The sequence below is a fragment of the Sinimarinibacterium thermocellulolyticum genome (assembly GCF_040327995.1).
In the GTDB taxonomy this organism is placed as follows: Bacteria; Pseudomonadota; Gammaproteobacteria; order Nevskiales; family Nevskiaceae; genus Solimonas; species Solimonas thermocellulolyticum.
The window spans coordinates 56,989-114,659 of record NZ_JBEPIJ010000009.1; the positions used below are offsets into that span (position 1 = coordinate 56,989).

At 67.2% G+C, this 57,671-nt stretch carries 53 protein-coding genes and 1 tRNA gene (2 of these 54 only partly in view); 14 read left to right on the forward strand and 40 right to left on the reverse strand.

Annotation, left to right across the window (positions count from 1 at the left end):
- Positions 1-395 carry the 3' portion of a DUF3293 domain-containing protein gene (locus ABSH63_RS09360; RefSeq protein WP_352889251.1) on the forward strand. Its footprint begins 37 nt before the window's first position, so the window shows 395 of its 432 coding nt (coding positions 38-432); its start codon lies beyond the left edge, outside the window; the stop codon is at positions 393-395.
- On the opposite strand, the gene ABSH63_RS09365 is transcribed toward ABSH63_RS09360, so the two are convergent.
- Positions 392-670, reverse strand: coding sequence for an Rdx family protein (locus tag ABSH63_RS09365; protein ID WP_352889253.1), 279 nt, complete (start codon positions 668-670; stop codon positions 392-394). The genes ABSH63_RS09360 and ABSH63_RS09365 overlap by 4 nt on opposite strands.
- The gene (locus ABSH63_RS09370) at positions 667-1,128 is read right to left on the reverse strand and encodes an acyl-CoA thioesterase (RefSeq protein ID WP_352889255.1); all 462 of its coding nucleotides are present in this window, start codon (positions 1,126-1,128) and stop codon (positions 667-669) included. Before ABSH63_RS09370 ends, ABSH63_RS09365 begins: the two co-directional genes overlap by 4 nt.
- A gap of 113 nt (positions 1,129-1,241) precedes the next feature.
- On the opposite strand from ABSH63_RS09370, the gene ABSH63_RS09375 reads away from it, so the two are divergent.
- The 5 genes from ABSH63_RS09375 to ABSH63_RS09395 all read left to right on the forward strand — a co-directional run bounded on the left by ABSH63_RS09375 (position 1,242) and on the right by ABSH63_RS09395 (position 6,405).
- Positions 1,242-1,733 (forward strand): SUF system Fe-S cluster assembly regulator, encoded by a 492-nt coding sequence (locus ABSH63_RS09375; protein WP_352889257.1) that lies wholly within the window; start codon positions 1,242-1,244, stop codon positions 1,731-1,733.
- Positions 1,734-1,737: 4 nt separating this feature from the next.
- Positions 1,738-3,189 carry a Fe-S cluster assembly protein SufB gene (gene sufB / locus ABSH63_RS09380; protein WP_352889259.1) on the forward strand — a complete coding sequence of 484 codons (1,452 nt, stop codon included), beginning with the start codon at positions 1,738-1,740 and terminating at the stop codon, positions 3,187-3,189.
- A 128-nt stretch (positions 3,190-3,317) separates the two neighbouring features.
- Positions 3,318-4,064 carry a Fe-S cluster assembly ATPase SufC gene (gene sufC, locus ABSH63_RS09385; protein WP_352889261.1) on the forward strand — a complete coding sequence of 249 codons (747 nt, stop codon included), beginning with the start codon at positions 3,318-3,320 and terminating at the stop codon, positions 4,062-4,064.
- A 2-nt stretch (positions 4,065-4,066) separates the two neighbouring features.
- Entirely contained in the window at positions 4,067-5,197 is a 1,131-nt protein-coding gene (gene sufD / locus ABSH63_RS09390) for a Fe-S cluster assembly protein SufD (RefSeq protein WP_352889263.1), read from the forward strand.
- Positions 5,194-6,405 carry an aminotransferase class V-fold PLP-dependent enzyme gene (locus tag ABSH63_RS09395; protein ID WP_352889265.1) on the forward strand — a complete coding sequence of 404 codons (1,212 nt, stop codon included), beginning with the start codon at positions 5,194-5,196 and terminating at the stop codon, positions 6,403-6,405. The genes sufD and ABSH63_RS09395 overlap by 4 nt, the downstream gene beginning before the upstream one ends.
- An 8-nt stretch (positions 6,406-6,413) precedes the next feature.
- Here ABSH63_RS09395 and ABSH63_RS09400 read toward each other — a convergent pair whose 3' ends face one another.
- The 11 genes from ABSH63_RS09400 to surE form a co-directional block, all read right to left on the reverse strand.
- Positions 6,414-7,931 (reverse strand): hypothetical protein, encoded by a 1,518-nt coding sequence (locus tag ABSH63_RS09400; protein WP_352889267.1) that lies wholly within the window; start codon positions 7,929-7,931, stop codon positions 6,414-6,416.
- A gap of 38 nt (positions 7,932-7,969) precedes the next feature.
- Positions 7,970-8,368 (reverse strand): cupredoxin domain-containing protein, encoded by a 399-nt coding sequence (locus ABSH63_RS09405; RefSeq protein ID WP_352889269.1) that lies wholly within the window; start codon positions 8,366-8,368, stop codon positions 7,970-7,972.
- Positions 8,369-8,379: 11 nt separating this feature from the next.
- The gene (locus ABSH63_RS09410) at positions 8,380-10,560 is read right to left on the reverse strand and encodes a peptidase M19 (RefSeq protein WP_352889271.1); all 2,181 of its coding nucleotides are present in this window, start codon (positions 10,558-10,560) and stop codon (positions 8,380-8,382) included.
- Positions 10,561-10,709: 149 nt separating this feature from the next.
- Entirely contained in the window at positions 10,710-12,395 is a 1,686-nt protein-coding gene (gene recJ / locus ABSH63_RS09415) for a single-stranded-DNA-specific exonuclease RecJ (RefSeq protein WP_434223265.1), read from the reverse strand.
- A gap of 8 nt (positions 12,396-12,403) precedes the next feature.
- On the reverse strand, positions 12,404-13,522 hold the full coding sequence (thrC, locus tag ABSH63_RS09420; protein ID WP_352889275.1) for a threonine synthase: 1,119 nt from the start codon (positions 13,520-13,522) through the stop codon (positions 12,404-12,406).
- Positions 13,523-13,533: 11 nt separating this feature from the next.
- Positions 13,534-14,847 (reverse strand): homoserine dehydrogenase, encoded by a 1,314-nt coding sequence (locus ABSH63_RS09425; RefSeq protein WP_352889277.1) that lies wholly within the window; start codon positions 14,845-14,847, stop codon positions 13,534-13,536.
- Complete coding sequence (alaC, locus tag ABSH63_RS09430) at positions 14,844-16,070, reverse strand: alanine transaminase (protein ID WP_352889278.1); 1,227 nt, start codon at positions 16,068-16,070, stop codon at positions 14,844-14,846. Before alaC ends, ABSH63_RS09425 begins: the two co-directional genes overlap by 4 nt.
- 89 nt (positions 16,071-16,159) lie before the next feature.
- Positions 16,160-16,972 carry a peptidoglycan DD-metalloendopeptidase family protein gene (locus tag ABSH63_RS09435; protein ID WP_352889279.1) on the reverse strand — a complete coding sequence of 271 codons (813 nt, stop codon included), beginning with the start codon at positions 16,970-16,972 and terminating at the stop codon, positions 16,160-16,162.
- Positions 16,954-17,538, reverse strand: a complete 585-nt coding sequence (locus ABSH63_RS09440; protein WP_352889281.1) for a YqaA family protein — start codon at positions 17,536-17,538, stop codon at positions 16,954-16,956. The genes ABSH63_RS09435 and ABSH63_RS09440 overlap by 19 nt, the downstream gene beginning before the upstream one ends.
- Entirely contained in the window at positions 17,538-18,191 is a 654-nt protein-coding gene (locus ABSH63_RS09445) for a protein-L-isoaspartate(D-aspartate) O-methyltransferase (RefSeq protein WP_352889282.1), read from the reverse strand. Before ABSH63_RS09445 ends, ABSH63_RS09440 begins: the two co-directional genes overlap by 1 nt.
- 14 nt (positions 18,192-18,205) lie before the next feature.
- The gene (gene surE, locus ABSH63_RS09450) at positions 18,206-18,952 is read right to left on the reverse strand and encodes a 5'/3'-nucleotidase SurE (RefSeq protein WP_352889284.1); all 747 of its coding nucleotides are present in this window, start codon (positions 18,950-18,952) and stop codon (positions 18,206-18,208) included.
- A gap of 151 nt (positions 18,953-19,103) precedes the next feature.
- Between surE and ABSH63_RS09455 the strand changes: the two genes are divergently transcribed.
- Positions 19,104-19,625 carry a Smr/MutS family protein gene (locus tag ABSH63_RS09455; RefSeq protein WP_352889285.1) on the forward strand — a complete coding sequence of 174 codons (522 nt, stop codon included), beginning with the start codon at positions 19,104-19,106 and terminating at the stop codon, positions 19,623-19,625.
- Positions 19,626-19,636: 11 nt separating this feature from the next.
- Here ABSH63_RS09455 and ABSH63_RS09460 read toward each other — a convergent pair whose 3' ends face one another.
- The 25 genes from ABSH63_RS09460 to rpsB all read right to left on the reverse strand — a co-directional run bounded on the left by ABSH63_RS09460 (position 19,637) and on the right by rpsB (position 45,986).
- Positions 19,637-20,296, reverse strand: coding sequence for a TetR/AcrR family transcriptional regulator (locus tag ABSH63_RS09460; protein ID WP_352889287.1), 660 nt, complete (start codon positions 20,294-20,296; stop codon positions 19,637-19,639).
- A 32-nt stretch (positions 20,297-20,328) separates the two neighbouring features.
- A complete protein-coding gene (gene ispF, locus ABSH63_RS09465; RefSeq protein ID WP_352889288.1) occupies positions 20,329-20,811 on the reverse strand; it encodes a 2-C-methyl-D-erythritol 2,4-cyclodiphosphate synthase in 483 nt (160 codons plus the stop codon).
- Positions 20,808-21,533 (reverse strand): 2-C-methyl-D-erythritol 4-phosphate cytidylyltransferase, encoded by a 726-nt coding sequence (gene ispD, locus ABSH63_RS09470; protein WP_352889290.1) that lies wholly within the window; start codon positions 21,531-21,533, stop codon positions 20,808-20,810. The genes ispF and ispD overlap by 4 nt, the downstream gene beginning before the upstream one ends.
- Positions 21,534-21,566: 33 nt before the next feature.
- Complete coding sequence (locus tag ABSH63_RS09475) at positions 21,567-21,845, reverse strand: septum formation initiator family protein (RefSeq protein ID WP_352889291.1); 279 nt, start codon at positions 21,843-21,845, stop codon at positions 21,567-21,569.
- Between the two features lie 5 nt (positions 21,846-21,850).
- Positions 21,851-23,146, reverse strand: coding sequence for a phosphopyruvate hydratase (gene eno / locus ABSH63_RS09480; RefSeq protein WP_352889293.1), 1,296 nt, complete (start codon positions 23,144-23,146; stop codon positions 21,851-21,853).
- Positions 23,147-23,230: 84 nt separating this feature from the next.
- Positions 23,231-24,079: a 3-deoxy-8-phosphooctulonate synthase gene (gene kdsA / locus ABSH63_RS09485; protein WP_352889295.1), complete on the reverse strand. Its 849-nt coding sequence runs from the start codon at positions 24,077-24,079 to the stop codon at positions 23,231-23,233.
- The gene (gene pyrG / locus ABSH63_RS09490) at positions 24,076-25,755 is read right to left on the reverse strand and encodes a CTP synthase (RefSeq protein ID WP_352889296.1); all 1,680 of its coding nucleotides are present in this window, start codon (positions 25,753-25,755) and stop codon (positions 24,076-24,078) included. The genes kdsA and pyrG overlap by 4 nt, the downstream gene beginning before the upstream one ends.
- Positions 25,756-25,808: 53 nt before the next feature.
- A complete protein-coding gene (gene tilS, locus ABSH63_RS09495; RefSeq protein ID WP_352889297.1) occupies positions 25,809-26,747 on the reverse strand; it encodes a tRNA lysidine(34) synthetase TilS in 939 nt (312 codons plus the stop codon).
- A 10-nt stretch (positions 26,748-26,757) separates the two neighbouring features.
- Entirely contained in the window at positions 26,758-27,720 is a 963-nt protein-coding gene (locus ABSH63_RS09500; RefSeq protein WP_352889298.1) for an acetyl-CoA carboxylase carboxyltransferase subunit alpha, read from the reverse strand.
- Between the two features lie 45 nt (positions 27,721-27,765).
- Entirely contained in the window at positions 27,766-31,371 is a 3,606-nt protein-coding gene (dnaE, locus tag ABSH63_RS09505; protein ID WP_352889300.1) for a DNA polymerase III subunit alpha, read from the reverse strand.
- Positions 31,368-32,003, reverse strand: coding sequence for a ribonuclease HII (gene rnhB, locus ABSH63_RS09510; RefSeq protein WP_352889301.1), 636 nt, complete (start codon positions 32,001-32,003; stop codon positions 31,368-31,370). The genes dnaE and rnhB overlap by 4 nt, the downstream gene beginning before the upstream one ends.
- Positions 32,000-33,157, reverse strand: coding sequence for a lipid-A-disaccharide synthase (lpxB, locus tag ABSH63_RS09515; protein WP_352889303.1), 1,158 nt, complete (start codon positions 33,155-33,157; stop codon positions 32,000-32,002). Before lpxB ends, rnhB begins: the two co-directional genes overlap by 4 nt.
- The gene (gene lpxA / locus ABSH63_RS09520; protein ID WP_352889304.1) at positions 33,154-33,933 is read right to left on the reverse strand and encodes an acyl-ACP--UDP-N-acetylglucosamine O-acyltransferase; all 780 of its coding nucleotides are present in this window, start codon (positions 33,931-33,933) and stop codon (positions 33,154-33,156) included. The genes lpxB and lpxA overlap by 4 nt, the downstream gene beginning before the upstream one ends.
- On the reverse strand, positions 33,930-34,394 hold the full coding sequence (gene fabZ / locus ABSH63_RS09525) for a 3-hydroxyacyl-ACP dehydratase FabZ (protein WP_352889385.1): 465 nt from the start codon (positions 34,392-34,394) through the stop codon (positions 33,930-33,932). Before fabZ ends, lpxA begins: the two co-directional genes overlap by 4 nt.
- Before the next feature lie 16 nt (positions 34,395-34,410).
- Entirely contained in the window at positions 34,411-35,469 is a 1,059-nt protein-coding gene (lpxD, locus tag ABSH63_RS09530) for a UDP-3-O-(3-hydroxymyristoyl)glucosamine N-acyltransferase (RefSeq protein WP_352889306.1), read from the reverse strand.
- Positions 35,470-35,553: 84 nt separating this feature from the next.
- Positions 35,554-36,078 carry an OmpH/Skp family outer membrane protein gene (locus tag ABSH63_RS09535; RefSeq protein WP_352889308.1) on the reverse strand — a complete coding sequence of 175 codons (525 nt, stop codon included), beginning with the start codon at positions 36,076-36,078 and terminating at the stop codon, positions 35,554-35,556.
- A gap of 27 nt (positions 36,079-36,105) precedes the next feature.
- Entirely contained in the window at positions 36,106-38,409 is a 2,304-nt protein-coding gene (bamA, locus tag ABSH63_RS09540) for an outer membrane protein assembly factor BamA (protein WP_352889310.1), read from the reverse strand.
- 46 nt (positions 38,410-38,455) lie between these two features.
- Positions 38,456-39,811 (reverse strand): RIP metalloprotease RseP, encoded by a 1,356-nt coding sequence (rseP, locus tag ABSH63_RS09545; protein ID WP_352889312.1) that lies wholly within the window; start codon positions 39,809-39,811, stop codon positions 38,456-38,458.
- Positions 39,804-40,985, reverse strand: coding sequence for a 1-deoxy-D-xylulose-5-phosphate reductoisomerase (ispC, locus tag ABSH63_RS09550; protein ID WP_352889314.1), 1,182 nt, complete (start codon positions 40,983-40,985; stop codon positions 39,804-39,806). The genes rseP and ispC overlap by 8 nt, the downstream gene beginning before the upstream one ends.
- The gene (locus tag ABSH63_RS09555; RefSeq protein WP_352889316.1) at positions 40,985-41,806 is read right to left on the reverse strand and encodes a phosphatidate cytidylyltransferase; all 822 of its coding nucleotides are present in this window, start codon (positions 41,804-41,806) and stop codon (positions 40,985-40,987) included. The genes ispC and ABSH63_RS09555 overlap by 1 nt, the downstream gene beginning before the upstream one ends.
- A 106-nt stretch (positions 41,807-41,912) precedes the next feature.
- Complete coding sequence (gene uppS / locus ABSH63_RS09560; protein WP_352889318.1) at positions 41,913-42,632, reverse strand: polyprenyl diphosphate synthase; 720 nt, start codon at positions 42,630-42,632, stop codon at positions 41,913-41,915.
- 17 nt (positions 42,633-42,649) lie between these two features.
- Entirely contained in the window at positions 42,650-43,213 is a 564-nt protein-coding gene (gene frr, locus ABSH63_RS09565; RefSeq protein WP_352889320.1) for a ribosome recycling factor, read from the reverse strand.
- Between the two features lie 60 nt (positions 43,214-43,273).
- The gene (gene pyrH / locus ABSH63_RS09570) at positions 43,274-43,996 is read right to left on the reverse strand and encodes a UMP kinase (RefSeq protein ID WP_352889322.1); all 723 of its coding nucleotides are present in this window, start codon (positions 43,994-43,996) and stop codon (positions 43,274-43,276) included.
- A 114-nt stretch (positions 43,997-44,110) separates the two neighbouring features.
- On the reverse strand, positions 44,111-45,160 hold the full coding sequence (gene tsf, locus ABSH63_RS09575; RefSeq protein ID WP_352889324.1) for a translation elongation factor Ts: 1,050 nt from the start codon (positions 45,158-45,160) through the stop codon (positions 44,111-44,113).
- Positions 45,161-45,164: 4 nt separating this feature from the next.
- Positions 45,165-45,986: a 30S ribosomal protein S2 gene (gene rpsB / locus ABSH63_RS09580; RefSeq protein ID WP_352889326.1), complete on the reverse strand. Its 822-nt coding sequence runs from the start codon at positions 45,984-45,986 to the stop codon at positions 45,165-45,167.
- A 188-nt stretch (positions 45,987-46,174) separates the two neighbouring features.
- Here rpsB and map point away from each other — a divergent pair, with 188 nt between their 5' ends.
- From map to ABSH63_RS09605, 5 genes are all read left to right on the forward strand, one after another.
- Positions 46,175-46,954: a type I methionyl aminopeptidase gene (gene map / locus ABSH63_RS09585; protein WP_352889328.1), complete on the forward strand. Its 780-nt coding sequence runs from the start codon at positions 46,175-46,177 to the stop codon at positions 46,952-46,954.
- Entirely contained in the window at positions 46,954-49,638 is a 2,685-nt protein-coding gene (gene glnD, locus ABSH63_RS09590; protein WP_352889330.1) for a [protein-PII] uridylyltransferase, read from the forward strand. The genes map and glnD overlap by 1 nt, the downstream gene beginning before the upstream one ends.
- A gap of 105 nt (positions 49,639-49,743) precedes the next feature.
- A complete protein-coding gene (gene dapD / locus ABSH63_RS09595) occupies positions 49,744-50,556 on the forward strand; it encodes a 2,3,4,5-tetrahydropyridine-2,6-dicarboxylate N-succinyltransferase (RefSeq protein ID WP_352889332.1) in 813 nt (270 codons plus the stop codon).
- Positions 50,534-51,703, forward strand: coding sequence for a succinyl-diaminopimelate desuccinylase (gene dapE / locus ABSH63_RS09600; RefSeq protein WP_352889334.1), 1,170 nt, complete (start codon positions 50,534-50,536; stop codon positions 51,701-51,703). Before dapD ends, dapE begins: the two co-directional genes overlap by 23 nt.
- Positions 51,700-52,695: a YheT family hydrolase gene (locus ABSH63_RS09605; protein ID WP_352889336.1), complete on the forward strand. Its 996-nt coding sequence runs from the start codon at positions 51,700-51,702 to the stop codon at positions 52,693-52,695. The genes dapE and ABSH63_RS09605 overlap by 4 nt, the downstream gene beginning before the upstream one ends.
- Before the next feature lie 59 nt (positions 52,696-52,754).
- Here the strand turns inward: ABSH63_RS09605 and ABSH63_RS09610 are convergent, their stop codons facing one another.
- Entirely contained in the window at positions 52,755-53,768 is a 1,014-nt protein-coding gene (locus ABSH63_RS09610; protein ID WP_352889338.1) for a class I fructose-bisphosphate aldolase, read from the reverse strand.
- A gap of 250 nt (positions 53,769-54,018) precedes the next feature.
- On the opposite strand from ABSH63_RS09610, the gene ABSH63_RS09615 reads away from it, so the two are divergent.
- A tRNA-Ser gene (locus ABSH63_RS09615) sits at positions 54,019-54,108 on the forward strand.
- Positions 54,109-54,192: 84 nt separating this feature from the next.
- Positions 54,193-57,309 carry an efflux RND transporter permease subunit gene (locus ABSH63_RS09620; RefSeq protein WP_352889340.1) on the forward strand — a complete coding sequence of 1,039 codons (3,117 nt, stop codon included), beginning with the start codon at positions 54,193-54,195 and terminating at the stop codon, positions 57,307-57,309.
- 8 nt (positions 57,310-57,317) lie between these two features.
- Here the strand turns inward: ABSH63_RS09620 and pspF are convergent, their stop codons facing one another.
- Positions 57,318-57,671, reverse strand: partial view of a phage shock protein operon transcriptional activator gene (pspF, locus tag ABSH63_RS09625; RefSeq protein ID WP_352889342.1) — the end only. Its footprint extends 702 nt past the window's final position; only the last 354 of its 1,056 coding nucleotides appear in the window; its start codon lies beyond the right edge, outside the window; its stop codon occupies positions 57,318-57,320.

Here is a 57,671-nt window from a genome sequence, read left to right on the forward strand (position 1 = left end):
CGGCGCGCTACACGGTCCTTGTTCGTGGACGCAGGCACGCGGCAACGATCGGCCGCTCCTGCCCGTCGCTGGACGCCGCCCTGCGGCGCTGCGGCTGCCGGTCACACTGGTGCCTGCTGACGCCCTGTAATCCGCACTCGCGGCGCCTGGCGACGCAGAGCAACGCGCAGCGCCTGCATCTGCTGCAGCAGCTCGTGCGCCGCCACGGCTGGCGTGCCCTGCCCGCGCGCAATGCGAGTCCGGACGGACGCTGGATCGAGCCTGGTCTGTGCCTGCTCGATGCGCCGCCGCGGCAGGTCGAGCGTCTGGCGCGCCGCTTCGGTCAGCTCGCGTGGGTGTTCGGGCGGCTGGGCGCAGCGCCTCGCCTGCTGTGGACGAACGACCCGCGCAGCTAGCGCGTACGCCGATCGATATGCCCCAGATCGCGGCCCGGGGCGATGCGGTCACGCACTCGCCGCTTGAGCTCGGGTAGCTCGACGAAGCCACCATCGCGCTCGCGGTCGGCGATGATCTCGCCGTTGAGCATGACGCGAAAAACCCCGCTCGCCTGCTTGCTGAGCGTGACCTGATCGACTTCGTCCTCGAACGTGGACAGCAGCTCCTGTGCGAGCCAGGCCGCGCGCAGCAGCCACTTGCAGCGGGGGCAGTAACCGATCTCGATGCGATTCATCGTGACCTCACTGGCCAGGGCGCGTAGGCGCGGAACTCGGGCGGCATGCGCCGCGGGCGGCCGCTCTTCATGTCCACGCAGACCCACTGCGTGGCGCCGCGCAGCACCGTCTTGCCGTCGGCCTCGCGCACGATCTGGTAACGCCGCCACATCGACAAGCGAAAGTCATTCTCGTGCACCCAGGTGGCCAGCCACAGCCGGTCGTTGGCGAAGGTCGGCGCCAGATAGTCCAGTTCGTGACGGCGTGCGACGCAGCCGGCACCAAGCCGCTCGTAGGCCTCGAAATCCAGCCCCAGGCTGACCGAATGGCTCCACGCCACCTGCTCCAGCCAGTGCAGGTACATCACATTGTTGGTGTGACCGAAGCGGTCGAGATGTTCGGCTGTAACGGTGACCGGCAGCAGGTGGGGTCGGTCGACGTCCCAATCGAACGCGGTCGCGGCTTGCTCTGGCGTCATGGTATCGGCATCCGGGCCAAAGCCGCGAGCTTAACGAATCCCGGCGAGCCCACCGTTGCGGCGAGTGCGGCCGGACGCGTAAAATTCATTTCGTACCGATCCAGTCTTTTTTGATGCTCAAGCTCAGCAAGCTCGCCGACTACGCCACCGTGCTGATGACACTCGTCGCGCGCGAGCCGCAGCGCCTGCACAGCGGCCTGGAGCTCGCCGAGCGCAGCCAGCTACCGGCGCCGACGGTTGCCAAGTTGTTGAAAATGCTGGCACGCGGCGGCCTCTTGCAATCCTTGCGCGGTGCCCACGGCGGCTACCGGCTGGCGCGGCCGCCGGAGACGATCAGCGTTGCCGAGATCATCGCCGCGCTCGAAGGGCCGATCGGCGTCACCGAGTGCGCCAGCCACCCCGGCGGCTGCACCCACGAGGCCGGCTGCAGTACGCGCGCGAACTGGCGGCTGATCAACATCGCGATCCGCGAGGCGCTGGAGGCGGTGAGCCTCGCGCAGATGGCCGCGCCCGCGCCGTCCCGCGACGACGCCCCCGGCCGCGCCCGTGGCGAGTTCCCGCTGACCTTCCACCGCACGGCGGCAAACGGGCTGCCGCAGAGCTGAACCCATGTCGAGCCACCCCCAGGACATCCAGGCACTGGTCCGTAACCGCAGCTATAGCGCGGGCTTCGTCACCGACATCGATGCCGAAACCCTGCCGCCGGGCTTGAGCGAGGACGTGATCCGTCACATCTCGGCCGAGAAGCAGGAACCGGACTGGCTGCTCGAGTTCCGCCTCAAGGCGTATCGCCGCTGGCTGACGATGCGCGAACCGAAATGGGCGCACCTGCACTACCCGCCGATCGACTACCAGGCGATCTCGTACTACTCGGCGCCCAAATCGATGAAGAACCGGCCGAAGTCGCTCGCCGAGGTGGATCCCAAGCTCTTGGAGACCTACACCAAGCTCGGCATCCCGCTCAAGGAGCAGGAGATGCTCGCCGGCGTCGCCGTCGACGTGGTGTTCGACTCGGTCTCGGTCGGCACCACCTTCAAGAAAAAACTCGCCGAGGCCGGGGTGATCTTCTGCTCGATCAGCGAGGCGGTGCGCGAGCACCCGGAACTGGTGCGCAAGTACCTCGGCAGCGTCGTGCCCTTCGGCGACAACTTCTTCGCCGCGCTGAACTCGGCGGTGTTCAGCGACGGCTCCTTCGTGTTCGTTCCCAAAGGCGTGCGCTGCCCGATGGAGCTGTCCACGTACTTTCGCATCAACGAGCGCAACACCGGACAATTCGAGCGCACCCTGATCATCGCCGAGGAGCGCAGCCACGTCTCGTATCTGGAAGGCTGCACCGCTCCGCAGCGCGACGAGAACCAGTTGCACGCCGCGGTCGTGGAGCTGGTCGCGCTCGATGACGCCGAAATCAAGTACTCGACGGTGCAGAACTGGTACCCGGGCGACGAGCAAGGCCGCGGCGGCATCTACAACTTCGTCACCAAGCGCGGCGACTGCCGCGGCGCGCGCAGCAAGATCTCGTGGACCCAAATCGAGACCGGCTCGGCGATCACCTGGAAATACCCGAGCTGCATCCTGCGCGGCGACGACTCCATCGGCGAGTTCTACTCGGTGGCGCTGACGCACCACCGCCAGCAGGCCGACACCGGCACCAAGATGATCCACGTCGGCAAGAACACGCGCTCGACCATCGTCTCCAAGGGCATCGCCGCCGGGCGCGGTCAGCAATCCTATCGTGGTCTGGTGCGCGTGCTGCCGAGCGCCGCGAACGCGCGCAACCACACCCGGTGCGATTCGCTGCTGATCGGCGATCAGTGCGCGGCGCACACCTTTCCCTATACGGAGATCCGCAATCCGAGTGCGATCGTCGAACACGAGGCCACGACCTCGAAGATCGGCGAGGACCAGTTGTTCTACGCGCGCTCGCGCGGCATCGGCGAGGAAGACGCCGTGTCGATGATCGTCAATGGCTTTTGCAAGGACGTCTTCAAAGAACTGCCGATGGAATTCGCCGTCGAGGCGCAAAAGCTGCTGTCCGTTTCGCTCGAAGGCGCCGTCGGATGAACCCGGGCTTTCGACGATCGCCTTGAAGGGCCGTCGGCGCCGGCGCAGCCCACGCCACCGGTCGGGCCTAGCCCGCACGCACCGCCACGGACGGCCCCAGACCCACGAAGCTAGCCAAGTCATCAGCCATGCTTGATATCGACAACCTGCACGCCCGCATCGACGGCCAGGACATCCTCAAAGGCATCACGCTGCGCATCCGAGCCGGCGAGGTCCACGCGATCATGGGGCCGAACGGTTCGGGCAAGTCGACACTGTCGAAACTGCTCGCCGGACACCCGGACTACGTCGTGACCCAGGGCAGCGTGCGCTTCGGCGGCGAGGATCTGCTCGCGCTCGACCCCGAGGCGCGCGCCGCCAGGGGCGTGTTCCTCGGCTTCCAGTACCCGGTCGAGATTCCCGGCGTCTCCAACATGGTCTTTCTCAAGGCTGCGCTCAACGCCCAGCGCAAGGCGCGCGGTGAAAAAGAGCTCGAAGCCGCGGACTTCATCGCCTGGGTACGCCATCGCGTCAAGCAGATGAAGATGGACCCGGCGATGCTGTCGCGCGGTGTCAACGAAGGCTTCTCGGGCGGCGAGAAGAAGCGCAACGAGATCCTGCAGATGCTGGTGCTGGAACCCAAGCTTATGGTGCTCGACGAAACCGACTCGGGCCTCGACATCGACGCGCTCAAGGTCGTTGCCGACGGCATCAATCTGATGCGCTCGCCCGAGCGTGCGGTGCTCTTGGTCACCCACTACCAGCGCCTGCTCGATCACGTGCAGCCGGACTTCGTGCACGTGCTCGCCGGTGGGCGCATCGTCAAGTCGGGCGGCCCGGACCTGGCGCGCGAGCTTGAAGAAAAGGGTTACGGCTGGCTGCAGCAGGCAGCCTGATCATGGGCACACTCGATCATTTCCGCGCCGCCTTCGAGGCGCTGCCCGAAGCCGCGCGCACCGCTGCCCGACGCGCGGCCCTCGACGCCTTCCTCGCCGAGGGTTTGCCGTCCACCGCGCTCGAGGACTGGCGGTATACGGACCTCGCGCCGCTCGCGGCGCTGCCGCCCGACGCGCTCGGCCCCGACGCCTCGGCCTCGACCGACGACGCGCCGAGCACGTTCGTCGATGGCCTGGACGCTCTCAACCGCGCCTTCGCCGCCGGCGGCCTCGATCGCACGATCGACGCCAACACCCGCCTCGATGCGCCGCTGCGCCCCACTGCACGCGCGCATCAGCGCCACCGCCTTCACCTCGCCCGCGGCAGCGAGGCGACGCTGATTCTCAACACCTCAGGCGATGCGCCGTTCCAGACGGTGTTCGCCGACATCACGCTCGATGCCGGCGCACGCCTGCACCTGATCCGCCTCAATGACGCCGGCAGCGATGCGCATCGGATCACACGCCTGCGCCTTGGCATTGCCCGCGACGCGAACATCGACATGGTCTGCGTCGATCTCGGCGGGCGCCTGTCGCGCCACGAGCTGCACGTCGATCTGGCCGAGCCCGGCGCCGGCGTCACGCTCAACGGCCTGTACGCCCCGACCGGCAACGGCCATGTCGACAACCACATCTGGATCGAGCATCGCGCGCCGCATTGCACCAGCCGCCTGGCGTTTCGTGGCATCGCCCGCGACAAGGCGCGCGCCGTGTTCGACGGCCTGGTGCGCGTGCACCCGCACGCCCAGAAGACCGATTCCGAGCAACGCGTCGCCAATCTGATCCTGTCGCCCACGGCCGAGATCAACGCCAAGCCGGAGCTGGAAATCCACGCCGACGACGTCAAGTGCACGCACGGCGCGACCTTCGGCCAGCTCGACGAGCAGGCGCTGTTCTATCTGCGCACGCGCGGCGTACCCGAGGCACTCGCGCGCACGCTCTTGACCTGCACCTTCGCCCACGACGTGCTGCAACACATACGGCCCGAGGACGTACGCGCGCGCGTGACCCAGCGCCTCTTGCGGCAAATGCCCGGCGGCGACGAGATGCGGGCCTTGCAGATGGAAGGCCTGCGGATGGACGCACAGTCATGAGTTCGACGCTCGACATCGGCGCCATCCGCGCACAGTTCCCGATCCTGCGGCAGACGGTGCACGGCAGGCGCCTGGCCTATCTCGACAACGCCGCGACGACGCAAAAGCCCGAGGCGGTATTGCAGGCCATCGACCGCTACTACCGCACGTCCAACGCCAACGTGCATCGCGCGGTGCACGAGCTCGCCGGCCGCGCGACCACGCAATACGAGGCAGCGCGCGACCGCATCGGTGCCTTCGTCAAGGTCGCGCGCGAGCAGGTGGTCTTCACGCGCGGCACCACCGAGGCCATCAATCTCGTCGCGCGCAGCTATCTGCAACCGCGCCTGCAGCCAGGCGACGAGGTGCTGCTGACCGGCATGGAGCACCACTCCAACATCGTGCCGTGGCAGCTCGTCGGCGCCAAAACCGTCGCCGCGCCGGTGCTCGATGACGGCAGCCTCGACCTCGATGCGTGGAAGCAGCGGCTCTCGGCACGCACGAAGTTGGTTGCGGTCGCGCAGATCTCCAACACGCTCGGCACGATCAACCCGATCGCCGACATCGTCGCCGCAGCGCACGCGCGCGGCGTTCCGGTGCTGGTCGACGGCGCACAGGGCATCGCGCATCTGCGCACCGATCTGACCGCGCTCGACATCGACTTCTACGCGTTTTCCTCGCACAAGCTTTACGGCCCTACCGGCTTCGGTGCTCTGGTCGCCAAACGCGAACATCTCGAAGCGATGCCGCCGTGGCACGGCGGCGGCGACATGATCCGCACGGTCGCCTTCGAAGGCAGCACCTGGAATGACGTGCCGTACAAGTTCGAGGCCGGTACGCCGGACATCGCCGGCGCGATCGGTTGCGCCGCGGCGATCGACTGGCTCGATGCGCTCGACGTCGAGCGTGTCGCCGCGCACGAACACGCACTGCTCGAATACGCGACCGAACAGTTGTCGCGGATTCCCGGACTGCGCCTGATCGGCACTGCGCCGCACAAGGCCGGCATCCTGTCCTTCGTCATGAACGGGCCGCATCCGCAGGACATCGGCTCGATTCTCGACATGGAAGGCGTGGCCATCCGCACCGGCCACCATTGCACGATGCCGCTGATGCAGCGCTTCGGCGTACCGGCGACGGCGCGCGCCTCGCTCGCGGTCTACAACGACCGCGATGACATCGACCAGCTCGTCGCCGCGCTGCAGAAGGTCCGACGCCTGTTCGCCTGATCGGCAGCTCAGCGTCCGCTCTGGATCGGCTGCGCCAGAATCCACAGGCCGAAGGTCGTGAACGCGACCATCAGCAGCAGCATCGGGATCTGGCTCAGTACCGCAGCGCGGCGGCTCGGGAACAGGCGCAGTGCCTCGACGTGCGCGATCCAGACGCTGACGATGTGACCGAACACGATCAGACCCACCTGCGTATGCCAGATCCATTTCAGATCCGGCAGGATCGGCGCGCGCAGCAATCCCGCGGTGCCGAACAGATTCCAGCCGTTGCCGAGCGGGTCGGAGAGCAGGCTCACGATCTTCAGGCCCTGCGTCAACAGCAAGGTGTAGTAATGGGTGAAGTGGTAGACCAGCGCGATCGGCAGCAGCGAGTACGCAAAGCCCAGCGCCAGTTCGCGCAGCGATCGCCGCGACCCGCCGCAGACGCGCGCCAGCCACACAAAGACGAGATAGATCGCCAGGTACAGCAACGGTGACAGGAAAAGGCACATGGTCTCGTAAACGAGATACCAGGGCCGCAATTCGATGTAGGCATGGATCGGCGGCTTGCCCATCCACTCGGTCAACCAGCCGGTGGGATCGAACCAGAACAGCTTGAACCACGGCACCGTCGCGCGTAGGCCGTCGAAAGCGGTCGACGACAGCATGAACAGAATGAACACGAGCAGGCTCCACGATTCCGCGTGCGCTTCGAGCAGCCCGGAGAACGGCGGGCGCAGGCGTATGCCCTGCCCCGGCCGATAATCGATCGGCGCCATCAGCGCGAGCAGTCGTAGGAACACTGCGAAGAATTCGCCGTAACGGAACCAGGCCGCGGCGCCGAAGACATAGACCGCGACCAGGTTCAGCACGCTGTAGCCGAGCAGCAACTGCGCCAGCGAAAGGGGGCGCGTGTGCGCGAACAGCTCCACCCAGATGAACGCCATGTACAGCGCAAGGGCCGGCCAGTACGCCAGTGAGGATGGATAACGCACGCGGCCTTGCAGATAGCCGCGCCAGGCGCGCCCGAGCAGTTCGGCGAGCGTGCGCCACGGATTGAGCAGCGCGTAGACGTCGCCGATCAGCGCCGTCAGATAGGCGAAACCGAGCACGAACACGACCCAGAAGAAGGTCATGTTGAAGTTGCGGTACGGATCGCGCGTGCCGAACCAGCCACTGAGCACACAGGCGATCAGACCGATCAGGGCGAGCGCGCGCAGCACGCAACGCAGCCGCAGCCAGCGCAGCGCGCGCACCACGCCGCTGTGCTGCAGGTCGATGCTGCGGGGTGCACGCGATCCGGCGGGCGCTGTCGCGAACCAGGCGACGACGAGAAACGACAGCAGGAGCGCCGCGGCGCCGCCCCAGGCATACATCCAGAACGGCACCGGCAGGTTGTAGATGCGACCGAAGGAATGCGCCGCCGCGCTCGGGACCTGCGCGCTGAGCGCGAGCAGCGCGAAGATTGCGGCGCCGCTGCGGCACGCCGTGCCGACGTCGCGCCGGCGCGAGCGGTCCTGCGCCAGCGCGCGCGCAGACCTCGCCACGGTGGCTTCCCGCTTGCACGGGAACGGCAGTGTTCGCATCAGCGCGGGCTGATCTCGAGCACGGCAACCTGCGTGTGCGCGCCGTGTAGCTCGATTTCGAAGCGCCCGGCGTGCTCGGCGGTGAAGCGCAGCGTGGCCGGCTCGCCGGCGCGCAGCGGCAGGCTGAGGTCGTACCCGTGCAGGTGCAGCTCGTCGTCCTCGGCGCTGCGCACGTCGAGTTCAATCTCGTCGCCGGCACGCGCCTTGAGCACGGCGATCGCCGGCGCCCCGGCCGGCGGCGGCACCTCGATATGCAGGCGTCGCACGATCGGCGCGGCGGCGACGGGCACGGCCGTCTCTACTTCGGTGGCCGGCGGCGCCGGCGACAAGGGCCGCAACAGCGCCCACAGTGCGGCGAGCAACACCACCGCGACGAACAGGAAGATCCCCAAACGCATCGCGCCGGCGCCTAGCGATTGACCACCTGCTCCCACATCCTGAGGTAGGCCTCGGCCGACCAATACAGCGCATCGAGCGCCTCGCGCCCGCCTTCGAGGCGAACCTCCTCGACGTAATCGGCGACCATGCCGTAGTGCGCCGTGCCGACTTCGTCGATGTGCCAGCTCTTGCCGCTTTGTGGAATCGTCTGCAGATCGAAGGTCAGCGGTGCGAAGCCCTCGAACTGCGGTCCCCAGTCCTCGCCCTGGAACAGGGTGAACGGATACTGCACTGGCTTGTCGGTGGCGCCGCGCGGCGGCGAACGGTCGGCGATCCCGTTGGCGTCCATGCCGTAACCGACCGCGAGCGGCTCCCCCGGCCGGGCCTCGTCCCACAGGGGCTTGAGCTTGCGCATGAACTCGACGTGGCCCCTGCCGTTGGGCTTGAACGGATAGATCAGCCCGCCGAGCGCGAGGATGTCCTTGGCCTGCTGGATCGAGATGCCGCCGTGACCGCCGTGCGCCGAGATCAGCGGATACGGCGGATTCTGCGCCTTGGCGATGTCGATCATGTCCTGCTTGATCGACAGCTCGGCATGATCGATGTCGATGATGAACTTCTTCTCCATCAACTTTTCGATCACGTAGCGGCCGAGCTCGGTCATGCCGCGCGCATTGCACTGTCGCTTGCCCGCGGGGTACAACGGCACGATGCCGTTGAGCGCACCGAGCACGATCTGGCTGAGCGGATCGCCTCCGGTACCGGGAATGGCGGTCGTCATGTATGCGCCGGCGTCGTAGAAGTACGCCTCGCCCTCGCCGCCGTCCGGGCAGTCGTAGGTCCGCCAGAAATGGCCGGTGCCCCAGAAGCCCACCAGATTGAGCGCGTCCCCGTTGAAGATGCCGGTGCCGCCCAGCGCGCTGTCGACGTCGTGATACGGGAACAGCTCGCGCACGCCCAACTCCCAGATCTCGTCGATCTGGCGATCGATGTCCTCGCGCGTGCAGCCGACCACCTCGCCGACGCCGGCGACGGTGCGCAGCGTGCAGTCGAAGATGTTGGAGAACTCCAGTCCCGGCACGACGGCGAGCTTGCCCTCGTTGATCACGCGCCTTGCCTCGGCCGGATCGCCGACGATGCGAAACCAGCCCTTGCCCGGCCCGCCCTCCTGCGCGTCGACGTAATCCTGCAAGCTCTTCAGGTACTTCACCTGTTTGATGCCCAGGCTCATGTCGTTGCAGTCGTAGCCCAACGCTTGCGGATTGATCGTCGTCGCATAGATCACCGCGATCTCGCACAGCGCGGCGATGTTGGTGCCCTCGGACACGAGGATGCGCAGGCCGGCTTTCCACGCGCGCTCGACCCACTTGTAGTACATCGCCTGGTGCAACTGTGAGTCATAGGCCGGCCAGTCGATGAAATCCGGCCAGCCGACGGTGTCGTGCGTGGTCAGCGGCGTCAGATCGAGGATCAATGCCTCCGGGTCCTGGATGCCCTGCGGACCGTGATGCGCCTCGCAGTCCGCGAGCGCATGCGGCACGCCGAAGCGGTGATACATCTGCCCGTACAGCACGCCGCCCGCCGATGGCCCGACATCGAGCGACCCGTCCGACATCTCGTGCCCCATCGCCATGTGCGTGTGCACCTCGGCGAAGCCCACGACGGGCTGGTCGATGCCGCGCCCCTTGTAGGTCTCGCCACGGCTGTCGGTGGAGATTTCCGGATAGGGCGTGCAGCCCTGCGCAGGTACGAAGGCGAACTCCCCGCTGGCTGCGCCGTCGCCGAGTGGCGGGGCGCTGGTGCCGTCGGATTTGAGGACGACGGTGTAACGGCCCGGCGCCACCGTATCGATGGTCCAGTTCGCCGCATCGGAGGCGGACTCCGCGGCCACCACGGCGTCGCCGGCGCTGGCGAGCAGGCGGCCATCCCGACCGTGGAACAGGTAGTCGCCGAGCGCCGTCGGCTTCATGTAGAAACGCTCCGCGGCATCGGCCGAGGTCGCAGTCGCGGCGTAGCCATTGCCCTGCCGCGCAATGAAACGCCCGCTGTCCAATGCCTTGACGGTGAAACACCGGTTGGCCAGCTCGTACCGGTTTTGCGGCGCGCCCGCCGGATCGGGATCCGCGGGCCCGCCGGACGGCGGATCGGAATCACGGCAGGCGGCCAGCGCCAGCGTCGCACCGCACAACATCCCCATCCACGATCTACGCATGCTCTCCCCCTGCCAGCGCGCCGCGCGCAAGCCTCGATTCTAGGATCGGTGCGCGCAGCGCGTGCATAGCAAAATCTGCCCCATCAGCGCATCCGCGCCGCGGCGACGGCCTGATCGGCGCTCGGGCGCAGCCGGCGGCTCGCCCGCGCTCACAGCGGCGTCAGCGCGAGGATACGCAGATCCAGCGATTCGCGCCCCTGCCAGCGATTGATCGACAGCGTGAACGCAAGGTGTACCTCGCCGCGGTCGCACAGGCGTTCGGCGCCGTTGAAGTCGATCGCCGACAGCACTCCGGCGGGATGCGCCAGTCGATACTTGACGTGCGCGCCGTCGCCACCCACCGGCCGTGCCTCGATCACGCGCGCGATGGTCTCGAACACCGGTTCCGGGAAGCCCTGGCCCCAGGGACCGGCGGCTTCGAGTGCGCGCGCGGTGTCCAGCGTCATTTCGTCCGCCGCCAGCTCGCCATCGGTGTCCAGACACTGCGCCAGCGCGGCTTCATCGAGCCATTCCCGGCACAGGGCATCGAAGTGCTCACTGAAGGCATCGAGCGCGTCCGCACGCAGGCTCAGGCCCGCGGCCATCGCGTGGCCGCCGAAGCGCTCGATCAGCCCCGGCGCGCGCGCGTCGATCGCCGCCAGCGCATCACGCAAATGCAGTCCGGGAATCGAGCGCCCCGAGCCCTTGAGCAGATCCGCTTGCCGTGCGCGGGCGAAGGCGATGACCGGGCGATGCAGGCGCTCCTTGAGGCGTCCGGCGACGATACCGACGACGCCTTCGTGCCAGTCGTCGGAATAAAGGCAGACGCCGATCGCATCGTCACCGGCGAGCCGTTCGAGCGCATCGTCGTGCATCTGCGCCTCGATCTCACGGCGATTGCGGTTGAAGGCATCGAGTTGACGCGCCAGCGCCAGCGCATGCTCGGTATCGTCGGTCAGCAGGCACTCGATGCCGGTGCGGATGTCGTCGAGGCGACCAGCGGCATTCAGGCGCGGGCCGAGCACGAAGCCGAGGTCCTGCGCCGTGAGCCGCGCCGGGTCGCGGCCCGCGACCTGCAGCAGCGCGGCCAGGCCCGGCCGCATGCGGCCGGCGCGCATGCGGCGCAAGCCTTGCTCGACGAGGATGCGGTTGTTGCGGTCCAGGCGCACGACATCGGCCACGGTGCCGACGGCGACCAGATCGAGGAACTCGGACAGGTTGGGCTCGCGCCGCGCCGCATCGAACCAGCCATCCGCGCGCAGCCGCGCACGCAGTGCCAGCAGCACGTAGAACATCACCCCGACGCCGGCCAGGGATTTCGACGCAAAGCCACAGCCCGGCAGATTCGGGTTGACGATCACCTCCGCCGCCGGCAGCTCGGCACCAACGAGGTGATGGTCGGTGATCAACACACGCAGGCCCAGCGCGCGCGCGCTGGCGACGCCGGATACGCTGCTGATGCCGTTGTCCACCGTCACCAGCACGCGCGCACCGGTGGCCGCCGCCTGCTCGGCGAGCGCCGGCGACAAGCCGTAGCCCATGCGAAAGCGGTCCGGCACCACGTAGTGAACGGCGGCTGCGCCGAGCGCGCGCAAGCCGAGGACCGCGAGCGCGGTGCCGGTCGCACCGTCGGCATCGTAGTCGCCGGCGATCACGACGGGCTCGCCCGCGCGGATCGCCTCGGCGAGCAGGGTCGCGGCGGCGTCGATGTTGGCCAGACCGGACGGTGGCAGCAGATGCGCCAGATCGAGCGCCAGTTCGTCGGCGCGCACGCCGCGTGCGGCGAGCACGCGGCGCAGCACGGCCGGCAGCGACGCCGGCAACCGCTCCGGGTCACCCGGCGGCCGGCGGCGCAACGTCGGCATCACGCCATGTGCGCGAGCAGCGCGCCTTCGACCGCCGCGCGTTCGGCCGGCACCTGGATCAGACCCTTGAGCCCGTCCTTCATGATGACGTCCGGATCCTTCAATCCGTTGCCAGTGAGCGTGCAGACCACCGTCGCGCCCTGCGCGATCCTTCCGGCCTTGATGTCGCGCAGCGCGCCGCACAGCGAGGCCGCGGAGGCCGGCTCACAGAACACGCCCTCGTTCGCCGCGAGCAGCCTTTGCGTCGCGAGGATCTCGGCGTCGCTACATTCATCGAACCAGCCGTTCGATTCCCTCTGCGCCGCCCAGGCCAAATCCCAGGACTGCGGGTCGCCGATGCGGATCGCGGTGGCCACCGTCTCGGGATGCTTCACGGCAGCGCCGCGCAAGAACGGCGCCGCACCGGCGGCCTGATAGCCGACCATGCGCGGGCGCGTCTTGGCGAGCGGCGCGTCGAGGAAACGACCCTCTGCGTGGTACGGACAGTACGAGGCGGCCACACCGGCCATTTCGCAGTAGCCGAGCCAGTAGGCGCTGATGTTGCCGGCGTTGCCGACCGGCAGGCAGTGATAGTCCGGTGCGCGGCCGAGCGCCTCGACGATCTCGAAGGCCGCCGTCTTCTGCCCCTGCAGGCGATACGGGTTGATCGAGTTGACGATGGCCACCGGCGTGGTCTGGCCGATCTCCTTGACCAGGCGCATGCCATCGTCGAAATTACCCTGGATCTGGATCACGACGGCGCCGTGCACGATGGCCTGTGCGAGCTTGCCCAGCGCGATCTTGCCGTCGGGAATCAGCACGAAGGCGGTGAGGCCGGCGCGCACCGCATACGCCGCCGCGGCCGCGGAGGTGTTGCCAGTCGACGCGCAGATGATGGCGCGCGCGCCCTCATGCACCGCCTGTGTGACGGCGACGGTCATGCCGCGATCCTTGAACGAACCGGTCGGGTTCAGCCCCTCGAACTTGACGTACAGCTCGCCGTCGAAGCCGATCTGCCTTGGAATGTTCTCGAGCTTGATCAGCGGCGTGCGCCCCTCGCCCAGCGAGATCGCGCGCGCTTCGGCGGCGAGTGGCAGACGAAAGCGGTACTGCTCGATGAGACCGGTGTAGCGTGTCATGATGGCAACGTTCAGTCGAACTTCTCGACCCTGAAGCGCGTCGCGCCGGCGCGCACGAACGGCAGCTTCTGCATCTCGGCGAGCGCATCGTCGAAGCGATGCCCGGGGATGATCGAGGTGATCAGCGCGATGGTCGCATCTTCGCCGCCGCGCGGCTCGCGCTGCAGGATCGCCTCCACGCTGATGTCATGCGCGGCGAGGATCGCGGTGATCTGCGACAGCACGCCGGCTTCATCGGCGACGCGCAGACGCAGATAGAACGCGCTCGGCGCGTCGCGGATCGGTACCACCGGCAGCGGCCGCAGCGCATCGGGCTGATAGGCCAGCGCCGGCACCGCATGACGCGTGTCGGCCGACAGCGCGCGCGCGATGTCGAGGATATCGGCGACCACCGCGGAGGCGGTCGCGTCGCCGCCGGCGCCGCGACCGTAGAAGCCGACCTGACCGACCGCGTTGCCGTGCACGACCACGGCATTGAGCACACCGTCGACCTTGGCCAGCAGCGCATCGTCCGGCACCAGCGTCGGGTGCACGCGCAGCTCGACGCCGCCGCCGTGGCGTTTGGCGATGCCGAGTAGCTTGATGCGATAGCCGAACACCTTGGCGATCTCGATGTCCTGCGGCGTCACGGCGGTGATGCCCTCGACCGCGATCGCGTCGAACGCCAGCGGCATGCCGAAGGCCAGCGCGGCAAGAATCGCCAGCTTGTGCGCGGCATCCACGCCCTCGACATCGAAAGTCGGATCGGCCTCGGCATAGCCGAGGCGCTGCGCGTCGGCCAGCGCGTCGCCGAACGACTGCCCCTTGGCTGCCATCTGCGTGAGGATGTAGTTGCAGGTGCCGTTGATGATGCCGGCGACGCCGTCGATGACATTGCCGGCGAGGCCCTCGCGGATCGCCTTGATGATGGGGATGCCGCCGGCCACCGCGGCCTCGAAGGCGACGACACCGCCCTTGGCCGCTGCCGCGCCGAAAATCTCGTTGCCGTGTTCCGCGAGTAGTGCCTTGTTCGCAGTCACCACCGGCTTGCCGCGTGCGATCGCCGCCAGCGTCAGCTCGCGCGCGACACCGGTGCCGCCGATCAGCTCGACGAGGATATCGACCTCGGCCTCGGCGACGAGCCGCTGCGCATCCGGCCACAGATGAATGCCGTCGAGCTTGCAGTCGCGCGCGCGGGAAGGCGTGCGCGTCGCCGCGTCGGTGACGATGACCGGCCGGCCGACGCGGCGCGTGATCTCCGCCGCGTTTTCGTGCAGCAGGCGCAGCACGCCCTGCCCGACCGTGCCCAGTCCGATGACGCCGACGCGAACGGGAGTGGCCATCATGCGCGCTTGAGCATGCGCTTGATGCCGCGAACGGCCTGGCGCGTGCGGTGTTCGTTCTCGATCAATGCAAAGCGCACGTGCCCGTCGCCGTACTCGCCAAAGCCGATGCCCGGCGACACCGCGACCTTGGCGTCTTCGAGCAGCTTCTTGGAGAACTCGATCGAGCCCATCGCGCGAAACGCCTCCGGAATCTCGGCCCAGACGAACATCGTCGCCTTCGGTTTTTCGACCTTCCAGCCCGCGGCGTTGAGCCCTTCACAGAGCACGTCACGACGCGAGCGGTACATGTCGCGGATCGCGCCGACGCAGTCCTGCGGTCCTTCGAGCGCGGTGATCGCGGCGACCTGGATCGGCGTGAACATGCCGTAGTCCAGATACGATTTGATGCGCGCCAGCGCGGCGACCAGCGTCGGGTTGCCGCTCATGAAACCGACGCGCCAGCCCGGCATGTTGTACGACTTCGACAGCGTGAAGAACTCGACGGCGACGTCCTTGGCGCCCGGCACCTGCAGCACGCTGGGTGCGGTGTAGCCGTCGAAGACGATGTCGGCATAGGCCAGATCGTGGATCAGCCAGATGCCGTGCTCGCGGCACAGCGCCACTGCCTTTTCGAAGAACGCCAGGTCGACGCACTGCGTCGTCGGGTTGCCCGGGAAATTGAGGATCAGCATCTTCGGCGCCGGCCAGGTTTCCTTGATGGCGCGCTGCAACTCCTCGAAGAAATCGACTTCCGGCGTCAGGCGCACATGGCGCACGTCGGCGCCGGCGAGTACGACGCCGTAGGGATGGATCGGGTACGCCGGGTTGGGCACCAAGACGACGTCGCCGGCGGCGAGCGTGGCGAAAGCCAGATGCGCGAGGCCTTCCTTGGAGCCGATCGTCGCGATGACTTCCGACTCTGGGTCGAGATCGACATCGTAGCGCTGCTTGTACCAGCGGCTCATCGCGCGGCGCAGCCGCGGCACGCCCTTGGACAGCGAGTAGCGATGCGTATGCACCCCTTCCTCGTTCAAGTGCTCGGGCTTGACATAGTCCGACTCTGTGCCGCGCACCGCAGCCTCGACCAGCTTGTCGACGATGTGGCGCGGCGCCGGCTGGTCCGGGTTGCCCATGCCGAAGTCGATGATGTCCTCGCCACGGGCTCGTGCCGCCTTCTTCAGATCGCCGACGATGTTGAAAACGTAGGGCGGCAGGCGCTGGATGCGCGGGAAATCGGTATTCACGGCGGTTCTTCGGGACGCCGACGGCGGCGGGCGGAACGCAAAGGGCCGGTATTATCGAGTCGCCGCCTGCGACTTGCAAAGCCGCGCGCTCAGCGCGCGGATGCGGCCGTGGGCATCGGCAGCAGCTTGGCCGGGTTCACCGGCTTGCCGCTGCGGCGGATCTCGAAGTGGAGCATCGGCCTGTTCTCGGGACCGCGCCCCATCGTCGCGATCGGCTGGCCGGCCGTGACCACATCGCCTTCCTTGACGTGGCGCTGCGCGTTGTAGCCGTAGGCCGACAAAAACAGCTCGTCGTGCTTGATGATGATCAGCTCGCCGTAGCCCTTCAAGGCATTGCCGCTGTAGACCACGCGACCGGGCGCCGCAGCGAAAATCGGCTGGCCATCGCTGCCGCCGAAATCGATGCCGCGATTGCCACCCTCGCCGAAACCGCGGATCACGCTGCCGGCGGTGGGCAGGCCCCATCGATAACCGCCGACGGCGGTCTGCGGCGGCTCCTCGGGCGCAGGCGGCATGCGCGGCGGCGGACTGTCCGGACTGGCCGCGCGCGGCTTGCCGATGGCGACGTCGTCGATGCCGACCGACTCGATCTCGCCGGTGACGATGCGCTCGCGTTCGACCACGACGCCGGGCTTGGGCTTGAGCCGCAACACCTGTCCCGGATAGATCAGATAGCTGGGGCCGATGTCGTTCCAGCGCGCGAGCTGGCGGTAGTCGAGCTGGTTGCGAAAGGCGATCGAGTACAGCGTGTCGCCGCGCACGACGACGTACTCGTCGGCGCCGGCGACGCGCTCGGGGACCACGACCGTGCGTTCCTCCTCCCACGTCGACCAACCGGCGCAGCCGCCGAGCACGACGGCACAGGCGAGGGCGACGCCGCGCATCAACGACTGACTTGCCATATCAGCAATCCGAGCACCAGCAGCACCAGCACGATCCAGCCGATCGCATCGACGTACGCTCGCAGCTTCGGCTCGATGCGCGGACCGAGTACACGCACCAGGCCGGCGACGAGAAAGAAGCGGCCGCCGCGACCGATCAAGGAGCCGAGCAAAAATGGCAGCAAGGCCATCTGCGCACCACCGGCCGAGACGGTGAAGATCTTGTACGGTATCGGCGTGAAGCCTGCGGCAAACACCGCCCAGAAGCCGTAGCGCTCGAACCAAGTCGTGGCCTGCTCATAGGCGGGCAGATATCCGAGACGCTCGATCAGCGGCAAGCTCGCGTCGAGCAAAAAGTAACCGATGCCGTAGCCGAACAAGCCGCCGATCACCGAGGTCACCGTGGTCAGACCCGCCAGTGCCAGCCAGTCGCGCGGGCGCGCAAGCGTCATCGGCGCCAGCATCACGTCTGGCGGTATCGGAAAGAACGAGGACTCGGCGAGGCTGACCGCGCCCAGGTACCAATTGGCGCGGCGATGCCGCGAGGCACGCATGGTCCAGTCGTAGAGCCGAGCGAACAGGCGCATCAATGCTTGCCCGGCAACAGCGGCACGAAGCTGACGCGCCCCAGATCCTGCTCATGGATGCCAGCGCCGCGACGCTCGATCAGCCTCAGGCTTTGCGCACCTTGCATTCCCACCGGAATCACCAGGCGACCGCCGGGGGCGAGCTGGCTGATCAGCGCCGGCGGCACGGCATCGGCTGCGGCGGTCACCAGGATGCCGTCGTAGGGCGCGTACGGCAGCCAGCCGTTGATGCCGTCGGCATAGCCGAAATGCACGTTGCGATAGCGCAGCGCCGCGAGCCGGCGACGCGCTTGCTCGGACAACGGCTTGATCCGCTCGACGGTGAACACCGTCGGCACCAGCTCGGCGAGGATCGCCGTCTGATAGCCGCTGCCGGTGCCAACCTCGAGCACGCGCTGCGGCTTGCGGCCGCGCAGCAGGGCCATCGTCATCATCGCCACGACCAGCGGTTGCGAAATCGTCTGCGCATGGCCGATCGGCAGCGCGTTGTTCTCGTAGGCGCGGCTCTTGAGCGCATCGTCGACGAATTCGTGGCGCGGCACCTTGGCGATCACGGCGAGCACACGTTCGTCGTCGATCCCCTGCCGGCGCAGCTCGTCGACCAGGCGCTGCTGGGCGCCGGCGAGCATGGCTCCGCCTGCGGTCTGCGGCATCGGACGCGGCGCGTTCACAGGCCCTGGGCCCACTCGCCGAGTTGGCGCAGACTGGCGTGCCGCGTCAGATCGACCAGCAGCGGCGTGATCGCGACACGGCCCTGCGCAATGGCATGAAAGTCCGTGCCCGGACCGCAATCGGCCTCGGAACCGGCAGCGCCGATCCAGTAGATCTTTCGGCCGCGTGGATCCTTGGATTCGAACACGTCTTCGGCGCGGTGACGATTGCCCAGGCGGGTGACCTCGAAGCCGCGAAGCTCGTCGAAAGGAACATCGGGCACGTTCACGTTAAGAATCGTATCGCCGGGAAGCGGCGCCGCCTGCAGGCGCTCAACCAAGCGCAGGGTCACACGAGCGGCGGTGTCATAGTGGCGCGGCGTGATGGACACGTTCGACACCGCGATTGCCGAATAGCCCAGATGCCGCCCCTCCATCGCCGCCGCCACCGTACCCGAGTACAGCGTATCGTCGCCGAGATTGGCGCCGGCATTGATACCGGAGACGACCATGTCCGGGCGAGTCTCCAAAAGGCCCGACAACGCCAGGTGCACGCAGTCGGTCGGCGTACCGTCGATGCACAGGGTGCCGTCGGCGTGGCGCTGCACGCGCAGCGGGTGCATCAGCGTCAGCGAATTACTGGCGCCGCTGCGGTTGCGGTCGGGGGCCACCACGGTAACCTCGTGCCGAGTGCGCAGCGCATCGCGCAGGCACAGAAGGCCCGGCGCCATACAGCCGTCGTCGTTCGAAAGTAGGATTTTCATGGGGGCGAATCGATTCGTGTAAGTTTATCAGCCCCGATGCCCATCAGCCTGGATCACGGGCGGTTGAGGCTGCGGCACCACGCCGCTGCGAGGCATCGGGCGGCCGCCGGCTCGCCGGGGCCGAACGGGTGATCCTGCACTGGAGATAGCCGTGGACGAGGAAGTCAAGCTATTCCGACACGCCATGCGCGGCGTGCGCCGGCTGCCGCCGTCGGATCGCACCGCTGCCCACGCCCCCCGGCCGCCGCCGGGTGCGCGCCAGCGCGAAGCCGACGACCGCGAGGTGATCGCTTCACTGCTCACCGAGCCCGACCCGGACGGACTCGAACACGGCGAGACGCTGCAGTTTCGCGCCCCCGGCGTCCAGGACGGCGTGCTGCGCAGGCTGCGTCGCGGCCACTACCGCATCGAGCGCGACCTCGACCTGCACGGCATGAACCGCGCCCAGGCCCAGCATGCGGTCAGCGTCTTTCTCGCCGACTGCGCAGCGCGCGACCAGCGCTGCGTGCGCATCGTCCACGGCAAGGGCAACCGCTCACCGAACAGCGGCCCGGTACTCAAGCGCCTGCTCGACGGCTGGCTGCGGCGTCGACGCGACGTACTGGCCTATTGCAGCGCGCGCCCGGTCGACGGCGGCAGCGGCGCGATCTACGTCTTGCTGCGTGCGGCGTAGCGCACGCGCGCTTACGGCAGGGAACCGCCCGCGGCTTCGACCCGTAGCGGATTGAGTTCGAGCGCGAGCTGGTCGAGCAACCGGTAAAAGCGCGCCGCACCGGACATGCGCGCGATCTGCAGGCCACCCTGCAAGGCGGCGCCGATCTCGACTGCCTTGTCGAGCGCATCGCCCTCGAAATGCAGCTCGCCGTCGCGCCGCCCCTGCTCCAGCGTCGCACAAAGCCAATCCTGCACGTCGCGCATCAGCAGGCGTATCTCCAGGCGCATCGGCTCCGGCAGCGTGCAGAACTCCGCAGCCAGCGCGCCACCAGGGCACAGCAGGCAGTCGTCGCTGGATTTGCGTTCGGCGAGATAGGCTCGGTAAGTCGAAAAGTAGGCCTGCAGCCGCGACCAGGCGTCGAGCTGCGCCGGCAACGCGGCCACCCACTGTGCGAAACGCTCGCGGTAGCGCCGCACCAGCGCCACGCCGAGATCCTCCTTGGCGGGAAAGTGGTAGTGGATCGCGGCGTTACGGATGCCGAGCTGCACGGCGATGTGCTGATAGGCGAAGCCGCCATAGCCGCGTCGCTGCAGCAGCTCCTCGGCGCATTCGAGTATCGCCTCGCGCGTGTCGCGGCGACTCCAGCGGCGACCTTTGTCTGCTTGGGCTTCGGTGGCGGCGTGCAGCATCGGCTGAGTGTAGTCCCGCAGGATGCGGCGCGCTAGACGCGTTGCAGCAACACGACGGCGTGCGCGGCGATGCCTTTGCGCGCGCCGATGGCGTCCATGCCTTCGTTGGTCGTCGCCTTGACGTTGACCTGATCGGCCGTCGTGCCCAGCTCGGCCGCGAGCGCCGCACGCATCGCATCGACGTGCGGCGCGACGCGCGGCACCTGCGCGATCAAGCAGAGGTCGGCGTTGACGACGGCATAGCCGGCGGCGCACACCCGCCGCATCACCTCGGCGAGCAAGCGACGGCTATCGATACCCTTGAACCGCGGGTCGCTGTCCGGGAACAGGCGTCCGATGTCACCGCCGCCGATCGCACCGAGCAGCGCATCGCACAGCGCGTGGATCAGCACGTCGCCATCTGAATGCGCGACGATGCGGTACGGACAGGCGATGCGCACGCCGCCCAGCGTCACCCCGTCGCCGGCTTCGAGTCGGTGCGTGTCGAAGCCGTGACCGATACGTAAGGCGTTCATGGCGCTTGCTCCTGCCGCGCGAGCCAGAAGTCGGCGAGCCGCAGATCCTCCGGGAACGTGACCTTGATGTTGGATTCGCGCCCACGCACCAGGCGCGGCTGCACACCGGCGCGCTCCATTGCGCTCGCCTCGTCGGTGACCTCGATGCCGGCGTCGATGCTCTCGCGCAGCGCCGCGCGCAGCGCCTCCAGACCGAACAACTGCGGCGTCTGCGCGCGCCAGAACTCGCGACGATCCAGGGTTTCGACCGAGCGGTTGTGCTGGCTGCGTTTGAGCGTGTCGGTCAGCGGCAGCGCCAGCAAGCCGCCGTGGCGCTCGTCGGCCTCGTCGCGCAGACGCTCGATGTCACTGCGCGCCACGCAGGGGCGCGCGGCGTCGTGCACCAGCACGCGCACGTCGCGAAAGCCGCGGCTGTGCTCGGCGACGACGGCCAGACCGGCGAGCACCGACTCGGCACGTGCGGCGCCGCCGATCGCGGTGTGCACGCGCGGATGGCGCGAGAGCGGCAGCCGCGCGTACTCGCCATCGTTACGCGCCAGCACGAGAACGACGCCATCGATCCAGCCGAGATCCAGAAACGGTGCGACGCTCCATTCGAGCAGAGTCCGCGCGCGCAGCTCGACGTACTGTTTGGGGCGCCCCAGGTTCATGCGCGTGCCGCCACCGGCCGCCGGGACCACCGCCCAGTAGCGCGTCACACCGTTGCGTGCCTGCCGGGTCACGGCCGCATCAACCCCGCGGGCATGGCTGCACGATCAGGGATTGACGACGAGGTAGAAGGTCTCGCCGTCCTTGATCATGCCCAGGGTCGTGCGCGCCCGCGCCTCGATCGCGGCCGTGCCTTCGCCCAGATCGCGCACCTCGGCGTCGAGCGCGGCATTACGCGCGCGCAGCACGTCATTTTCGTCGCGCATCGCTTGCGCTTGCTGCTTGAGTCGGTGGGTGTGGGCGATGCCGCCGTCGGCGATCCACAGCCGCCACTGCAGCGCCAGCAAGAGCAGCATCAACCCACCGAGCGCGACGCGACTGGCCATCATCACTACAAGGCCACCGGAAACGCGGACGCCCCCGGATAGCGCGCACGGCTGCCGAGCTCGCGCTCGATGCGCAGCAACTGGTTGTACTTGGCCATGCGATCCGAGCGACACAGCGAGCCGGTCTTGATCTGCGTGGCAGTGGAACCCACGGCGATGTCGGCGATGGTCGCATCCTCGGTCTCGCCCGAACGATGCGAGACGACGCTGGAGTAACCGGCGACGGTCGCCATCTCGATGGCATCGAGCGTCTCGGTGAGCGTGCCGATCTGGTTCGGCTTGATCAGGATCGCGTTGGCGATGCCCTTGGCGATGCCTTCGGCAAGGATCTTGGTGTTGGTGACGAACAGATCGTCGCCGACGAGCTGCACCTTGCCTCCGAGCTTGTCGGTGAGGACCTTCCAGCCCTTCCAGTCGTTCTCGGCGCAGCCATCCTCGATCGAAATGATCGGGTACTTCGCGCACAGCCCGGCGAGAAACTCGGCGAACTGCTCGGAGGTGAACGACTTGCCTTCGCCGTGCAGGTGGTACTGCCCTTTGTCGTAGAACTCGCTCGACGCCACGTCCAGGCCCAGGTAGACGTCCTTGCCTGGTCTGTAGCCGGCCTTGGCGATGGCATCGACGAGACAATCGAGCGCCGCGGCGTTCGACGGCAGATCCGGGGCGAAACCGCCCTCGTCGCCGACCGCAGTATTGAGCTTCTTGGCCTGCAGCACCTTCTTGAGGGTGTGGAAGATCTCGGCGCCGCAGCGCAGCGCCTCGGAAAAGCTCGCTGCGCCGACCGGCAGAATCATGAACTCCTGAATGTCGACATTGTTGTCGGCGTGTGCGCCGCCGTTGATCACGTTCATCATCGGCACCGGCAGCGTGCGACTGCCGAGCCCGCCCAGATGCCGGTACAGCGACACGCCCTTCTCGGCGGCCGCGGCCTTGGCCGTCGCCAGCGAGATCGCGAGAATCGCATTGGCGCCGAGCTTGGCCTTGTTGTGCGTGCCGTCGAGCGCAATCATCGTCGCATCCACGCGCGCCTGGTCCTGCGCGTCCAGGCCGATGATCGCCTTGGCCAGCGGCCCTTCGGCGTTCTTCACTGCCTTTTGCACACCCTTGCCGAGGTACCGGGCCTTGCCCTTTGCGGGCGCGCCGTCGCGCAGCTCGACCGCCTCGCGCGTGCCGGTGGAGGCACCGGAGGGCGCCGCGGCGATGCCGCGCGCGCCGGAGGCGAGCGTGACGCAGGCCTCGACCGTCGGGTTGCCGCGCGAGTCGATGATTTCCAGAGCGGTTACGTTTGTAATGGCAGACATCGGCTTATGGCTTTCCTTTCACGACGACGAAATCCGTCCGCAGACGAACGCACGGGCGCGCTGAACCGGATGCGGGATCCGTGTTCATCCGCCCCGGTCTGCGGACAATTGTGCTTCGAGCATCCCGCTGGCCTTCACCGTGCGGTCGAGCTCGACCAGCGTCGTCAACAGTGACTCGATGTACCCGAGCGGCAGCGAGTTGGGTCCATCGCACAGTGCCTGGTCCGGACGCGGATGGGTTTCCATGAACACACCGGCGACGCCGGCGCCGACGGCGGCGCGCGCCAGCACCGGAATCATCTCGCGCATGCCGCCGGAGGCGTGTCCCTGCCCGCCCGGCAGTTGCACGGTGTGGGTGCTGTCGAAGACCACCGGTGCGAACTTGCGCATGATCGCCAGGCCGCGCATGTCGGCAACCAGGTTGTTGTAGCCGAAGGAAAAGCCACGTTCGCACAGCAGGAATTGATGGGGGGCGACGGCCGTCATCTTGTCGATGACGTTGCCCATCTCCCACGGCGACATGAACTGGCCTTTCTTGACGTTCACGGGCCGGCCGGTGCGCGCGACGTTCTGCATGAAGTTGGTCTGCCGGCACAAAAAGGCCGGCGTCTGGATCACGTCGACGACGCTGGCGACCTCATTGAGTGGCGTATCCTCGTGGACGTCGGTGAGCACCGGCACGCCGATCTGCCGCTTGACGCTCTCCAGGATCTCGAGGCCCTTCTGCAGGCCGGGGCCGCGGTAGCTCTGGTGCGAGCTGCGGTTGGCCTTGTCGAAAGAGCCTTTGAAGATATACAGCACGCCCAGACGCTCGGCGATCGGCTTGATATGCCCGGCCACTTCCAGCGCCAGGGCTTCCGATTCCAGCGTATCGGGACCGGCGATCAGGAAGATCGGCGCGGTGCCGCCGACGTCGCGCCCGAGCAGCTTCATGCGACCTTCGCCGCGGCGTCGGCCGCGCTCTGGTGGGCCAGATGATGCTCGCGCGCCGCGCGCACGAAGCCCTCGAACAGCGGATGGCCGTCACGCGGCGTCGACGTGAACTCGGGATGGAACTGGCAGCCGATGAAGAACGGATGCTGGGGTAGCTCGATCATCTCGACCAGCTCGTTCTCGACCGATTCGGCGACCAGATCGAGACCGGCATCGGCGAGGCGTTGCTTGTAGTTGTTGTTGAATTCGAAGCGGTGGCGATGTCGCTCGTTGATGATCTCGGCATTGTACAGCGCGCGCGACTTGGAGCCGGCCTTGAGGCGGCAGGCCTGGGCGCCCAGGCGCATGGTGCCGCCCTTGTTGGACTCCAGCGTGCGCGTGTGCAGGCGCCCTTGGGCATCGCGCCATTCGGTGACCAGTGCGATCACCGGATGCGGCGTCTTCGGATCGAACTCGGTGCTGTGTGCCCTCTCCAGGCCACAGACGTTGCGCGCGAACTCGATCACCGCGACCTGCATGCCCAGGCAGATGCCGAGGTAGGGAATGCGGTTCTCGCGCGCGTAGCGTGCGGCCAAGATCTTGCCCTCGATGCCGCGCTCGCCGAAGCCACCGGGCACGAGGATGGCATCGACACCCTGCAGGGCGCGCAGACCTTGCGTCTCCAGCGTCTCCGACTCGACGTAGCGGATCTTGACCCGCGTCGCGGTGTGCATGCCCGCGTGGTGCAGCGCCTCGTTGAGCGACTTGTAGGCGTCGGCCAGATCCACGTACTTGCCGACCATGGCGATCTGCACGTCGATGTCCGCCGACAGGCGCGCCTCGACCAGGCGCTCCCAGGCGGTGAGGTCGGCCTTGCGACATTCGAGCCCGAAGTGCTGCACGACCAGATCGTCGAGGCCCTGCTGGTGCAGCCAGCCGGGAATCTTGTAGATGTCATCGACATCGACGGCGGCGATCACCGCCTTGTACGGGACATTGGTGAACAGCGCGATCTTGCGGCGTTCGCCGTCGGGCAAGGGCCGTTCGGTGCGGCACACCAGCACGTCCGGCTGGATGCCGATGCCGCGCAATTCTTTGACCGAGTGTTGCGTCGGCTTGGTCTTGAGCTCGCCCGAGGCCTTGACGAAGGGCACCAGCGTCAGATGCATGTACAGGGCATGTGAACGCCCCAGCTCGACCCCCATCTGGCGGATCGCTTCGAGAAACGGGAGCGACTCAATGTCACCGACGGTGCCGCCGATTTCGACGATGCAGATGTCGGCGCCGGCCGCACCCTTGAGCACGCTGGCCTGGATCTCGTCGGTGATGTGCGGAATCACCTGGACGGTCTTACCCAGGTAATCGCCGCGACGCTCCTTGTCGAGCACGTTGCGATAAACCTGGCCGGTGGTCAGGTTGGACCAGCGCGTGGTCTTGCCCCGCAAGAAGCGCTCGTAGTGCCCCAGGTCCAGATCGGTCTCGGCGCCGTCTTCGGTGACGAACACCTCGCCGTGCTGGAACGGGCTCATCGTCCCGGCATCCACGTTGATGTACGGGTCGAGCTTGATCATGCTGACCTTCAAGCCCCGCGATTCGAGGATCGCGCCCAGCGACGCCGCGGCGATGCCCTTGCCCAGTGAAGACACCACGCCCCCGGTCACGAAAATGTATCGCGTCTGATGCGGCGCGTCGGCCATGGGACATAACGGCGGTGGGTTTCGCGAATTTTACGTGAGCTTCGCGCGTTCACTCAATTGGATACGCGCCGCGACAGATACAAGCGGCCGCGATGTCGGCGCACCTCACCGTCCCCGCACACCAGCAGCGGCGTGGCATCGCCGCGTGCGCGCAGCACGCTGCGCTCCAGTTCGGCGTACCAGGACTGCGGTGGCGGCAGAAGACCGAGCGCGCACCAGCGGTGATAGATCAGGTTGCGGCGCCGCTCGGCCGTAAGCCTCAGCAGCGCGGCGACGTCGAGCGCATCACCGTCGGCGCAGCGCGCGGCGTCCTCGTCCGCGAGCTGCGCCAGCAGGCGCTCGGCGCCCTGTGCGTGCGCCGCCAGCTTGGCGAGCTGCGTCGGTGCCGACGGAAAGTGCGCAGCCAAAAGCGGCATCACCTGCCGGCGTAGGAAGGCGCGGGTATAACGCGGATCGTCATTGTGCGGATCCTCGATCCAGTCGATGCCGCGCTCGCGCGCGATCTCGCGCAGCCGTGCGCGGCTCACCGCGAGCAGCGGCCGCCACAGCAGACCCTCGCCCAGCGGCTCGGTCGCCCGCATCGCGCCCAGACCGGCGATGCCGCAACCGCGCAGCGCCCGCATCAGCACGGTTTCGGCCTGATCGTCGCGATGATGTGCCAGCGCCAGCACGTCGCCGGCGCGCAGCAGCGGCACGAAGGCCGCGTAGCGCGCCGCGCGCGCCGCCGCCTCCGGCCCCTGGGGATGACGTCGGTCCGGTGCCACACGCAGCACGCGCAGCGCGATCCCGCGCATCCGACAGAAGCGCCGGCAATGGCGCGCCCAGTCGTCGGCCGGCTGCTGCAGGCCGTGGTGCACGTGCACGGCACGCACCGGCAGGCCGCAGGCGTGCAGCAGATCGAGCAGAACGGCGGAATCGCAGCCGCCGCTGTAGCCGACCCAGAGGCGCCCACGAGGCCCGAGCGGCGGCGGCGGCAGCTTGAGCGCCGGCACGACGCTGCGCTCAGCGTGTGATGGTGAACGCGCCGTATGCCAAGAGCCTGTCGTAGCGCGCCGCCAGCAGCTTGCTCATCGGCTGTTGGCACAGCCGCTCGAGGTTGGCTTTGAGCTTTTGCTTGAGCGCGTTCATCATCGCCGTGGCATCGCGGTGTGCGCCCCCGAGCGGCTCGGGCACGATTTCATCGATCAGCTTGTGCTGATACAGATCGCTGGCCGTGATGCGCATCGCCTCGGCCGCCTCGGGCGCGCGACTGGCGTTCTTGAACAGGATCGACGCGCAGCCCTCGGGCGAGATCACCGAATAGATGCTGTACTGGAGCATCATCACGTGGTCGGCGACGCCGAGCGCGAGCGCACCGCCGGACCCGCCCTCGCCGATCACCGTCGCCAGCACCGGCGTGCGCAGCCGCGACAGTTCGAACAGATTGCGCGCGATCGCCTCGGATTGGTTGCGCTCCTCGGCACCGATACCCGGATACGCGCCCGGCGTGTCGATCAAGGTCAAAAGCGGCAGACTGAACTTCTCGGCCAGCTTCATCAGGCGCAGCGCCTTACGATAACCCTCGGGTTTGGGCATGCCGAAGTTGCGGAACACGCGCTCCTTGGCGTCGCGGCCTTTCTGCTGTCCGATCACGACCACCGCGCGCCCGTCGAGGCGCGCGAGGCCGCCCACGATGCTCGGATCGTCGGCGTAGTGACGATCACCGTGCAGCTCTTCCCATTCGGTGAACAGCGCCTTGATGTAATCGAGCGCATACGGCCGCTGCGGGTGGCGCGCCACCTGGGCGATCTGCCACGGTGTCAGCCGGCTGAAGATCTGTTCGGTGAGCTCGCGGCTCTTGATTTGCAGGCGCTCGATCTCCTCGGTCAGGTTGACGCCCGAGCCAGAGGTGGCGAAGCGCAGCTCCTCGATCTTCTGCTCGAGTTCCGCGATCGGCTGCTCGAATTCCAGGTAGTTCAGGTTCATGGAATGCCTTTGACGCTCCCCGAGCCGGTCCGCAGGGCGGCTCGGCTACTCGTCATCGTCGGTTCCGCCAGCCGCCGTCGCGTAGCGACGCTCGCCGGCCGGAGCCACGTACTTGCGGAACGAGACTTTAGCGCAGTCCTCACCCAGTAGTCGGCGCAGTTCCTGCAGCAGCGTGTCGTCCAGGCGCAAGCGCCACTCGCCCGGAAAATCGAGCACACAGGCGATCGCACCGTTTTGATACAAGACCTCGGTGCTCAACCCATCCGGTACGCGCCGCGGCATCAGCATGCGCCGCAACGCCATCACGTCGCCGGCCGGCCGCGTCCAGGTCAGTGTGAGCCGGTGCGCGTAGTCCCGCAGGATCTGGTCGAGTCCATAAAACTCCGGCGCGTACAGCCTGGGTTCCGGATCCCGTCCCTCGCGCGGCGGCGACAGGCCGATCTCGCCCAGGACGAAAACCAGGGAGTCGGCCTTGACCGCGGCCTGCATCGGCTCGAACTCCTCGGCGTCGATCCAGCACGACAGCTCACAGCCGGCGTCCTCGACCGTCACCCGGTAGCTGGCACGCGCACTACGCCCTTCTGCGGCGGGATCGCCGCGGAAGAAGCGTAGGTCCTTGACCCAGGCGGCGAACAAGACCTTGTTGCGTGGCTGCCAGCCATTGCGGCCTGAGGCGGGCGCACTGGGCAACTGCTGCCGCAGCAGCTCGGGCAGCCGGCCGCTGCACACCTGCTCGATGAGCTCGGCATGGGCATCGAGCGGATGACCGGACTGGTAAAAGCCCAGGGTCTCGCGCTCGCGCGCCAAGCGCTCGCGCAGCGGCCATTCCGGTTCGACTTCGAGCTCGATGCCGCCCGGCGCCTCGATCGCGTTGGCGACCGAGCCGAACAGGTCTTCCTGGCCGGTGCTGGCCTGCTGCGCCGCGGCCTCGGCGACCTGCAGGGCCTTGGGTAGGTTGCGCAGCAGCGTGGCGCGATTGGGCCCAAGGCCGTCGAGTGCGCCGGAGAAGATCAGCGCTTCGAGTACACGCTTGTTGGCCTTGCGCGTGTCGATGCGCTTGCAAAAGTCGAACAAGTCGCGGAATGCTCCGCTGCGGCTGCGCTCGGCGAGAATGCCTTCGAGCATGCCCTCGCCGACGCCCTTGATCGCCCCCAGACCGTAGCGGATCTGGCCCGGCGCCGGCACGGTGAAGCGGATCTCGCTCTGGTTGATGTCCGGCGGCAATACCTGCAAACCCATGCGCAGGCATTCCTCGCGCATCGCCACCACCGAGTCCGGATGCGCCATCTCGCAGGACAGCACCGCGGCCATGAACTCCGCCGGGTAATGAGTCTTGAGCCACGCCGTCTGGTACGACACCAGGGCGTAGGCCGCGGCGTGCGACTTGTTGAAGCCGTAGTTGGCGAACTTCTCCATCAAGTCGAAGATCTTGCCGGCAGTCTGGGCATCGACTCCGCGCGCGACCGCACCGTCGGTGAAGATCTGACGCTGCTTGGCCATCTCGTCGGGCTTCTTCTTGCCCATCGCGCGGCGCAACAGATCGGCGCCACCGAGCGTGTAACCGGCAAGGCGCTGCGAGATCTGCATCACCTGTTCCTGGTAGACGAAGATGCCGTAGGTCGGGGCCAGCACCGGCGCCATGTCGGGATGTAGGTATTCCACCGGCGCGTCGCCGCGCTTGCGCGCGCAGTACTCGGGGATCAGCTCCATCGGCCCCGGCCGGTACAGCGAGACCAGCGCGATGATGTCCTCGAAGGTATCGGGCTTGAGATCGGTCGAGGCGCGCTGCATGCCCGGCGATTCCATCTGGAACACCGCGCCCGTGCGGCCCGAGGCGTAGAGCGCATAGGTCTCGGCGTCGTCGAGGGGTAGCCGGAGCATGTCGATGCGCTCGCCGCATCGGCGCGCAATGTTCGACACCGCCTCCTCGATCACCGTCAGCGTCTTGAGGCCGAGAAAGTCGAACTTGACCAGCCCGACCATCTCCAGATCCTTCATGTCCAGCTGTGTGCGCATGCCCCCGCCACCGGGCTCGCAGAACAGCGGCGCGTAGTCGGTCAGCGGCTGCGGCGCGATGACCACGCCGCCGGCGTGCACGCCGACGCCACGCGTGATGCCTTCGAGCGCAAGCCCGAGATCGAGCACCGCGCGCGTGTCCTCCTCGGCCTCGTAGCGGCGCTTGAGCTCCGGCACGGTCTCGATCGCCTCGGCCAGCGTCGCGCCGGGGGTCGCCGGCACCAGCTTGGCGATCGAGTCGCCGAAACCGTAGCCGTGACCAAGCACGCGCGCGACATCGCGCACGACGCCGCGCGCCGCCATCGTCGCGTAGGTGATGATCTGACCGACACGCTCGCGTCCGTATTTGTGCGTGACGTAGTCGATCACGCGGTCGCGGTTGTCCATGCAGAAGTCGACGTCGAAGTCGGGCATGGACACGCGCTCGGGATTGAGGAAGCGCTCGAACAGCAGGTTGTACGGCAGCGGGTCCAGATCGGTGATACGGATCGCATAGGCGACCAGCGAACCGGCGCCGGAACCGCGGCCGGGGCCCACCGGGCAGCCATTGCGCTTGGCCCACTGGATGAAGTCGGACACCACCAAAAAGTATCCGGCGAAGCCCATTTTCTCGATGATGCCCAGTTCGTAGTCGAGCCGCTCGAGATAGACCTCGGGCTCGGCGGCGAGCCCTGACGCCGCCCGGCGCTCCTCGAAGCGTTCCTTCAGACCCGCGTGCGCGCGTTGGCGCAGCCATGAGTCCGTACTGTGCCCGTCCGGCACCGGGAAGTTCGGCAGATGGTACGGCGGCGCGAAATTGAGCGTCAGCGAACAGCGGCGTGCGATTTCGACGCTGTTGCGCAAGGCCTCGGGGATGTCGGCGAACAGCTCGGCCATCTGCGCCGGTGACTTGAGGTACTGCTCGGGGGTGTACTCGCGCGGCCGGCGTTCATCGCCGAGCACGCGCCCCTGGGCGATACACACGCGCGCCTCGTGCGCATCGAAGTCGGCGGCGTCGAGAAAGCGCACGTCGTTCGTCGCCACCACCGGCACGCCGCTGTGCCGCGACAGCGCACAGGCCGCATCGACCCAGTCCTCGTCGCCCGGCCGGCCGCAGCGGGCGATCTCCAGATACAAGCGTTGCGGAAAGATCGCCTGCAGCGCTTGCAGGTGCGCCAGCGCGGCGTCGACCCTATCGTTGCGGGCCGCACGAAACACGCCGCCGTCGCGGCCGCTGAGTGCGATCAGACCATCGGCATGCGCGGCGAGCCAGTCCCAGCGGATCAGCGGCTGGCCGCTGGCCTGACCTTCGGTGTAGCCGAGCGAGATCAGGCGCGCGAGGTTCGCATAACCGGTCTGGTTCTGTACCAACAGGGTCAGACGCTCCGGCCCCTCCTGGACGATCCGTTCCTCCAGTGACAGGTCGACGCCGACGATGGGCTTGATCCCGTGCTGCTCCGCAGCCTTGTAAAACTTCACCATCGCGAACAGGTTGTTGCGATCGGTGATGGCAATCGCCGGATATCCCAGCTCTGCGGCGCGTGAAGTCAGGGTATCGCCGACACCGCCGCCTTTGCGCTTGGGCGGCTCGACGCGCACGATGCCGTCGGTCAGCGAAAACTCGGTATGCACGCGCAAGTGGACGAAATCGCTCATGCGCGCACCGTCAGATCGAGCGAGCCCTGCTTGCACGGCGCGAAGCTCATGCGATGAATCGGGCTCGGACCCAGTCGGCGCAGCGCCGCCAGATGCGCGCGCGTGCCATAGCCCTTGTGTTGCGCGAAACCATAACCGGGGTGGCTGCGGTCGAGCGCGCACATCGCGCGGTCGCGCGCGACCTTGGCGAGGATGCTCGCCGCCATGATCGCCGGTTCGAGCGCATCGCCGCCGACGATGGTGCGCACGGGGCAGGCCAGCGGCGGCGCCTGGTTGCCGTCGACCCAGGCCTCCTGCGGCGGCCTGCGCAGGCCGGCGACCGCGCGCTGCATCGCCAGCCAGGTTGCACGCAAGATGTCGAGCGAATCGATCTCAGCCGCATCGGCCCAGGCGATGCTGCGGTCGATCGCGCAGGCGTGGATTTCGTCGAACAAGACCTCGCGTCGAGCCGCCGACAGCTTCTTCGAATCCTTGAGGCCCGGCGGTATCCGCGCGCCGAACACCACCGCCGCCGCATAGACCGGACCGGCCAGACAGCCGCGCCCGGCTTCGTCGATACCGGCGATGGCGCCCACCGGCAGCGTGGACTGCCCGGCGCTCGGCAGCTCGCACCGCGGCGCTGTCCCGCTCATGCCGGATCCAGCATGGCATCAAGGATCTGCGCGGCGCGCGCGCCGGCATTGCAGCGCAAGCTGGCGCGTACCGGCACGAAGGCATCGAGCTGGCGCGCGCGCAGCGACGGTTCGCGCAACAACGCGAGCAGCTCGTTCGCCAGCGCCAGCGGCGTCGCCGCATCCTGCAATAGCTCCGGCACGACCGGGGCCGCGCACAAGAGGTTCGGCAGGCTCACATGGCGGGTCTTGAGCAAACCCAGACGCAGCATCAAGAACGCCGTCAGCGCACTGCCGCGGTAGGCGACCACCATCGGCCGCCCGGTCAGGAGCGCCTCCAGCGTCGCCGTGCCCGAGGCAACGAGCACCGCATCGCCGGCGCGCAGGGCCGCGCGCGAATCGCCGTCGATCAGCGTCCACGGCAGCGCCGGTGCGTGCTTTGCGATCGCGCGCTCGATGCCGGCGCGCAGCGCGGGCTTGGCCACCGGCGTGATCGCGTGAAGATCCGGCAGCACGCGATGCAGCGCCGCGGCCGCCTGCGCGAACACCGGCGCCAGATAGCGGATCTCGCTGCCACGGCTGCCTGGCATCACCGTCAGCAACGGGCCGCCGGACGGCAGCGCCAGCGCTCGGCGCGCGGCGGCGGCGTCCGTGTCCGCCTCGATCTCGTCGGCGAGCGGATGGCCGATGTAATCCGCGGCCACGCCGTGCCCGGCGTACCAGTCCGGCTCGAACGGGAACAGACAAAGCATGCGCTCGACCGCGCGCGCGATGGTCTTGACCCGACCGGCGCGCCACGCCCACACAGTGGGACTGACCACGTGCACCGTGCGCAGGCCGGCTTCCCGCAGGCGCCGTTCGAGGCCCAGGTTGAAATCCGGCGCATCGATGCCGACGACCAGATCCGGACGTTCGCGCAGCAGGCGCTCGGCCAGCGAGCGACGCAGCCGCAGCAACCGTGGCAGTTCGCGCAGCACCTCGGCGAGCCCCATGACCGACAGCGCCTCGATCGACTCGATGGCCTGGCAGCCGGCGGCGACCATGCGCGGACCGGCGACGCCATAGCAGTGCACGTCGGCTCGTCGCGCGCGCAAGGCGCGGATGATCGCGCCGCCGAGGATGTCGCCGGAGATCTCGCCGGCGATGAAGGCGACGCGCGGCGCGGCGCGTGTCATCGCGACAGCGCGCGCTTCGATGACTCGATGAAGGCGAGCATGCGGCCCACGTGCGGTGAGCGCTTCGCCATCTCGGCCAGCCGCAGCTTGACCTCGCTCATGAGCGCGCCCGATAGATAGATCACCTTGTAGGCGTCCTTGATCGCCTCGATGTCCTGAGCCGTGAAGCCGCGGCGCTTCAGACCCTCGGTGTTGATGCCGCGCGGACGCGCCGGCTGGCCCTCGGCGATCACGAACGGCGGCAGGTCACGCAGCACGACCGCACCGCCACCGGTATAGGCATGCGCGCCGATGCGACAGAACTGGTGTACCAGCGTATAGCCGCCGAGACCGACATGGTCTTCGACGGTCACGTGCCCGGCCAGCGTCGTGCCATTGGCCAATACCGTCTGCGAGCCGATTAGGCAGTCGTGCGCGATATGGCACTGCGCCATGATCCAGTTGTCGTCGCCGACCCGGGTCAGGCCCTGCTCCTTGAGCGTGCCCCGCTGGATGGTCACATACTCGCGGATGGTGTTGCCGTTGCCGATCTCCACGCGCGTGTCGTCGTCGTGGCGTGCCGTCTTGTCCTGCGAGATCTCGCCGAGGGAGGCGAACTGGAAGATCCGGTTGTCACGGCCGATCGTCATCGGACCGCGCAGCACCACGTGCGGCCCGATCCAGGTATTGGCCCCGATGCGCACACCGGCACCGATCACCGTGTACGGGCCGACTTCGACGGTATCGTCCAGTTCGGCCTCGCGATCGACGATCGCCGTGGGGTGGATGCGACTCATGTGTCCGTGGTGGTATCGCGGCCGGCGTTCTTGAGTGCGCACATCATATCGGCCGCGCAGGCGAGTTCGCCGTCCACGCTGGCCTGCGCCTTGAACTTCCACAGATCGCGTTTTTGCTTGTCCAGCTCGACGCGAAAACGCAACTGGTCGCCCGGCACCACCGGCCGCTTGAAGCGGCAGGCGTCGATGCCGGCGAAGTAGAGGATGAACCCCGAATCCTTGCGCACGCCGGATTTTTGGATCGCGAGAATGCCGCAGGCCTGGGCCATGGCTTCGAGGATCAGCACGCCCGGCATCGTCGGCAGCCCCGGGAAATGACCGGGGAAGAACGGCTCGTTGTAGGTCACGTTCTTGATGGCCGTGAGCACCCGCCCATCGTCCTCGATCGACAGCACCCGATCGACCAGCAGGAACGGGTAGCGGTGCGGCAGCAGGTTCAGAATCTCGCCAATATCGAGCATCGTTCCAGACATCGCCTCAAGCACCGTCCTCGTTGGCCTTGGTGTCGGAGACGGCTGCCATGCCCCGCGCGCGCTCCAGCGCCCGAACGCGCTCGTCCAGACGCCCCAGTCGTCGCACGCGCGCGACCGTCTTGCGCCACTCGCGGACCTCGTCGAGCGGCAAGCCCGAACCGTACACCCCTTTGCGCGTGATCGAACCGGTGACCATCGCGCGACCCAGCAGCACCACGTCGTCGGCGATTTCGATGTGCCCGGCGATGCCGGCCGCCCCGCCGATCATACAGCGCCGACCGATGCGGGTGCTGCCGGCGATACCGGTGCACGCGGCGATCGCGGTGTGCGCGCCGATGCGGCAGTTGTGTCCGATCTGGATCAGGTTGTCCAGGCGCACGCCGTCCTCGATCACCGTGTCCTCGATCGTGCCGCGGTCGATACAGGTGTTGGCGCCGATCTCGACGTCGTCGCCGACACGCACGCTACCGAGCTGCGGCACCTCCTCCCAGCCATCCGGACCACGCGCATTGCCGAAGCCACGCGCGCCGATCACCGCACCCGGCTGCACCTGACACCGCGCGCCGAGCCGCACGCGCGGGCCGACGTAGACGTTGGCCAGCAGGCGGCTGTGTTCGCCGACGCGCGCATCGCGGCCGATCACCACGCCCGGCCCGACGAACACACCCGGCCCGAGCTCGACGCCCGACTCGATCACCGCCTGCGGACCGATCCAGCAGCCTTCGCCGATGCGGGCATCGGCGGCGATCCGCGCGCTGACGTCCCGCCCCGGGGCGAACGCGCGATCCGGATCGAACAGGCGCGCGATCCGCGCATAAGCCAGATAGGGATCGGCGGCGATCAGGCCCGCACTGCGCAGACCCGCAGCGTCGCGCTCGCTGACGATGACCGCGCTGGCGGCGCTCTCGGCGAGCCGAGCGCGCAACTTGGCGTCGCTGAGAAAGGCGATGCCGCCGGCACGACCCGGCAGTAGCGTGCAGACGCCATCGATCACGACGTCGGCATCGCCGACCAGCTTCAGCCCATGGCGCTGGGCGATCTCACCGAGAGTCAATGCCGGCATGGCTTCACCCCACGATCGACGTGATGCGCAGCCGCGCGGTCGGCACGATCCTGTCCACTCACGCCCGAGAGCGACGGCAAGACCTCAGTTGGCCGATTGCAGGCGCGCGAGCACCTCATCGGTGATATCGAGCTCATCGGCCGCGTAGACTGGGTTTTCGATCACCATGGTCACACCCTTTTCCTTGGCCACCGCCTCGATCACGCCTTTGATCTTGGTCATCATCTCGGCGAAGAGCTGACGCTCACGGGTCTGACGCTCTTCTTGGAACTGACGGGTCTTGTACTCGAAGTCGATCTTGCGCGTGTTCAGGTCCTTTTCCTTGCGCGCCCGATCTGCGGAGCTCAGCAACTCGGCTTCGCGTTGGAACGCCTTGATGTCCTCGCCCAGCTTCTTGGCCTCGGCCTCCAGATCGTTGGCGCGCCGCTCAAACTCCTGCTTCATCTTTTCCTGCCCCTGCTTGAACTGCGGCGACTGCTGCAGCAGCTCGTTGGAGCGGATCGAAGCGATCTTCAGCTCCTGCGCCAGTGCCGGCGTGGCGACCCACGCGCAGGCGGCGACGGCGGTGGCAAAGAGTACGGTCTTGAGCATCGTCATGGTCTCTCTCATCGATAGTCCTGAAGTCGGCGGCGCCGGTCAGAAGCCGGCGCCGAAGGTGATCTGGAAGCGATCGGTGCGGTCACCCACTTGCGCGTTCAGCGGGAACGCATAGCTCATTTCCAGCAGGCCAAGGAACGGGGTGAACCAGGAAAACGCCAGTCCCGCTGACTGCCGCAGCTCGTTGAACTCGAAATCGCGCGGCTCGGCGAACACGTTGCCGATGTCGAAGAATCCATACAAACGTGTCGAGCGGCCGTCGCTCTCGATCGGCAGCGGGATGATCAGCTCGGACTGCAGCGTCGTGCGCAGCTTGCCGCCGAACGGATTGCCGAACGGGCTGTCGAGCGGACCGAGCGAACCGTCCCGATAGCCGCGCACCGTGCGCGGACCGCCGGCAAAGAAATTCTCGTAGGGCGGCACGTCGCTGCTGCGACCGTAGCCATCGACGTAACCGACCGCGCTGTTGAACTGCATGACGAAATCGAACGGCAGTGGCAGGAACAGCTGTCCGCGGTAACTGGCGTTGAAATACTCGATGTCACTGCCCGGCACGGCGATGTCGATCGACAGCGCGTGCAGCGCGCCGCGTGTCGCGAAGAAGGTGCGGTTGCGCGAGTCGTAGCTGATGCCGGTGCGCGCCTGGTAAGTCGAAAAGCGCGTGCCGTTGCGCACGACGAACTCGAGCACCTCGTCCGAGGTGGTGCCGGCGAAAGTCTCCAGCGCGACCTCCTCGAAACCGAAACCGGCGCGCAAGGCGACGAATTCCGATAGCGGAATGCCGTAGGTCAGGTTCGCGCCGACGATGTTGGAGTTGAACCCGGACGAAAAGCGGATCACCGACTCGGACTCGCGATAGAACAGCGAGATCGTCTGGCTGATGCCATCCTCGGTGAAGTACGGGTCGGTCCAACCCAGATTGATCGCGCGCGCGATCGTGTTGTTCTCGATCGACGCGTCGATGCGATTGCCGGTGCCGAGAAAGTTGGTGTGCGTGATCTGTCCGGTCACCAGAAAGCCGGCCGCACCCGAGTAACCCACGCCGAATTGCACCGAACCGGGCGGGCGCTCCTTGACGCGGAATACGATGTCGACCAGATCGTCGCTGCCGGCCACCGGCTGCGTTTCGACCTCCGCCTCCTCGATGTACGGCAGGCGCGCCAGACGCACGCGCGAGCGCTCGACCGCCGACTTGGAGAACGGCGCCGCTTCGAGCTGGCGCATTTCGCGACGCAGCGTCTCGTCGTTGGTGCCGACGTTGCCGACGAAGTTGATGCGCCGCACGTAGGCGCGCTTGCCCGGCTGGATGTAATAGTTGATACGGACCTCGCGCTTTTCCTCGTCGATCTCTGGGATCGGATTGACCTCGGCGAAGGCATAGCCGATGTCCGATAGCGCCGCTTCGATGCGGTCGGCGGTATCGGTGGCCTGTTTGCGCGAGAAGATGTCGCCCGCGCGCGTGGTCGTCAGGGCTTCGAGGAAGCTTTCGTTGAGGATGGTCTCGCCGGAGTAACGGCTGTCCTTGACCGTGTAGATCTCGCCTTCGTCGATGTTGACGGTGATGTAGATCGATTCCTTCTCCGGCGTCAGCGCGACCTGCACCGAGCGCACGTTGAACTTCAGGTAGCCGCGGTCCTGGTACCAGGCCTGGAGCTTCTCCAGATCGCCACCGAGCTTCTGCTTGGAGTAGCGGTCCGAGCGCTGGAACGGCATCCAGTTGGTGGCCTTGAGTTCGAACTGTTCGAGCAGCGTCTCGTCGTCGAAGGCGGTGTTGCCAATGATGTTGACGTCGGCGATCTTGGTGACCTTGCCCTCGGTCACGTCGATCTTGAGGCTGACGCGGTTGTTCGGCTCCTCGGTGACCTGAGTGTCGATCTCGACGTCGTAGTAGCCGTTGGCGTAGTACTGGCGGCGCAGCTCCTGCTCGACTTGATCGAGCAGGTCGCGGCGAAACAGCTCGCCCTCGGCCAGACCGAGGTTTTTCAACGATTCGTTGAGCTCATTGCCGCCGACCTTGTCGTTGCCGTCGATCTCGAAGCGCGTGATCGCCGGGCGCTCCTGCACGCGGATCACCAGCACATCGCCGTCGCGCTCGAACTGGATGTCCTGGAACAAGCCGGAGCGATACAGCGCGCGAATCGCCTGCCGCGACGTGGACGGGTTGAGCTCGTCGCCGACGGCGAGCGGCAGATAGGTCAGCACCGTGCCGATTTCCAGGCGCTGGAGCCCCTCTGCACGGATGTCGCGAATCTGGAACGGCTGGAACGCGAACGCCTGCCCTGCCAAAGCCAGGGCGGCGACCGCGCAGGCCATCGCGGTCTTCGGATACTTGAGGGATCTCACCGGGATGCGTGTCTGGTTGTTCGGTCGGTTCTAAAACTTGGCAAGCTCAATTGAACAGACGCACGACATCGTTGTAGAGCGCCAGTCCCATCAGCGCCACGAGCATGGTCAGCCCCACTCGCTGACCGGCCTCCTGCGCACGCTGCGACAGCGGCGAACCCTTGACCGCCTCGACCGCGTAGTACAGCAGATGCCCTCCATCCAGCACCGGCACCGGCAGCAGGTTCAACACGCCGAGGCTGACACTGACGATGGCCATGAAGCTGAGGAAGGACACCAGCCCGATCTGCGCCGAGTACCCGGCAACCTGCGCGATCTGGATCGGACCGCTGACGTTCTTCAGCGACACGTCGCCGGTCACCATCCGCCCCAGCATGCGTAAGGTCAGCCACGACATTCGCCACGTCTGCGCGAGCGCCGCGGGCACCGCGTCGAGCGCGCCGAGCCGGCTCACGGCGCGCAAATCCTGCCACAACTCCGGTGGGTTCGCCACGGAAGCGCCGAAGCGGCCGATCACGCGTCCGTCCTCGGCATGACGCCCCACGATCAACGGCAGGCTCATCACCTCGCCATTGCGACGCAGCTCGATCTGCACCACCTCGCCCGGATGCTCGCGCAGCCAGCTCGCCCACTGCTGCCACGAAGCGATCGGCTCGCCGTCGCGCCGCAGCAGCTCGTCGCCGGGCAGAAAGCCGGCCGCGTGCGCGGCTTCCCCCGGGAACACCTCGGCGAGCACCGGCGGGATCGCCGGCTGGTACGGCGAAAGACCGATGTCGTGGAACAGATGTTCCGGGTCCATGCGCACCGCGTCGAGCGAAAGCGGCGCCTCACGCTGCTCGCCGTGCGCCGTTCGCCAGCGCAGGATCGGGGTCTTGCGCTCGAGCGCGCGGTCGATCAGCGCAGTGCGTAGCTCGGTCCAGGTCGCGACCGGCTCGCCGGAAACCGCGAGCACTTCGTCGCCGCCTTGCAAGCCGAGCGCGGCGGCGACGCTGCCCGCCGGCGGCGTCGCAACGAGCGGGCGCATGCCCGGCGCACCGATCACGAACACCGCCCAGTACAGCACGGCCGCGAGTGCAAAGTTGAACAACGGCCCGGCGGCGACGATGGCCATACGCCGCCAAACGCTGGCGTTGTTGAAGGCCAGGTGACGCTCGGCCGGCGCCACGTCCTGCTCGCGCTCGTCGAGCATCTTCACGTAACCGCCGAGCGGAATGAGCGAGATCGTCCATTCGACGCCTTCGCGATCGCGTCGCATCCACAGCGGCCGGCCGAAACCGATCGAAAAGCGCAGCACTTTGACGCCGCAACGACGCGCGACGAAGTAGTGACCGAACTCGTGAAACGCGACCAACACGCCGATGGCGACCACAAAACCGGCCACCGACCAGATCATCTCAGACATCGATCAGCTCCCGGGCGCGCGCACGCGCCCACGCGTCGACTGCGAGTATCGACGCCAGATCCTCGTCTGCCGTCGCCACCTGATGCACCGCCGCCTGCAGGGTTCTCTCGATCACGGACACGATTCCGGTAAAGGGCAAGGCCCCGTTCAGGAAAGCTTCGACCGCGATCTCGTTGGCCGCGTTCAATACGTTGGGCATCGCACCGCCGGCACGCAGCGCCGCGCGCGCGAGGTTCAGGCACGGGAAGCGCTGCGCATCCGGCGGCTCGAACTGCAGGCTGCCGAGACGGCCGAGATCGAGCCCACGCACGCCCGACTCCCAGCGCTCGGGCCAGGCCAGCGCATGCGCGATCGGCACGCGCATGTCCGACTCGCCGAGCTGCGCCAGCATCGAGCCGTCGTCGTACTCGACCAGCGAATGCACCGTGCTCTGCGGATGGATCACCACGTCGAGCCGCGCGTCCGGCAGCGCATAGAGCACCGAAGCCTCGATCAGCTCCAGGCCCTTGTTCATCATCGTCGCCGAATCGACTGAAATCTTCGCACCCATGACCCAATTGGGATGACGCACCGCCTGCTGCGGCGTGACGCGCGCCAGTTCCGTCAGCGGCGTCTGCCGGAACGGTCCGCCGGAGGCGGTCAGGATCAGCCGGCGCACGCCGGCCGGCGCCTGTCCGCAGCGGCTGCCCGGCGGCAGACACTGGAAGATCGCGTTGTGCTCGGAGTCGATCGGGATCAGCGTCGCACCGCTGCGGCGCGCCTCGGCCAGCAGCAGCGCGCCGGCCATCACCAGCGGTTCCTTGTTGGCGATCAGCACGCGCTTGCCGGCACGCACGGCGGCCAACGTCGGCAAAAGGCCGGCGGCGCCGACGATGCCCGCCATCACCTGATCGACCTGTGCCTGCGCGGCGAGCGCGGCGAGTGCATCGGCACCGGCGTCGACTTGCGTGTCCACACCGGCGGCGCGCAAACGCCGCTCGAGCGCCGCGGCCGCGGCGGCATCGGCGAGCACCGCGTATCGCGGCCGGAACTCGACGCATTGCGCGTACAGGGTCTCGACATCGCGATGTGCGCCTAGGCCGAAGACCTCCAGCCGCTGCGCGTTGCGACGGACCACGTCCAGGGTGTTGCGGCCGATGGTGCCGGTCGCCCCCAGAATCACCAGACGCTGCATCACAGGCCCGTGAGCTGCAAGCCGAGCACCATCAGCGGCGCCGCCGCGAGGATGCTGTCGACGCGGTCGAGCAGACCGCCATGCCCGGGAAGGATGTTGCCGCTGTCCTTGATGCCGCCCAGGCGCTTGAACATCGACTCGACCAGATCGCCGACGATGCTGGCGAGCGCCACCAGCAGCGACAGCGCCAGCAGCCAGCCGAGCTCACTGCCGGCGACGCCAAAGGCGTAGACACCGCCGGTCAGCGCCCATGCGGCACACAACAAAAGGCCGCCGATCGCGCCTTCGACGGTCTTTCCCGGCGAGATCATCGGCGCCAGCTTGCGCCGGCCGAAGTTGCGCCCGGCCAGAAACGCGCCGGTGTCGGCCGCAAACACCAAAAACAGCAGGTACAGCAGCTTGAGCGCGCCGTCCGGCTGGGCGTGCAGCCAGGCTAGGGACAGGATGGTCGAAGCCACCAGCAGCAGGCCGAGCAGCCCCATCAGCGGTGGTGCGATCGGATGGCGCTGCAGATTGCCGGGAAAGCCGCGGAACAGCAGCGGCACCAGCAGCCACCATAGGGCGACCGGCAAAAGTAGCCAGGCGAGCCAGGCATCCCGCAGTGGCGTGAACCATGCCAGCCCCAGGATCACCCCGGTGAGTGCCGCATAGCCACGGCGCGCCCACGGCGCCGGCAAATGCATCAGTCCGCCCCATTCCCAGGCGATCACCGTGCCAGTGAGCGCGAACACGACGAACACCACCGGCGTCGGCGCGAACCAGACCAGCGCCAGCAGCGCCGGCAGCAAGACCATCGCGGTGGCCAGACGCTGAATCAGCATGAACCGCCGTTTCCAGTGTCCAGTGCGCAGTTTCCAGACAACAGCGAAACAGCGACCTTGGCCGCCTTCACCGGAAACCGGAAACCACCGGCTGGAAACTGCTTCATCACGCCGCTTCCGGCACGCGGCCGAAGCGGCGCTGCCGCCCGGCATACCAGCGCAGCGCCTCGGCAAAGGCGTCGTCGTCGAAGTCCGGCCACAGAATCGGCGAGAAATACAACTCGGTGTACGCGAGCTGCCACAGCAGGAAGTTGCTGATCCGGCTCTCCCCCCCGGTGCGGATCAGCAAGTCGGGTGGCGGTGTGCCCTCGGTCGCGAGTGCGGCTTCGAGTCGCTCCGCGGTGATCTCGACACCGCGCTCGGCCAGCCGCCGGGCGGCCTGCACGATGTCCCACTGACCGCCGTACCCGACGGCCACGAGCAAGTGCATCCCGTCGTTGTCACGAGTCAGGTCCTGCGCTCGCTGCATCTCGGCGCGCAGGTCCGGCGCGAAATCGCCGTGCTCGCCGATGAAGCGCACGCGGATGTTGTTCTTGTGCAGCGAATTCATCTCTCGCGACAGCGTGCTGACGAACAACTGCATCAGCAGGCTGACCTCGGTCTGCGGGCGCTTCCAGTTCTCCTGCGAGAACGCGAACAGCGTCAGCACCTCGACGCCGGCGCGCCCGGCGGCGCGCACGATTCTGCGTGCCGCGCGCAGACCGGCACGATGGCCCACGGTGCGCGCGCGGCCGCGCGCCTGCGCCCAGCGGCCGTTGCCGTCCATGATGACGGCGACGTGGCGCGGCACCTCGGGATCGCGCGGGCTCGGAGGCTGCTGGGACATGGACGTACAGCCGCTGCTCACATCGACAGCAGCTCTTTCTCCTTGGCCCCAGCCACCTCGTCGACCTTGGCGACGAACTGATCGGTGAGCTTCTGGATCTCGGCCTCGGCGCGCTTGACGTCGTCGGCGCTGATCTGTTTGGCCTTTTCCAGGTCTTTGATCGCCTGGTTGGCGTCGCGGCGCACGTTGCGGATCGCCACTTTGGCGCTCTCGGCCTCGCTGCGCACCACCTTGGTCAGGTCACGGCGCCGCTCCTCGGTCAGCGGCGGCATGACGATGCGGATCGTGGTGCCGGCGGTGTTCGGCGTCAGTCCAAGGTCAGAGGTCAGGATCGCCTTCTCGATCGCGCCGACCAGGCTCTTCTCCCAGGGCGTGATCGAGATCGTGCGTGCGTCCTCGACCGTGACCGAGGCCGCCTGAGAAATCGGCACTTCCGAACCGTAATACTCGACGCGCACATGGTCTAGCAATGCGGCATTGGCGCGTCCGGTGCGCAGCTTCATCAGCTCGGACTTGAGCGTGTCGACACTCTTTTGCATGCGCTTGGTGGCGTCGTTCTTGATACTGTTCACGTCGCTCATGTCTGGACTCTCGCTGGTTCTCGAAGGCGCGACCACAGATGGCCGCGTCGGTGACAGACTTCAACTACGTACGTGTGTGCCGATGGTCGCATCCCCGCAGACGATCGCCTGCAGCGCCTTCGGCCGCTCCATGTCGTAGACGCACAGGTGCACGCCGTGATCGCGGCACAGCACCATCGCCGTCTGGTCCATCACGCCCAGGCGCCTGGACAAAGCCTCGTCGTACGTGAGTTGCTCGTATTTGCGGGCGTCGGCGTGCTTCTTGGGGTCGGCGGTGTAGATGCCGTCGACCTTGGTCGCCTTGAGCATCAGGTCGGCGTTGATCTCGATCGCGCGCAACGCCGCCGCCGAGTCGGTGGTGAAGAACGGATTGCCGGTACCGGCCGAGAAGATCACGACACGCCCCTTCTCCAGATGCCGCACCGCCTTGCGGCGGATATAGTCCTCGCAGACCTCGTTGATGCGCAGCGCGGACTGTACCCGGACGGGCACCCCGACCCGCTCGATCGCGTCCTGCAGCGCCAGCGCGTTGATCACCGTCGCCAACATACCCATGTGATCGCCGGTGACCCGGTCCATACCGGCGTGCGCCAGACCCTCACCGCGAAAGATGTTGCCGCCGCCGACGACCAGCGCCACCTGCACGCCGGATTCGACCACACCCTTGATCTCGTGCGCGAGAAAGCCCATGACGTCCGGCGAGATGCCGAAGGCGAGCGGCCCCATCAGCGCCTCGCCCGAGAGCTTGAGCAGGATTCTCTGGAATACGGGCTTGCCGCTCATGGGGACTGGATGGTCTTTCGCCGTTTGGGTCTTGGATACGAGCTTGTCATACAAGAAGGCCCCGTGAACCGGGGCCCTCACCTCGTCCGCCGCAATGGTAGCGCGGAACGCGCCTCAAGTCGCGGCCTTGATGCCCGCCTGTGCCATGACCTCGGCGGCGAAGTCGGTTTGCTGCCTTTCGATACCCTCGCCGACGCAAAAGCGCACGAAGCGTGCGACCTTGGCGCCCTTGTCCTTGAGCATCTGCTCGACGGTCTGATCCGGGTTCTTGACGAACGCCTGCCCCATCAGCGTGCTCTCGGCCACGAACTTCTTGACCTTGCCGTCGATCATCTTGGCGAGGATCTCGGCCGGCTTGGGCTTGAAGCCGCCGCCGTACTTCTTCTTGATCGTCGCGTAGTCCTCGTCCCAGCGCTTCTTGTCGTCGGCCGTCAGGGCGTCGTAGACGCCGTTGGCTTTCTCGGCCTCCATTTCCTTGAGCACCGCGGCGAGCTTCTCGGACTCCGCCTTGGCGTCGGCCTGTTCCTGGGCCACGGTCGCCTCGATGATGCGGCGCTCGGCCTCGATCACCTCGGCCGGAACCGACGCCGCATCGAGGTAGCGCGGGCTCATCGCGGCGATGTGCATGGCCACGTCCTTGCCCGTGACCTCGTCCCCCGCCTCCATCGACACGATCACGCCGATCTTGTCGCCCGGGTGCATATAGGTCACCAGCGGACCGCCGGCCTTGGCCACGATCTCGAAGCGGCGGATCGTCATGTTCTCGCCGATCTTGCCAACCATCGCGCGACGGGTCTGGTCGAGCGTCTCGCTGCCGTCCTCGATCTGCACCAGCGCCTCGACCGTGGCCGGCCTGTGCTTGAGGGCGAGTTCGGCCGCGCGCTTGGCGAGGTTGCGGAATTCCTCGCCCTTGGCGACGAAGTCGGTTTCGCAGTTGAGTTCGACGACGGCGACGGCCGTGGCGTCCGCGGCAAACGCGAGCACGCCCTCGGCCGCGGTGCGGCTGGCCTTCTTGTCCGCCTTGGCCGCGCCGTCCATGCGCAGCTTCTCGACCGCGGCGTCGATGTCGCCACCGGTGGCTTCGAGCGCCTTCTTACAATCGCCCATGCCGGCCCCGGTGCGGTCCCGCAGCTCCTTGACCAGTGCGGCAGTGATCTGCGCCATCGTCTCAACCCTCCGCCGGTTCGCCACGCCGCGTGCGCGAGCCGCGGCCTTCACCACCGGGCTTGCGCGGCGCGCTGCGCGGCTTGCGCGGTGCCGGGCGTTCCTCGGTGACTTCGACGAACTCTTCGACACGACCCGTGGTGTTGCTGCCGCGCCCTTCGATGATGGCGTCGGCCATACATTGCGCGTAGACCTTGATCGCGCGGGTGGCATCATCGTTGCCCGGAATCACGTAATCGACCAACTCGGGATCGTTGTTGGTATCGACCACGGCGATCACGGGGATGCCCAGCTTGCGCGCCTCGGCCACCGCGTTCTTCTCATAGCCGGTGTCGATGACGAACAGGCAGTCCGGCAGACTCGGCATGTCCTTGATGCCGCCGAGGGATCGACGCAGCTTGTCGAGTTCCCGCTGAAAATTGAGCTGCTCCTTCTTGGTGAGGCGGTTGATCGAGCCGTCCTCGACCTGCTTTTCCATCTCGATCAGTCGCTTGATCGAGCCTTTGACGGTCTTGAAGTTGGTCAGCGTGCCGCCCAGCCAGCGCTGGTTGACGTAGGGCATGCCGCAGCGCTTGGCCTCTTCCTCGATCGCGTCACGGGCTGCGCGCTTGGTGCCGACGAAGAGCACGCGCCCGCCGCTGGCGGCGACCTTGCCGGCGAACGCACAGGCGTCCTTGAGCATCGGCAGAGTCTGCTCGAGGTTGATGATGTGGATGCGATTGCGGTCGCCGAAGATGAATTCGCGCATCTTCGGGTTCCAGTAGCGGGTGCGGTGTCCGAAATGGACACCCGCTTCCAGCAACTGGCGCATGGTGACGTTCGCCATGGTGATGAAGCTCCTTGGGTTGAGGGCAGACCGCGTCCGAGTCGAGTTCACCCAGGTAAGGACGCGGATGGATTTTCAAGGGCCTGCGGCGCGGCCGCATTGCCTTTGAAGGGCGCGCTTTATACCATAGCGCCCCCTCGCAAACAACGTTGGCAAACAATGCTTTTCGCTGCTTCGGCAGAAACGACGTGATCACGATCAAGACGGCCGAAGAACAGCAGAAGATGCGCGAGGCTGGCGCAGCGGCGGCACGGGTGCTGATGATGATCGCGCCGCACGTGCGCGCCGGGATCACCACGGAGGAACTCGACCGCATCTGCCACGACTACATCGTGCGCGAACTGGGTTGCATTCCCGCGCCGTTGAACTACGGCGCCACCCCGACCCGGCCCGCCTTCCCCAAATCGATCTGCACCTCGGTGAACCACGTGGTCTGCCACGGCATTCCTGGTCCCAAGGTACTGAAGAAAGGGGATGTCGTGAACATCGACGTCACTGTCATCAAGGACGGCTTCCACGGCGATACCAGCCGCATGTTCTATGTGGGCGAGCCGAGCATCCTCGCGCGGCGGTTGTGCGAGACTGCGCGCGAGGCGATGATCGAGGGCATCCGCAAGGTGGCGCCCGGCGTACGCCTCGGCGACATCGGCCATGCGATCCAGCGGTATGCGGAACAGCGCGGTTTCTCGATCGTGCGCGAATACTGTGGCCACGGCATCGGCCGCGTATTCCACGAGGACCCACAGATCCTGCACTACGGCCGCCCTGGCACGGGTCTTGAATTGCAACCCGGCATGACCTTCACGATCGAACCCATGGTCAACGCCGGAGCGCCTCACGTGAAACTGCTCCCCGACGGCTGGACCGTCGTGACCAAGGACCACTCGCTGTCCGCGCAGTGGGAGCACACCGTGCTCGTCACCGAAACCGGATACGAAGTGCTGACACTGCGCGACGGCGAGATGTGATGGGCGCCGAAATCGACCTCGCCGAGGAAGAAGCGGCGACCATCTTCAGCGCGCCGCGCATCCGTTCGCGGCTGGCCAAGGGCGGTTACTCGATCGCCGCGTTCCGCGAGACCCTGAACTGGGGCCGTGAACGCTTGTACGCCCTGTTTCACGACGGGGTCCCGGCGGATTCGCTGGTGCACGCACGCGCCCACCTGGTCGACGAAGTATTGCGCGCCGCCTGGCAGAAGTTCTTGCCGGAGATCACCGGGGGACTCGCGCTGGTCGCGGTCGGCGGTTACGGCCGCGGCGAACTGCTGCCGCACTCGGACATCGACATCCTGCTGTTGCACCGCGGCGATGCGCTGGAACAGCATCGAAAAGCGCTCGAACACTTGACCGCCTTCGGCTGGGACATCGGCCTTGAGATCGGTCAGAGCGCGCGCACCGTCGAGGACTGCGTCGCCGAGGCGGCCAAGGACATCACCGTCATCACCAACCTGCTCGAAGCGCGCCTTTTGACCGGAGACGGCGACCTGTTCCGGCAGATGCAGCAGGCGCTCACCCCCGACAAGCTATGGCCGGTCACGGCCTTCTTCGAGGCCAAGAAAGCCGAGCAGGCGGCGCGCTACCGCAAGTTCGACGACACCGGCTACAAGCTCGAACCCAACGTCAAGGAAAGTCCGGGCGGCCTGCGCGACATCCATACCATCGCCTGGGTCGCCAAGCGCCATTTCAATGCCCAGACCTTGTCGGAGCTGCGCGAGCGCGGCTTTCTGACCAAGCAGGAATGCGACGAGTTGTTCGCCGGCCAGGACTTTCTCTGGCGCGTGCGCTTCGCGCTGCACATGATCAGCGGCCGCCGCGAGGACCGTCTGCTGTTCGACAGCCAGCTCAAGATCGCGCAGCTTTTCGGCTACGTGGACACCGACGCCAACAAGGCCGTCGAGCAGTTCATGCAGCTCTATTACCGCACGATCAAGACCTTGTCGTGCCTGAACGACATGCTGTTACAGCTGTTCGAGGAGGCGATCGTGCACGCCGACCGGGCCGCCGCCGAGCCCGAGGCGATCAACGCGCGCTTCCAGATCCGAAACGGTTACCTGGAGACCCGCGACGACGAGGTGTTCCGGCGCACGCCCTGGGCGCTGCTCGAAGTTTTCCTCCTGCTGCAACAACACCCGCGCATCGAGGGCATACGCGCACAGACATTGCGCATGATCCTACGCGACGGACGTCTGCTCACCGACGAAGTGCGCAACTCGGTCAAGGCACGCGCGCTGTTCATGGCGATGTTCCGCGAGGGCCGCGGGCTGACCCGCAGCCTACGGCGCATGAACCGTTACGGCGTGCTCGGCCGCTACGTGCCGGAGTTCGGTCGCATCGTCGGCCTGATGCAGTACGACCTGTTCCATACGCTCACGGTCGACGAGCACATCCTGTACGTGCTGCGCAACGCGCGTCGCTTCGCGATGCAGCGCTTTCGTCACGAGCTGCCGTACTGCAGCGAGGTGATGGAACGTCTCGCCAAGCCGGAGCTGCTCTACCTGGCGGCGTTCTGGCACGACATGGCCAAAGGCCGCGGTGGGGATCACTCACAGATCGGGGCCGAGGAAGCGCAGGCCTTTTGTCTGGCGCACGGTCTGTCGCATGCGGACGCCAGCCTGGTCGCCTGGCTCGTGGAGCACCATCTGCTGATGTCGCTGACGGCGCAGAAGCAGGACCTGAGCGATGCGCGCGTGATCGCCGAGTTCGCGCGCAAGGTCGGCGACCGCACCCGCCTCGACTACCTCTTTCTGCTGACCTGTGCCGACATCCGCGGCACCAATCCGGCGCTGTGGAACTCCTGGCGTGAATCCTTGCTCAAGGACTTGTACCGCCAGAGCGCGCGCTTGCTCGAAGGCAGTATCGACCAGGGCTCTCTGGAGCGCGAACGCGCCGAACAGGCGCGTGCGCAGGCACTGGCCTTGCTCGCCGATCAGACCATCTCCGCCGATGTCGCCGAGGCGGTCTGGAAGCGCTTCGACCGCGACTACTTTCTGCGCCACACGCCGGCGGAACTGGTCTGGCAGTTGCCGGCGATCGCCCGTGTGCAGGAAGCCGAGCTGCCGCTGGTGATGGTGGACACCATCGACGATCGCGGCACCACCGTCTTCGTCTACACGCGCGATCGCGACCATCTCTTCGGCCTGACCACCGGGGTTCTGGCGCGCCTGGGCCTGAACATTCTCGACGCACGCCTGCACACGACCGACGACGGTTTCGTGCTCGACTCCTACGTGGTCATCGAAAACGACAATGCGCCGATCACGTCGACCATGCGCAAGGAAGAGATCCGCGCGGCGCTGCGCAAGGTGCTCAGCGATCCGGAGGTCTCGACCATCGACGTCAACCGTCGCATGCCGCAGCGGCTCAAGCATTTCGACACGCCGACGCAGGTCTATTTCAGCCAAGACCCGGCGCGCCGGCGCACCGTGCTGGAGCTGGTCACCGCAGACCAGCCCGGCCTGCTGTCGCTCATCGGCCGTGTGTTCCAGCGGCGCGGCATCCTGCTCAACGCTGCCAAGGTCGCCACCATCGGCGAGCGTGCCGAGGACGTGTTCTACATCACCGATCGCATGCACCGACCGATCACCGACGAAAAAGTCCTCGACGAACTGCGCGAAGTGCTGATCCGCACCCTGGACCGCCGCGAGGCGGCCTGATCGGCATCGGCCCGCGAATAGACTGTGACCCGTCGCGAACGTATGCAGATCGGTTCCCCCGGCATCGACTGACATTCGTTTGCGCACTTGCGGAGATCCTGGACCGTGCAAGAACTGAAGATCCGAATCGAAACCGCGTGGGATGCACGCGAGCATCTCGACCACGGCGATGCCGCGCTGCGCGAAGCGGTCGAAACCGCCATCGGCCTGCTCGACAGCGGCCAGGCGCGCGTCGCCGAACCGACGCCCGGCGGCTGGCAGGTCAACGAATGGCTGAAGAAGGCGGTGCTGCTGTACTTTCGCCTGCACGACAACGCCAGGATCGAGTTGGGTGGCCTCATCGGCTACGACAAGGTGCCGCTCAAGTTCGCTGGCTGGACCGACGCCGAGTTCAAGGCGCAGGGCGCGCGCGTGGTACCGCCGGCGGCGGTGCGCAAAGGCGCGTACATCGCCCCGGGCGCGATCCTGATGCCGTCCTACGTCAACATCGGTGCGTATGTCGGCAGCGGCACCATGGTCGATACCTGGGCCACGGTCGGCTCCTGCGCACAGATCGGCGCCAACTGCCATCTATCCGGCGGCGTCGGCATCGGTGGCGTTCTCGAACCCTTGCAGGCCAGCCCGACGATCATCGAAGACGACTGCTTCATCGGCGCGCGCTCGGAAATCGTCGAGGGCGTGGTCGTCGAGAAGGGCGCGGTCATCTCGATGGGTGTGTTCATCGGCCAGTCGACACCGATCTACGACCGCGAGGCGGACCGGGTGCTCTACGGTCGCGTGCCGGCCGGCAGCGTCGTCGTCGCCGGATCGCTGCCCAAGAACGAGCGCTACAACCTCAATTGCGCGGTCATCGTCAAGCGCGTCGACGCGCAGACGCGCAAAAAGGTCGGCATCAATGCCTTGCTGCGCGACTCGTGAGACGTCGGACGTGAGATCTGAGACGGACTGCGCCGTTCTCGACCTGACCCGCGCGCTGATCGCGCGACGCTCGCTGACACCGGACGATGCCGGCTGCTGCGCGCTGATCGCCGATCGGCTGCGCGCGCTCGGCTTTGCCATCGAGTACATCGACGCCGGCGGCGTCACCAATCTGTGGGCCACGCTCGGCAACGGCGGCCCGCTGCTGGTTCTCGCCGGGCACACCGACGTGGTACCGACCGGGCCGCGCGAGCTGTGGACTTGCGATCCCTTCGAGCCGACGATCCGCGACGGCGTGCTCTACGGGCGTGGTGCCGCCGACATGAAATCCGGACTCGCGGCGATGGTCTGTGCGACCGAGCGTCTGCTCGCGCGGCGTCGCCTCACGGGCACCCTCGCCTATCTGATCACCAGCGACGAGGAAGGCGCGGCACGCTACGGCACCCGCCATGCGGTCGCGGTGCTGCAATCGCGCGGCATCCGGCCGGACTACGCCATCGTCGGCGAGGCAACGGCGTCGCAGCGGCTCGGCGATCGCATCATCGTCGGCCGGCGCGGTTCGCTCGGCTGCAACCTGCGAGTGCTCGGCAAGCAGGGGCACGTCGCCTACCCAGAGAAAGCCGACAACCCACTGCACCGACTCGCGCCGGCGCTCGCCGAGCTGGTCGCGACGCGCTGGGACGAGGGCAACGCCCATTTCCCGCCCACCTCGTTCCAGATCTCGAACCTCCATGCCGGCACCGGCGCCAACAACGTGATTCCCGGTCAGGCGGACCTGGTTTTCAACTTTCGCTATTGCACCGAGTCCACCGCGGACGGCCTCAAGGCGCGCGTCAGCGACATCCTCGACCGCCACGGCCTGCGCGTCGAGGCCGACTGGTGGCACAGCGGCGAGCCCTATCTGACGGCCCCCGGTGCGCTGATCGAGGCCGCACGAGCGGCCGTGCGCGACGTCACCGGCCTAGACCCGCAACTGTTCACCGGCGGTGGCACCTCGGACGGCCGCTTCATCGCGCCATGGGGTGCGCAGGTGGTCGAGATCGGTCCGGTCAACGACAGCATCCACAAGATCGACGAGCACGTAAACGTCGCCGACCTGCCGCGGCTGTCGGCCATCTACGAAGGCATCATCGACCGCTTGCTGTGATCAACGTCACCGACTTTGCGCCGACACGGCCGATCCGCCACGCGCAGATCCAGTCGGTGCTGGCGACCAAGAGCCCGCGGCGACGCAAGTGGTTGCGCCGCGGCAATCGCATGGAAGCACTCGCCACCCACCACGTGCTCGACGCCGGCGACGGCGTACGCCTGACCGGCTGGCTGTCGCACCAAGCGTCCTGCGAACCCCGCGGCCTGGTCGTACTGATCCACGGCTGGGAGGGCTGCCACGACTCGACCTATCTGTACTCGATGGCCTGCGCGCTGTTCGCTGCCGGCTACGAGGTGTTCCGCCTCAATCTGCGCGACCACGGCGGCACCCACCACCTCAACCGCGAGGTGTTCCACTCGGCGCGGATCAAGGAGGTGCTCGGCGCGATCCGGGCCGTGCAAGCGCTGACGCCGACGCAACCCTTGTTCGTCGTCGGCTTTTCGCTCGGCGGCAATTTCGCGCTGCGCGTCGGCCTCTACGGCCCTGCGGTCGGCCTGCGGCCGCGGCTGAGCATCGGCATCTGTCCGGCGATCAATCCACGCGCGACCATCGAGGCCATCGACGGCGGCTCGGCGATGTTTCGCTGGTACTTCATGCGCAAGTGGCGCGCGACGGTGATGGCGAAGGCGGCGGCCTGGCCCGAGTATGCGGCGGCGGCCGACGCCTACCTGCGCATGCGCCGGCTGCTCGATATCACCGCACGCTTCGCCGAGGAGCAGACCGAATATGGCGCATTGGAGCCTTACCTCGCCGCCTACACGCTCAGCGCCGAGCAGATTCTCGAGGCGGCATCACCGCTGGCGATCATCACCGCCGCCGACGATCCGGTGATCCCGCTCGCCGACTTCCGCGGACTGGCCGTACGCGGTGCGCTCGAGGCCTTCGACGTCACCGCGCACGGCGGTCACTGCGGCTTCATCGAGAACCTCGGTCTCGACAGTTGGGCGGAGCGCCGCGTACTCACGCTGCTGGAACGCACGAACGACTGACGCGCAAACGAAAACCGCCCGCGGCCGGTGCTGCGAGCGGTCGTCGATCCGAGTCGGACTCAGGCCGCCTTTTCGAGCGCGGGCTCCCAGCGCCCGAGCGCGGCCAGGCCGTTCATCTTCGCGCGATGCAGGTGCGCCTTGCGGCCGGCATCGGCATTGCCGCCACCCCAGGCCTTGAGCGCCGCCGCCTGCAGGGCGCGGCCATAGGAGAACGTCAGCTTCCAGGGATGTGGCCCGAGCTTGTTCATGATGTCCAGATGCGCGGTTGCATCCTCGTCGGACTGGCCGCCCGACAAAAAGGCAATGCCCGGCACCGCCGCCGGCACACGGCGCTTGAGCACGCGCAGCGTCGCCCGTGCCACCGTCTCGCGGTCGGCCTGCTGCGGGCACTTCTTGCCGGAAATCACCATGTTGGGCTTGAGCACCATGCCTTCGAGCAGCACGCGCTGGCCATGCAGCTCGTGGAACACCGCCTCGAGCGTGCGATCGGTGACGGACGCGCAAACCTCGATGGTGTTGTCCGCATCCATCAGCACCTCGGGCTCGACGATGGGCACGATGTCCGCCTCCTGGCACAGCGCCGCATAGCGCGCGAGGGCGTGCGCATTGGCGTGGATGCAGTAGTCGCTCGGAATGCCGTCGCCGATGGTGATCACCGCGCGCCACTTCGCGAAGCGCGCGCCCGCCTCCTTATACTTGACGAGGCGCTCGCGCAAACCGTCGAGTCCCTCGGTGACCAGCTCGTCCGCCGCGCCGGCCAGCGGCTTGGCACCCTTGTCGACCTTGATACCCGGAATCACCCCTTTGGATGCGAGCAGCTTGGGGAACGGCGTGCCGTCCAGCGCCGACTGGAACAGGGTTTCCTCGAACAGGATCACGCCGCTGGTGTACTGCTCGAAGCCGGGTGTCGTGAACAGCATGTCGCGATACGCACGGCGATTCGGTTCGGTGTTCTCGACGCCGATGCTCTTGAATCGTTTTTCGATCGTACCGGTGCTCTCGTCGGCGGCGAGAATGCCGCGGCCCTCGGCCACCATCGCCCGGGCGGTTTCGTTCAAGATCTGCTCGTTCATGGACTCGTCTGCTCCGCGTCTGTCGTTTTCCCCGGGCGCCGCCCGGCAAAGCGCCGCGATTTTACCGACAACGGCGGCATCCGGTCAGCCGAGTATGCGCTGCGCGGCCCGCGGCTCTTCGCATCGCGGCAGTTCCCGATCTGCCGCATGCGCGCGTGGCGATGAACGACTTTGGCATACAATCGCGCCATCCTGCGCCAGCCGCTGCGCGGGCTCGCGCGAGCGCATGTTCCGGACACGTCGCTGCACCGGTGGGTTGGCCGAGTGGTTGAAGGCACTAGTCTTGAAAACTAGCAAGGGGGCAACCCCTTCCAGGGTTCGAATCCCTGACCCACCGCCACATCCGCCTCGGGGCTGATCGGGCTGGCCTGCACGCTGACGCGCCGTATCATGCCGTTCCAGCATCGTCGAGCGATCCGCTGCCGTGTGGCTTTCCGATACCGCCGTCAAACGTCCGGTCCTTGCGACCGTGATCAATCTGCTGCTCGTGGTCTTCGGCGTCTTTGGCCTGACCAACACCTCGGTGCGCGAGTATCCGGACATCGACCCACCGATCGTCTCGGTACGCACCGACTACGCCGGCGCATCGGCGGCCATCGTCGAGAGCCAGATCACGCAACGCATCGAGGATGCGATTTCCGGCATTGAGGGCGTGCGCTCGATCTCGTCGTCGTCGAGCGACGGCCGCTCGCAGATCACGATCGAATTCGGCCTGGAACGCGACATCGAGGCTGCCGCCAACGACGTGCGTGACCGCGTCTCGCGCGTGCTCGCCGAATTGCCCGATCAGGCCGACCCGCCACAGGTGGCCAAGGCCGACGGTGACGCCAGCCCGATCCTGTGGATGGTGCTGTCCAGCGACCGCCTGGACACAATGGCGCTGACCGATTACGCGCAACGCTATCTGGTCGACCGTTTCACCGCGGTGTCCGGCGTCTCCGAGGTGCGTATCGGCGGCGATCGTCGCTACGCGATGCGCGTCTGGCTCGATCCGGCCCAACTTGCCGCGCGCGGCCTGACCGTGGAGGACGTGGAAGCGGCGCTGCGGCGGCAGAACGTCGAACGGCCCGCCGGACGCATCGAATCGACGGACCGCGAGTTCAGCCTGCGCACGCCGCGCGCGTTCGCGACCGCGGACGACTTCGCCGCGCTGATCATCGGCCGCGGCGAGGATGCCTACCCCATCCGGCTCGGCGACGTGGCGCGCATCGAGCTCGGCCCGGAGAACCCGCGCGGCAGCTTCAAGGCCAACGGCGTGACCAACGTCGGACTCGGGGTGATCAAGACTTCGAACGCGAACACGCTGCAGGTCGCGGCCGACACGCGCGCGATCATGGCCCAGCTCCAGGATGGACTGCCCGAGGGCATGAGCCTGCAGCTCAACTATGACTCCTCGGATTTCATCTCGGCGTCGCTGCGCGAAGTCTCGACGACGCTGCTCATCGCCGCGCTCAGCGTCATCGTGGTGCTGTACCTGTTCCTCGGCAGCGCGGCGGCGACGCTGGTGCCGGCCGTCACGGTGCCGATCTCGCTCATCGCCTCGTTTTTGTTCCTGTATCTCTTCGGCTTCTCGATCAACATCCTGACACTGCTCGCCCTGGTGCTCGCGATCGGCCTGGTGGTCGACGATGCGATCGTCATGGTCGAAAACATCCACCGCCGCATCGAGCTGGGCGAGCCGCCACTGCTCGCGGCCTTTCGCGGCGCGCGCGAGGTCGGCTTCGCAATCGTCGCGACCACGGTGGTGCTGTGCGCGGTGTTCGTGCCGATCGGCTTTCTGCAGGGCAACGTCGGCCGGCTGTTCCGCGAGTTCGCGCTGGCGCTGGCGAGCGCGGTCGTCTGCTCGTCGATCGTCGCGCTCACCCTCTCGCCAGTGCTGTCCGCGCTGCTGCTGCGCAAGATGGACAGTCGCCAGACGCTGCTGCAGCGGCTCGACCGCGGCTTCGAGTGGCTGTCGGCCGTCTATCAGCGCTCGCTGCGCCGCTCGTTGCGGCTACCCGCACTACCGGTCGTGCTGCTGCTCGCGCTCAGTGCCGGCGTCGCCGGTCTTTTGGCGCTGATTCCTCGGGAGTTCACACCCAGCGAGGATCGCGGCGGCTTCTTCATCCGCGTCAACGCGCCCGAGGGCGCGAGCCTGAGCTACACGCAGTCCTACGTCGATCGCATCGAGGCCAGCCTGCTGGAGCGCCTCGGCGACGGCGAGATCGCCCGCGTGCTCGCTCGGATCCCGGACTTCGGCGCCGGCGACGAAGTCAACACCGCGCGTTTCATCGTGTCGCTGACCGACTGGAACGAGCGCCAGCGCAGCGCCGAACGGATCGCCGCCGACTTCGAGCCGATGCTGGACGAGCTCGCCGGCGTGAACGCGGTGATCTTCCAGCGCACCGGCTTTGGTGTCGGCGGCCAGGGCCAGCCGGTGCAGATCGCGATCGGCGGCGGCAGCTATGAGGAACTGGCAGCGTGGCGCGACCGCGTCGTCGCGCGGGTACGGCGCGAGAATCCGCGACTGTTGCGACTCGACTCCGACTTCAAGCGGACCAAGCCGCAGGTCGAGACGCGGATCGATCTCCAGCGCGCCGGCGACCTGGGCGTTTCCGTCGACGCCATCGCGGCGGCGCTCGAAACCTTCATGGGCGGGCGCCGGGTGACGCGCTTCGAGCGTGACGGCGAGGAGTACGACGTGATCCTGCAATCACCCGAGGACGGCCGTCGCTCGCCGCAGGCACTGGAACAGATTCACGTGCGCGCCGGCAGCGACGGCTCGCTGGTGCCAGTCACCAGCCTGCTGCGGGTCGAAGAGAACGCGGACGCCACCTCGTACAACCGCCTCGACCGCATGCGCGCGATCACGCTGACGGCGAACCTTGCGCCCGGTTACACGCTCGGCGAGGCCTTGCGCTATCTGGAGAACGTGATTCGCGAAGAGCTCCCCGAAACCGTGCAGATCGGCTATCGCGGAGATTCGCGCGAGTTTCGCGATGCCAGCGCGTCGGTGGCGTTCACCTTCGGCATGGCGCTGTTGATCGTGTTCCTCGCCCTGTCCGCGCAGTTCGAGAGCTTCGTGCATCCGCTGGTGATCATGACCACGGTACCGCTGGCGATCTTCGGCGCGCTGGCCGCGCTCTGGGGCCTGGGCATGACGATGAACATCTATTCGCAGATCGGCATCGTCATGCTCATCGGCCTGGCGGCGAAGAACGGCATCCTCATCGTCGAGTTCGCCAACCAGTTGCGCGATGCCGGCCGCAACTTCGACGAGGCCTTGGTCGAGGCCGGCCGCATCCGCCTGCGTCCGATCCTGATGACCTCGCTGTCCACCCTTGCCGGCGCCGTCCCGCTGATCCTCGCCGCCGGCGCCGGTGCCGAGGCGCGGCAAATCCTCGGTGTCGTGATCTTCTTCGGGGTCGCGTTCTCGACGGTGCTGACGCTGTACATCGTGCCGACCTTCTACGGCCTGTGGTGTCGGCGCACCGGCTCACCTGAGCGCCACGCCGCCGAACTGGCGGCGCAGGCGCGCGCCAGCGGCGATGGCGTCGTCTGAAAACCGGCTCAGGCCGGCGGCGGACCGGCTTCGAGTAGCTTGTACTTGCGCAGCATGCCGCGAAACTGGTGGTAGCTCAGACCGAGCAGCTCGGCCGCGCGCTTTTGGTTGTAGCGTCCGTCCGCGAGCGCCTGTTTGAGCAAGCGCATCTCGAAGGCGGCGACCTCGGCCTGCAGATCCAGCGGTAATTGCGGCGCCGCCGGTGCCTTTGCCGTGGCGGGCGCCGCGGCCTGGGCTGGGGGTTCTGCGTTTGCGGCGGGGATCACCGGGGCACGCGGACGATACGGCGAGGCGAACGGATCGAACTCGATGCGCTCGACGACCTGGCGCGCGTGGTCAAGCCGATATACCGCGCGCTCGAC

Coding starts and splice junctions, on each gene's coding strand:
- ABSH63_RS09365 (WP_352889253.1), bottom strand. CDS start 670: ATGAATCGCATCGAGATCGGTTACTGCCCCCGCTGCAAGTGGCTGCTG.
- ABSH63_RS09370 (WP_352889255.1), bottom strand. CDS start 1,128: ATGACGCCAGAGCAAGCCGCGACCGCGTTCGATTGGGACGTCGACCGA.
- ABSH63_RS09375 (WP_352889257.1), top strand. CDS start 1,242: ATGCTCAAGCTCAGCAAGCTCGCCGACTACGCCACCGTGCTGATGACA.
- sufB (WP_352889259.1), top strand. CDS start 1,738: ATGTCGAGCCACCCCCAGGACATCCAGGCACTGGTCCGTAACCGCAGC.
- sufC (WP_352889261.1), top strand. CDS start 3,318: ATGCTTGATATCGACAACCTGCACGCCCGCATCGACGGCCAGGACATC.
- sufD (WP_352889263.1), top strand. CDS start 4,067: ATGGGCACACTCGATCATTTCCGCGCCGCCTTCGAGGCGCTGCCCGAA.
- ABSH63_RS09395 (WP_352889265.1), top strand. CDS start 5,194: ATGAGTTCGACGCTCGACATCGGCGCCATCCGCGCACAGTTCCCGATC.
- ABSH63_RS09405 (WP_352889269.1), bottom strand. CDS start 8,368: ATGCGTTTGGGGATCTTCCTGTTCGTCGCGGTGGTGTTGCTCGCCGCA.
- ABSH63_RS09410 (WP_352889271.1), bottom strand. CDS start 10,560: ATGCGTAGATCGTGGATGGGGATGTTGTGCGGTGCGACGCTGGCGCTG.
- thrC (WP_352889275.1), bottom strand. CDS start 13,522: ATGACACGCTACACCGGTCTCATCGAGCAGTACCGCTTTCGTCTGCCA.
- ABSH63_RS09425 (WP_352889277.1), bottom strand. CDS start 14,847: ATGATGGCCACTCCCGTTCGCGTCGGCGTCATCGGACTGGGCACGGTC.
- ABSH63_RS09435 (WP_352889279.1), bottom strand. CDS start 16,972: ATGGCAAGTCAGTCGTTGATGCGCGGCGTCGCCCTCGCCTGTGCCGTC.
- ABSH63_RS09440 (WP_352889281.1), bottom strand. CDS start 17,538: ATGCGCCTGTTCGCTCGGCTCTACGACTGGACCATGCGTGCCTCGCGG.
- ABSH63_RS09445 (WP_352889282.1), bottom strand. CDS start 18,191: ATGCCGCAGACCGCAGGCGGAGCCATGCTCGCCGGCGCCCAGCAGCGC.
- surE (WP_352889284.1), bottom strand. CDS start 18,952: ATGAAAATCCTACTTTCGAACGACGACGGCTGTATGGCGCCGGGCCTT.
- ABSH63_RS09460 (WP_352889287.1), bottom strand. CDS start 20,296: ATGCTGCACGCCGCCACCGAAGCCCAAGCAGACAAAGGTCGCCGCTGG.
- ispF (WP_352889288.1), bottom strand. CDS start 20,811: ATGAACGCCTTACGTATCGGTCACGGCTTCGACACGCACCGACTCGAA.
- ABSH63_RS09475 (WP_352889291.1), bottom strand. CDS start 21,845: ATGGCCAGTCGCGTCGCGCTCGGTGGGTTGATGCTGCTCTTGCTGGCG.
- eno (WP_352889293.1), bottom strand. CDS start 23,146: ATGTCTGCCATTACAAACGTAACCGCTCTGGAAATCATCGACTCGCGC.
- kdsA (WP_352889295.1), bottom strand. CDS start 24,079: ATGAAGCTGCTCGGGCGCGACGTCGGCGGCACCGCGCCGATCTTCCTG.
- pyrG (WP_352889296.1), bottom strand. CDS start 25,755: ATGGCCGACGCGCCGCATCAGACGCGATACATTTTCGTGACCGGGGGC.
- ABSH63_RS09500 (WP_352889298.1), bottom strand. CDS start 27,720: ATGAACCTGAACTACCTGGAATTCGAGCAGCCGATCGCGGAACTCGAG.
- dnaE (WP_352889300.1), bottom strand. CDS start 31,371: ATGAGCGATTTCGTCCACTTGCGCGTGCATACCGAGTTTTCGCTGACC.
- rnhB (WP_352889301.1), bottom strand. CDS start 32,003: ATGAGCGGGACAGCGCCGCGGTGCGAGCTGCCGAGCGCCGGGCAGTCC.
- lpxB (WP_352889303.1), bottom strand. CDS start 33,157: ATGACACGCGCCGCGCCGCGCGTCGCCTTCATCGCCGGCGAGATCTCC.
- lpxA (WP_352889304.1), bottom strand. CDS start 33,933: ATGAGTCGCATCCACCCCACGGCGATCGTCGATCGCGAGGCCGAACTG.
- fabZ (WP_352889385.1), bottom strand. CDS start 34,394: ATGCTCGATATTGGCGAGATTCTGAACCTGCTGCCGCACCGCTACCCG.
- lpxD (WP_352889306.1), bottom strand. CDS start 35,469: ATGCCGGCATTGACTCTCGGTGAGATCGCCCAGCGCCATGGGCTGAAG.
- ABSH63_RS09535 (WP_352889308.1), bottom strand. CDS start 36,078: ATGAGAGAGACCATGACGATGCTCAAGACCGTACTCTTTGCCACCGCC.
- rseP (WP_352889312.1), bottom strand. CDS start 39,811: ATGTCTGAGATGATCTGGTCGGTGGCCGGTTTTGTGGTCGCCATCGGC.
- ispC (WP_352889314.1), bottom strand. CDS start 40,985: ATGCAGCGTCTGGTGATTCTGGGGGCGACCGGCACCATCGGCCGCAAC.
- ABSH63_RS09555 (WP_352889316.1), bottom strand. CDS start 41,806: ATGCTGATTCAGCGTCTGGCCACCGCGATGGTCTTGCTGCCGGCGCTG.
- uppS (WP_352889318.1), bottom strand. CDS start 42,632: ATGTCCCAGCAGCCTCCGAGCCCGCGCGATCCCGAGGTGCCGCGCCAC.
- frr (WP_352889320.1), bottom strand. CDS start 43,213: ATGAGCGACGTGAACAGTATCAAGAACGACGCCACCAAGCGCATGCAA.
- pyrH (WP_352889322.1), bottom strand. CDS start 43,996: ATGAGCGGCAAGCCCGTATTCCAGAGAATCCTGCTCAAGCTCTCGGGC.
- tsf (WP_352889324.1), bottom strand. CDS start 45,160: ATGGCGCAGATCACTGCCGCACTGGTCAAGGAGCTGCGGGACCGCACC.
- rpsB (WP_352889326.1), bottom strand. CDS start 45,986: ATGGCGAACGTCACCATGCGCCAGTTGCTGGAAGCGGGTGTCCATTTC.
- glnD (WP_352889330.1), top strand. CDS start 46,954: ATGGGCGCCGAAATCGACCTCGCCGAGGAAGAAGCGGCGACCATCTTC.
- dapE (WP_352889334.1), top strand. CDS start 50,534: ATGCCTTGCTGCGCGACTCGTGAGACGTCGGACGTGAGATCTGAGACG.
- ABSH63_RS09610 (WP_352889338.1), bottom strand. CDS start 53,768: ATGAACGAGCAGATCTTGAACGAAACCGCCCGGGCGATGGTGGCCGAG.